This window comes from Variovorax sp. GW821-FHT09D07 (assembly GCF_059416345.1).
On sequence record NZ_JBWKOY010000012.1, the window covers coordinates 1 to 56,974 of the forward strand.

Below are 56,974 nucleotides of genomic sequence, written 5' to 3' on the forward strand. Positions count from 1 at the left end.
TCGCCTTTCTTTTGCCTACGTTTCTTTGGCGAAGCAAAGAAAAGTAGGTCGGCCGCCGGGCCGAGACCCGGCCCCGGAACACAGCCTAGCCCAGAGCGAGTCAATTCAACACCCACATCAAAGTAGCGAGTGGCGGCACGCTAATCACGATCGAATCGCTCTTCCCATGCCATCCCACCGGAGAACTCTCAACCACCCCATTCCCCACACCGCTCCCACCGTAAACCACCCCATCGGTATTGATGACCTCCCGGTAAGAACCAGCCACAGGCACCCCCAACCGATAGTCATCCCGAGGCACAGGCGTGAAGTTGCAAACCACCACAACCACCCCCCCATCCCGAGCCCGCCGAACAAACGCAAACACCGACTGCGCCACATCGTCATGCACCAGCCACTCGAACCCAGAACCCTCGTGGTCCAGCTCATGCAAAGCAGGAAAGTGCCGATACACGTTGTTCAGATCGCGCACCAACCGCCGCACCCCTTGATGCGCCGCATGCTCCAGCAGATGCCAGTCCAGCCCGCGATCCGCATTCCACTCCGCGTACTGCGCAAACTCCCCCCCCATGAACAGCAGCTTCTTCCCCGGATAAGCCCAGAGGTACCCATACAGATTGCGCAACCCCGCGAACTTCTGCCACTCGTCTCCAGGCATGCGCCCGATCATCGACCCCTTGCCGTGCACCACTTCGTCATGCGACAGCGGCAACACGAAGTTCTCGCTGTGCGCGTACATCAGCCCGAAGGTGATCTGCTGGTGGTGGTGCTTGCGATAGACCGGATCGGTCCCGGCATACGCCAGCGTGTCGTTCATCCACCCCATGTTCCACTTGTAGTGAAACCCCAGCCCGCCGTCTTCCGGCGGTCGCGTCACACCAGGAAAGCTCGTCGACTCTTCAGCGATGGTCACGGCCCCCGGACGCTCCACGCCCACCACGCGGTTCATGCGGCGAAGGAAATCGATGGCCTCCAGGTTCTCGCGCCCGCCCTGCGCATTCGGCACCCACTCGCCGGCCTTGCGGCTGTAGTCGCGGTACAGCATCGAGGCCACCGCATCCACGCGCAGGCCGTCCACGCCGTAGCGCTCCAGCCAGTACAGCGCATTGCCGACGAGGTAGTTGCGCACCTCCGTGCGGGCGTAGTTGAAGATCAGCGTCTGCCAGTCGTTGTGAAAGCCCTCGCGCGGGTCGGCGTACTCGTACAGCGCGGTGCCGTCGAAGTTGCCCAGGCCGTGCGCGTCGGTCGGGAAGTGCGCGGGCACCCAGTCGAGGATCACGCCCAGCCCCGCGGCATGCGCGGCTTCGACGAAATGGCGGAAGTCGCCGGGCGTGCCGAAGCGCGAGGTCGGCGCATACAGGCCGATGGGCTGGTAGCCCCACGAGCCGTCGAAGGGGTGCTCGGTGATGGGCAGCAACTCTATGTGCGTGAAGCCCATGTCGCGCACATAGGGCACGAGCGTGTCGGCCAGCTCGCGGTAGTCCAGCCATTCCTGGCCATGGTGCTTGCGGCGCCACGAGCCCAGGTGCACTTCGTAGATGCTGATCGGCGCCTGGTGCGCGTTGGCCTCGGCGCGCCCGGCGGGCATCGGTACCGGTGCGGGCAGCGGCGCCACGACGCAGGCGGTGCCGGGGCGCAGCTGCGACGAGAACGCGAAGGGGTCGGCCTTGCGCAGCACCTCGCCGCGCGACGACAGGATCTCGAACTCGTAGCTGTCGCCGGTCGCCACGTGCGGCGCGAAGATCTCCCACACGCCGCACTCGCGGCGCAGCCGCATCATGTGGCGCCGGCCGTCCCAGTTGTTGAAGTCGCCGACCACCGACACGCGCCGCGCATTCGGCGCCCAGACGGCAAAGGCCACGCCCTTCACGCCGTCGATCTCGCGCAGGTGCGCGCCCAGCCGCTCCCACGGCCGCAGGTGCGTGCCCTCGGCCAGCAGCCACACGTCGGTCTCGCCGAGCACGAACGGAAATCGGTAGGGGTCTTCGAGCCGCGAGGCGTGCCCGTTCTCCCAGTCGACCTGGAACGAGTAGCCCATGCGCGCCTCGGCCGCGGGCACGAGGCCGCTGAACAGGTCGGAGCCCTCGTGCCGCGCAAGGATCGACAGCGGCCAGCCGGTGCGCGAATGCACCACGGCCACCTGCCGCGCGCCGGGCATCAGCGCGCGAACCTCGAGGCCGTCGGCGGTCTCGTGGGGGCCGAGCACGGCGAACGGATCGCCGTGTTCGGCGCGCATCAGCGCGTGGATGTCGGCAGCTTGGAGGAAGGGAGAAGGGGGCATGGGGTTCAGCGTCCTCCTGCTTCGGCCGTCGTGCCGAAGCACACGCCATAAGGCGCCAACGTCAGCAGGGGCTTTGGATCGGCGGTGAGGTTCGCGGTCGGCGCGAGCGGGTGGCCGGCCAGCGGCACCAGCGGCTCGGGCAACGGAATCGACACCGGTTCGCTCCCCGTATTGAAGATCGCATGCAGCACCGCGTCCCCGTCGCTGCGCACGATGTGCAGCAGCGGCGCGGGCGCATCGACGAACGCCAGCGCGCCCGTGCGCAGCAGCGGCTGGGTGAGGCGCCAGTGCAGCAGCGCGCGGCTGAAGGCGAGCATCGAGCCGGGGTCGGCCTCCTGCTGGTCGACGGCCAGCGGCAGGTGCGCGCCGTCCACCGGCAGCCAGGGCGTGCCGGTGCTGAAGCCGGCGTTGGGCGCATCGGCGGTCCAGGGCATCGGCGTGCGGCAGCCGTCGCGGCCCTTGAACTCGGGCCAGAAGGCGCGGCCGTAAGGGTCTTGCAGCAGTTCGAAGGGCACGTCGGCCTCGGGCAGGCCCAGCTCTTCGCCCTGGTAGAGGCTGGCGCTGCCGCGCAGCGCCAGCAGCAGCGCGAGCCAGAGCCGGTCGCGGCGCGTGTCGGGCGCGGCGCCGTCGCTCCAGCGCGTGGCGACGCGCGGCACGTCGTGGTTCGACACCGCCCAGCAGCCCCAGCCGTTCGTCACGGCCAGTGCGGCGTCGAGCGACTCGACCTGGTGGCGCAGGTGCTTCGGGCTGTGGTCGGCCGTGAGCAGGCTGAAGCTGTAGGCCAGGTGCAGGCGCTTGCCGAGTTCGGTGTACTGCGCCATGACCGGCGGCGCGTTCTCGTCGCCGACCTCGCCCAGTGCGACCGCGCCGTAGCCGTCGAGCAGCTGGCGCAGGCGCTCGAGGAACACGAGGTTCTCGGGCTGGCTCTTGTCGTACAGGTGCTGCTGCATCGCGTAGGGGTTGTCGGCGCGCACGGTGCTGACCTCGTCGATCGACGCGGTCGTGGCCGGTGGGTTGTCGCGCAGCAGCGCGTCGTGGAACTGGTGGTTGCAGGCGTCGAAGCGGAAGCCGTCCACGCCGCGCTCGCACCAGAAGCGCACCTCGCCGAGCAGGGCGTCCTGCACGGCGGCGCAATGGAAGTTGAGATCGGGTTGCTCGGCCAGGAAGCTGTGCAGGTAGTACTGCCGCCGGCGCGAGTCCCACTGCCAGGCCGAGCCGCCGAAGACCGAGAGCCAGTTGGTGGGCGGCGTGCCGTCGGGCTGGGGGTCGGCCCAGACGTACCAGTCGGCCTTCGGGTTGTCGCGACTCGATCGGCTCTCCGCGAACCAGGCGTGCTGGTCGGAGGTGTGCGAGAGCACCTGGTCGATGATGAGCTTCAGGCCCAGCGCATGCATGCGTGCGCGCATGGCGTCGAAGTCGGCCAGCGTGCCGAACAGCGGATCGACCGCGCGGTAGTCGGCCACGTCGTAGCCGAAGTCTTTCATGGGGGAGCGGAAGAAGGGCGAGACCCAGACCGCGTCGACGCCCAGGCGGGCGACGTGGTCGAGCTTCGACGTGATGCCGGGCAGGTCGCCGACGCCGTCGCCGTTGCTGTCCATGAAGCTGCGCGGGTAGATCTGGTAGATCACCGCGCCCCGCCACCATTCGCCGTTGCTGCCGCTCATGCCTGCCCCTGTGGTCGAAATTCATTGTGGCATGCGAAATCCGGGCCAGCGGTACGCTGTGGCAGGCGGGCGCCGCGCGGAAGTGGGTAAATTCAGCAGGGCGGGGCGCTGCCGCCCCGACCTCTGACCGATGACCACCGACGACACCGCTTTCTCCCCTTCCGCCCCACCCATCGGCCTTGCCGCGCTCGAACGCCGGCTCGCCCAGGACCTCGACTACCTCGGCTGGCCCGCCCGCGCCTGGGTGCCGCCGCGCCAGATCGACGGCGAACCCGTGCTCGACGTGGCCATCATCGGCGGCGGCCAGGCCGGGCTGGCCGCGGCGGGCGCGCTGGCGCAACAAGGCATCCGCGCGGTGATCTTCGACCGCACGCCGGCCGGGCGCGAAGGCCCCTGGGCCACCACGGCGCGCATGGAAACCCTGCGCTCGCCCAAGGAGCTCACGGGCCCGGCGCTGGGGCTGCCCTCGCTGACCTTCCGCGCGTGGTTCGAGGCCCAGTTCGGCACCGAGGCCTGGGCCGCGATGGACAAGATCCCGCGCCTGCAGTGGATGGACTACCTGGTCTGGTACCGCCGCGTGATGGGCGTGGACGTGCGCAACGACACCGCTGTTACTGGCTTGCAACCGTTGCCCGACGCCAGCGCCGTGCGCCTGGACCTGCGCACGCCCGAGGGCGAGCGCCGCGTGCTGGCGCGCCGCGTCGTGCTGGCCACCGGCCGCGACGGCCTGGGCGGCCCGGCCGTGCCGGCGTTCGTGGACGGCCTGCCGCGCGCCAAGTGGGCGCATTCCTCCGACGAGATGGACTACGGCCGCCTGAAGGGCCTGCGCGTGGGCGTGGTCGGCGCGGGCTCCTCGGCCATGGACAGCGCCGCCACCGCGCTCGAGGCCGGCGCGCACAGCGTCGAGCTGCTGATCCGCCGGCCCGACCTGCCGCGCGTCAACAAGGGCAAGGGCGCCGGCGTGCCGGGGCTCACGCAGGGGCACTACGACCTGCCCGACGAACTGAAATGGCGCATCCGCCACTACATCAACGTGCTGAACGTGCCGCCGCCGCACGGCAGCACGCTGCGGGTGTCGCGGCACGCCAATGCCTTCTTCAACTTCGGCTGCCCCATCCTGGCCGTGGCGCCGCAGGGCGAGGTGCTGCGGGTGACCACGCCCAAGGGCGACTTCGAATTCGACTTCCTGATCGTGTCGACAGGTTTCCAGGTCGACTGGGCCGCTCGCCCCGAATTCGCAGGCATTGCCGCGCACATTCGTACCTGGAAAGACCGTTTCACGCCCGCGCCCGGCGACGAAGACCGCGAACTGGCCGATTCGCCCGACCTCGGGCCGGCCTTCGAATTCCAGGAAAACGCGCCCGGCGCCTGCCCGGGGCTGGATCGCATCCACTGCTTCTGCTACCCGGCGGCGCTGTCGCACGGCACGGTGTCGGGCGACATTCCGGCCATCAGCGACGGCGCGCGGCGCCTGGCGGCGGGGCTTGCCAGCCTGTTCTACCGGGAAGACGCGGCCCACCACTGGGCGAATCTGGAGGCCTACAGTGAGCCGGAACTGTTCGGCGACGAGTGGACGCCCGCCCCGCCGCCGCAGGAAAGGGCCTGATTCCGGCATGGAGCCCGGGGGACGATCACGCACGGCGCGATAATCCGCCTTCCCGGCCGCCGTCGAGCCGGGCCCTGCCGAGATGTCATGAACCCCAGCTACAAACCCAGCGACGTCGAGTCCGCTGCCCAGGCGCAATGGCGCGCCGCCGATGTCTACCGTGTCACCGAGGACGCGAGCCGCAAGAAGTACTACGCCTGCTCGATGCTGCCGTACCCGAGCGGCAAGCTGCACATGGGCCACGTGCGCAACTACACGATCAACGACATGCTCACGCGCTACCTGCGCATGAGCGGCTACAACGTGCTGATGCCCATGGGCTGGGACGCCTTCGGCCTGCCGGCCGAGAACGCGGCGCTGAAGAACGGCGTGCCGCCGGCCAAGTGGACCTACGAGAACATCGCCTACATGAAGGGCCAGCTCCAGGCCATGGGCCTGGCGATCGACTGGAGCCGCGAGATCGCCACCTGCGATCCGAGCTACTACAAGTGGAACCAGTGGCTGTTCCTGAAGATGCTCGAAAAGGGCATCGCCTACCGCAAGACCCAGGTCGTGAATTGGGACCCGGTCGACCAGACCGTGCTGGCCAACGAGCAGGTGATCGACGGCAAGGGCTGGCGCACCGGCGCCACCGTCGAGCGCCGCGAGATCCCCGGCTACTACCTGAAGATCAGCGACTACGCCGAAGAACTGCTCGAGCACACCCAGCACAAGCTGCCGGGCTGGCCCGAGCGCGTCAAGCTGATGCAGGAAAACTGGATCGGCAAGAGCGAAGGCCTGCGCTTCGCCTTCACGCATGACATCCGGGACGCGAGCGGCAAGCTGATCCAGGACGGTCGCATGTACGTGTTCACCACGCGTGCCGACACCATCATGGGCGTCACCTTCTGCGCCGTCGCGCCCGAGCACCCGCTCGCCGCGCACGCCGCCACGCTCGATCCCAGGGTCGCGGCCTTCATCGAGGAATGCAAGGGTGGCGGCACGACCGAGGCCGAGCTGGCCACGCAGGAGAAGAAGGGCGTGCCCACGGGCCTCACGGTCAAGCACCCGATCACCGAGGAGCAGGTGCCGGTCTGGGTGGGCAACTACGTGCTCATCGGCTACGGCGACGGCGCCGTGATGGGCGTGCCCGCACACGACGAGCGCGACTTCGCCTTCGCCAACAAGTACGGCATCGAGATCATCCAGGTCGTGCTGGTCGACGACGAGCCGCACTTCGACTATCACAAGTGGCAGGACTGGTACGGCGACAAGCAGCGCGGCGTGACCATCAACTCCGACAACTTCAGCGGCATGACCTACAAGGAGGCCGTGGCCGCCGTGGCGCATGCGCTGGGCCAGAAGGACCTGGGCGAACTGCAGACCACCTGGCGCCTGCGCGACTGGGGCGTGAGCCGCCAGCGCTACTGGGGCACGCCGATCCCGATCATCCATTGCGAAGAACACGGCGCGGTGCCGGTCCCCGAGAAGGACCTGCCCGTGGTGCTGCCGACCGACTGCGTGCCCGACGGCTCGGGCAACCCGCTGAACAAGCACGAAGGCTTCCACGCCGGCGTGGTGTGCCCGGTGTGCGGCAAGGCTGCGCGGCGCGAGACCGACACGATGGACACCTTCGTCGATTCGTCGTGGTACTTCATGCGCTACTGCGACCCGACCAACGACAAGGCCATGGTCGCCGAGGGCGCGGACTACTGGATGCCGATGGACCAGTACATCGGCGGCATCGAGCACGCGATCCTGCACTTGCTGTACGCGCGCTTCTGGACCAAGGTCATGCGCGACCTGGGCCTGGTGAAGGCCGACGAGCCCTTCGCCAAGCTGCTCACGCAGGGCATGGTGCTCAACCACATCTTCTACAAGCGCAACGAGAAGGGCGGCAAGGACTACTTCCCGCCGCTCGAAGTCACGGCGGTGCTCGACGCACAGGGCCGCATCACCGGCGGCACGCTGGCCGACGGCACCAAGGTCGAGTACGGCGGCGTGGGCAAGATGGGCAAGAGCGAACGCAACGGCGTCGACCCGCAGGACCTGATCGAGAAGTACGGCGCCGACACCGCGCGCCTGTACACCATGTTCACCGCGCCGCCCGAAGCCACGCTCGAGTGGAACGACGCGGCCGTCGAGGGCAGCTACCGCTTCCTGCGCCGCGTGTGGAACTACGGCGTGGCCCAGGCCGACGTGGCGCCCGTGGCGCTCGCCGGCCAGAGCTTCGGCAAGCCCGCCCAGGCCCTGCGCCGCGAGGTGCACACCGTGCTGCGCCAGATCGACTACGACTACCAGCGCATGCAATACAACACGGTGGTGTCGGGCGCGATGAAGCTGCTCAATGCGCTCGAAGGCTTCAAGCCCGACGGCAGCGCGGGCGACGCGGCCGCCGCGCGCGAGGGCTTCGGCATCCTGCTGCGCTGCCTGTACCCGGCCACGCCGCACATCGCGCACCAGCTGTGGCAGCAGCTCGGCTACGACAAGGCCTCGGGCGACCTGCTCGACGCCCCCTGGCCCGTGGTCGACGTGGCCGCGCTGGCGCAGGACGAGGTCGAGCTCATGCTGCAGGTCAACGGCAAGCTGCGCGGCAAGCTGCTGGTGCCCGCCGGTGCCTCGAAGGACGAGATCGAGCGGCTGGCGCTCGCCTGCGACGACTTCGTCAACTTCGCCGAAGGCGCGCCGGCCAAGCGCGTGATCGTGGTGCCCGGGCGCCTGGTCAACGTGGTCATCTGAACCCGACACTGCAGAACGACGGAAACGACAGACGCATGAACATTCGCAATGCCTCGCAGCCGCGCCGCGGCTTTCTCCTGGGCCTCGGCGTGGCAGGCGCTTCGCTGGCCCTGTCCGGCTGCGGCTTCGCGCTGCGCAAGGCGCCGAACTTCGCGTTCAAGACGCTGTCGCTCGAAGGCAATACGGCGCTCATCAACCAGCTGCGGCGCGAGCTGCGCGCGGCCGGCAACGTGACGCTGGTGCCCAAGGAAGAGGCCAGCACCGCCGACGCCGTGCTGGTCGTGCTGGGCGAAGACCGCGACCGTTTCGTGATCTCGACCAACTCCGCCGGCCTGCTGCGCGAATTGCAGCTGCGCCTGCGCGTGCGCTTCAGCCTGCGCACGCCGGGCGGCAAGGAATTGCTGCCCGCGTCCGAGGTCTCGCAGACACGCGACCTGAGCTTCAACGAAACCAACGCGCTGGCCAAGGAAGGCGAGGCCGACCTGCTGTTCCGCGACATGCAGGCCGACATCGCGCAGCAGCTGATGCGCCGGCTGGCGGCGGTGCAGTCCCTGTAAGCGTCGCTTCCGTTCTTTTTTCAATGCAACTTGCCAGTGCCCAGCTCGGCGCCCACCTGCAAAAGGGCCTGAAGCCGCTTTACACGATCCACGGCGACGAGCCGCTGCTCGCGCAGGAGGCGGCCGACGCCATCCGCGCCGCCGCGCGTGCGCAGGGCCACACCGAGCGCAGCTCGTACACCGTGGCCGGCGCGCACTTCGACTGGAGCGCGGTGCTGGCTGCGGGGGGCTCGCTCTCGCTGTTTGCCGACAAGCAGATCGTCGAGATCCGCATTCCTTCGGGCAAGCCCGGCAAGGACGGCAGCGTCGCGCTGCAGCAGCTGGCCGAGGGCGCGCCCGGCAACGACAGCACGCTCACGCTGGTGATGCTGCCGCGCCTGGACAAGGCCACGCGCACCGGCGCGTGGTTCTCGGCGCTGGAGAACAACGGCGTGAGCATCCAGGTCGACCCGATCGAGCGCGCCGCGCTGCCGCAATGGATCGCCCAGCGCCTGGGGCTGCAGAACCAGCGCGTGATGCCCGGCGATGAAGGCCAGCGCACGCTGCAGTTCTTTGCCGACCGTGTCGAAGGCAACCTGCTCGCCGCGCACCAGGAAATCCAGAAGCTCGCGCTGCTGCATCCGGCGGGCGAGCTGAGCTGGGAGCAGGTCGAGGGCGCCGTCAACAACGTGGCGCGCTACGACGTGTTCAAGCTCTCCGAGGCCGTGCTGGCCGGCAACCCGCAGCGCGTGGCGCGCATGCTCGACGGCCTGCAGGCCGAGGGCGAGGCCGAGGTGCTGGTGCACTACACGATCGCCGAGGACATCCGCGCCCTCAAGCGCGTGAAGGACGCCATGGCCGCCGGCCGCCCGCTGCCGATGGCGCTGCGCGAGAACCGCATCTGGGGCCCGCGCGAGCGCGCCTTCGAGCGCGTGCTGCCGCGCCTGGACGACCGCATGCTGACCCGGCTGCTGCGCGCGGCCCACCTGGTCGACGGCATCTGCAAGGGCCTGAAGCAGCCCGACTGGCCCGCCAGCGGCTGGCAGGCGCTGCAGCGGCTGGCGCTGATGCTGTGCCGCGCCTGCAGCACGGCCGCGGCGCCGCGTCGCGCCTGACGTCGATCGCCATCAAAAGGCCCGCGTCAGCCGGGCCGAAGGTCCGCGTGGGAAAATGCGCGCCATGAACGCGTTCAACGTCAGCGAGCACATGCAGACCCTCGGTCTGCAAGCCAAAGCCGCTGCATTCCTCATGGCCCGTGCGGATGCAGCTACCAAAAACAGAGCACTGAAAGCGCTGGCCCGGCGCCTGCGCGAAGCCGGCCCCGCGCTGGCCGTCGCCAATCAAAAGGACCTGGAGCGCGCCACGGCCGCCGGCCTGTCGGCCCCGATGGTCGACCGGCTCAAGCTCACGCCCAAGGTCCTGGAGACCGTGGCCGAGGGCTGCGAGCAACTGGCCGGCATGGCCGACGTGATCGGCGAGATCATCGGCATGAAGCAGCAGCCCAGCGGCATCCGCGTGGGTCAGATGCGCGTGCCGATCGGCGTCTTCGGCATGATCTACGAGAGCCGCCCCAACGTGACCATCGAGGCCGCGAGCCTGGCGATCAAGAGCGGCAACGCGGCCATCCTGCGCGGCGGCTCCGAGGCCATCGAGTCGAACAAGGCGCTGGCGCTCCTGGTGTCCGAGGCGCTGGCCGAAGCCGGCCTGCCGGTCGATGCGGTGCAGCTGGTGCAGACCACCGACCGCGAGGCCGTGGGCCAGCTGATCGCCATGCCCGAATTCGTCGACGTGATCATTCCGCGCGGCGGCAAGGGCCTGATCGAGCGCATCAGCCGCGACGCCAAGGTGCCCGTCATCAAGCACCTGGACGGCAACTGCCACGTCTACGTGGACGACACGGCCGAGTTCGACATGGCGCTGCGCATCGTCGACAACGCCAAGACCCAGAAGTACAGCCCCTGCAACGCCGCCGAAGGCCTGCTGGTGGCGGCCTCGGTGGCCGACCACTTCCTGCCCGAGATCGCCGCCATCTTCGCCGCCAAGGGCGTCGAGATGCGCTGCGACCCGGCCGCCGCCGCGATCCTGCGCGCCAGCGAGGCGCACCATCCGCAGGCCAAGGTGATCGATGCGGTCGAGTCCGACTGGTCCGAGGAGTACCTGGCCGCCGTCATCAGCATCAAGGTGGTGGCGGGGCTGGACGAGGCCATTGCGCACATCAACCGCTACTCGAGCCACCACACCGACGCCATCGTCACGCGCGACCACATCAACGCCCAGCGCTTCCTGCGCGAGGTCGATTCGGCCAGTGTGATGGTGAATGCGAGCACGCGCTTCGCGGACGGTTTCGAGTACGGGCTGGGCGCCGAAATCGGCATCAGCACCGACAAGTTCCACGCGCGCGGCCCGGTCGGCATCGAAGGCCTGACCTCGCTCAAGTACGTGGTGCTGGGGCAGGGCGAAGTCCGCGGTTAATCGGGGTCCGAAAGGCCGGGGCCATCGGGCCGGCGGCGCGGCGAGGCCCGTGCCGCGGTGTTCTTGCAACGTGTGTTGTGGATTGGGGTGCTTTGTTCTCTTTGGCTGCTTGTCATCGGGCGCGCCATCCCCAAATCCTACAATTCCACTCCACCTTTAAGCACAAAACCAACAAGGCCGCTGCATGGTTCCGCATCTCGTCACTGCCCTGACCGGCCCGATCAACGAACTGGAGCAGCGGGTGCTCGACTCGATGCCCGCCATCGAGCGCTGGTTCCGCCTCGAGTGGATGGAGCACACGCCGCCGTTCTACAGCGCCGTCGACATCCGCAACGCGGGCTTCAAGCTGGCTCCGGTCGACACCAACCTGTTCCCGGGCGGCTGGAACAACCTCACCAAGGAAATGCTGCCGCTGGCGGTGCAGGCCGCGCAGGCGGCCATCGAGAAGATCTGTCCGGAGGCGCGCAACCTGCTCGTCATTCCTGAAAACCACTCGAAAAACACATTTTATCTCGCCAACGTCGCGCAACTGGTGCGCATCTTCCACATGGCGGGCCTCAATGTGCGCATCGGCTCGATCGATCCGGCCATCAAGTCGCCCAAGAAGATCGAACTGCCCAATGGCGAGACCGTGACGCTCGAACCGGTGGTGCGTTCCAAGCGCCGCCTGGGCCTGAAGAACTTCGATCCCTGCACAATTTTGCTCAACAACGAGCTTTCTGCGGGAACGCCCGGCATCCTCGAAGACTTGCATGAGCAGTACCTGCTGCCGCCGCTGCACGCAGGCTGGTCGGTGCGCCGCAAGAGCAACCACCTGCACAGCTACGAAGAGCTGTGCAAGCGCTTCGGCAAGCTGCTGGGCATCGATCCCTGGCTGATCAACCCGATCTACGCGCGCGCCGAAGGCGTCGACGTGGCCGAGGGCCGCGGCATCGACGTGCTCACCAGCCATGTCGACGCGGTGCTCACCAAGGTGCGCCGCAAGTACAAGGAATACGGCATCAACGAGAAGCCCTTCGTGGTCGTCAAGGGCGGCCACAGCGGCAGCGGCAGCCCCGGCGTCGTGACCGTGCGCGATGCCAAGGAGGTCGAGGCGCTGATCGGCAAGTCGCGCACCGCCACTTCGTCGCCCGCCAAGACCAGCGCCGGGCGCGACCTGCGCGAGCCCACCGAGCTGATCGTGCAGGAAGGCGTGCTCACCAACGAGCGCGTGCACAACGGCGTGGCCGAGCCGGTGGTCTACATGATGGACCGCTACGTGGTGGGCGGCTTCTACCGCGTGCACGCAGAGCGCGCCGCCGACGAGAACCTCAAGCAGCCGGGCGCCAGCTACGTGCCGCTGGCCTTCTCGGAAAGTGCGCAGCTGCCGCAGCCGGGCGCCAAGCCCGGCGCCAGCGCCCCCAACCGTTTTTACATGTATGGCGTGGTGGGGCGCCTGGCCATGGTCGCGGCCAGTTACGAGATGGAAGCGACCGACCCGGACGCCGAAATCTACGAATGAGCGGCGGGGGCGGGTTGCGGCGTCGGCGGGCAACGGCAAAATAGCGGCCCCACAGCAACGGAACCAAAAGGGCGGAGGGATGCGCGGCACGGCCGCGGCACCCCGGCGTGACTGACGCGTCGATCATTGCGAGCCAACCTTTTCCCATCGACCCCCGTGTCAGCCCCCAAAAACATCTCTGCCGGCCTCATCGTCGGCGCCATCGGCGTCGTCTACGGCGACATCGGCACCAGCGTTCTCTATGCGGTCAAGGAAGTCTTCGGTCACGGCCATGTGCCGTTCACCGTGGAGAACGTCTACGGCATCCTGTCGATGTTCTTCTGGACCCTCACGGTCATCGTCTCCATCAAGTACGTCGTGCTCGTGCTGCGCGCCGACAACGAAGGCGAGGGCGGCCTGGTCGCGATGCTCGCACTGGCCTCCCAGGCCGTGGCCGACAAGCCCAGGCTGCGCCAGCTGCTCCTGATCGTCGGCATCTTCGGCACCTCGCTCTTCTATGGCGACGGCGTGATCACGCCGGCCATCTCGGTGCTCTCGGCGGTCGAGGGCCTGGAGGTGGTGTCGCCGCACTTCAAGCACTACGTGATCCCGATCACGCTGGTCGTGCTGTTCTGCCTGTTCGCGGTGCAAAAGCGCGGCACGGCGGGCATCGGCAAGTTCTTCGGCCCGGTCACGCTGGCGTGGTTCGCGGCCATCGCCGTGCTGGGCGTGTGGCAGATCGGGCACCACCCCGAGATCATCAAGGCGCTGAACCCCTGGTACGCGCTGAAATTCATCTGGGACAACCCGGGCACCAGCTTCATCCTGCTGGGCGCGATGGTGCTGTGCGTGACCGGCGCCGAGGCGCTGTACGCCGACCTGGGGCACTTCGGCAAGAAGCCGATCCGCATCGCGTGGTTCTCGGTCGTCATGCCGGCGCTCACGCTCAACTACCTGGGCCAGGGCGCGCTGCTCCTGGAGAACCCCGAGGCCGTGAAGAACCCGTTCTTCATGATGGCGCCTGAATGGGCGCTCATTCCGCTCGTGCTGCTGGCCACGCTCTCGACGGTGATCGCTTCGCAGGCGCTCATCACCGGCGCCTTCAGCGTCACGCGCCAGGTGATCCAGCTGGGCTACCTGCCGCGCCTGAACATCGAGCACACCAGCGTGCGCACGGCCGGCCAGATCTACATCCCGCTGGTCAACTGGGGCCTGTTCGTGGCCATCGTGATGGCGGTCGTGATGTTCCGCACCTCGAGCAGCCTGGCCGCGGCCTACGGCATCGCCGTGACCACCGACATGCTGATCACCACGATCCTGACCTTCTTCGTGATCCGCTACGCCTGGAAGCTGCCGCTGGCGCTGTGCATCGCCTCGACCGCGATCTTCTTCGTGGTCGACTTCCTGTTCTTCGCTTCGAACCTGCTCAAGCTGTTCGAAGGCGGCTGGTTCCCGCTCTTGATCGGCGGCGCCGTGTTCACGCTGATGGTCACCTGGAAGGAAGGCCGCCGCCTCATGGGCGAGGCGCAGCACGCCGACGCGATCGACCTGAAGTCGTTCCTGGGCTCGGTGTTCATGAGCCCGCCCGCGCGCGTGGACGGCACGGCCGTGTTCCTCACGGCCGAACCGGGCGTGGTGCCCAACGCGCTGCTGCACAACCTCAAGCACAACAAGGTGCTGCACGAGCAGAACATGTTCGTCACCGTGCGCAACCACGAGGTGCCCTGGATTCCGATGGACAAGCGCATCGAGATCGAGGCGCTGGGCAACCACTGCTGGCAGGTGATCGTGCACTACGGCTTCAAGAACGACATCGACTTGCCGCGCGCGCTCGACAACGCACGCATGCGCGGCTGCCAGCTCGAGCCGATGACGACCAGCTACTTCCTCTCGCGCGACGTCGTGATCCCCACGCTGGGCAGCGGCATGGCGCCCTGGCGCGAGAAGCTGTTCGCGCAGATGCACCACAACGCGAGCGGCGCGGCGGCCTTCCTGGGCCTGCCGAACAACGCCGTGGTCGAGCTCGGCTCCAAGATCGAGATTTAGGCTCGCCCCCAGGCTACGCGCACTTCGTGTCGCTTCGCCAACCCCCTACCGGGGGCAACACCTGCGGCCCGGCAAAGCCGGTTCCGCGGTGTTTCTGGCGAAGAGATGTCGCGGGCAGAATCGCGGCATGCGATTCTTCAAGGACCTGAGCCTTTCGGCCTTCACCGCGGGCTTTGTCGCCGTGCTCGTGGGTTTCACGAGTTCGGTGGCCATCGTGTTCCAGGCCGCCCAGGCCTTCGGCGCCACGCCCGAGATGGCGGCCTCGTGGATGTGGGCGCTGGGCATCGGCATGGGGCTGGCTTCGGCGCTGCCCTCGCTGTGGTGGCGCAAGCCCGTCATGATCGCCTGGAGCACGCCCGGCGCGGCCGTGCTGGCCGTGGCCGGTGCGGGCTATGGCATGGGCGAGGCGGTGGGCGCCTTCATCGTCTGCGCGGTGCTGATCGTGCTCGCGGGCGCCACCGGCTGGTTCGAGCGCGTGATGAACAAGATCCCGATGGCCATCGCCTCGGCACTGCTGGCCGGCGTGCTCGCGCGCTTCGGCATCTCGGCCTTCACGGCGGCGCAGACCGCGCTGCCGCTGGTGCTGCTGATGCTCGCCACCTACCTCGTGGGCAAGCGCCTGCTGCCGCGCTACGCGGTGCCGCTCACGCTGCTGGTGGCCATCGCCTTCACGGCCGCGCGCGGCGAGCTGGCGTGGTCGGCGGTGCACTTCTCGCTCACCTGGCCGGTGTTCACGGTGCCGGTGTTCACCTGGCAGGCCATCGTGAGCCTGGCGCTGCCGCTGTTCGTCGTGACCATGGCCTCGCAGAACCTGCCCGGCGTGGCGGCGATCCGCGCCAGCGGCTACAGCGACCTGCCGGTCAGCAAGCTGATCACCATCAGCGGCCTCGCGACGCTGGTGCTCGCGCCCTTCGGCGCCTTCGCGCTCAACCTGAGCGCCATCACGGCCGCCATGTGCATGGGCCGCGAGGCGCACGAAGACCCGGCGCGGCGCTACACGGCGGCCGTGAGCTGCGGCGCCATCTACGTGGTGATCGGCCTGTTCGGCGCGGCCGTCACGGGCCTGCTCACAGCCTTTCCGAAGGAGCTGGTCGCGGCCATCGCCGGGCTGGCGCTGCTGGGCACCATCGGCGGCGGGCTGGCGGCGGCGGTGCGCGACGAGGCGCACCGCGAGGCCGCGCTCATCACCTTCCTGGTCACGCTCTCGGGCGTGACGCTGGCCGGCATCGGCTCCGCCTTCTGGGGCGTGGTGGCCGGCGCGGTGGCGCTGGCGGTGCAGCAGGTCGGTCGTGCACGGGTGCAGCTGCCCATTGAAAAAGCCCCCGCCGGCAAGGACATCGCCGCTTCCGGCAACATGCCGCCAGAAACCCCCTCCACAGCCGCCGCTCCCGGCGCCGGAAAGAACGCCTGATGAAAAACATCCTCTTCGTCGCCGACCCGCTCGATCACTTCAAGATCTACAAGGACACGACCTTCTCGATGATGCGCGAGGCCCAGCGCCGCGGCCACCGCATCGCGGCCTGCCTGCCGCAGGACATCCAGTGGAAGTCCGGCGGGCGGGTCTCGGCGGTGGTGCAGCAGATCACGCTGACGGGTGACCCGAAGGACTGGTACCGCGTCGACATCCTCGAATCGAAGGCGCTGAAGGACTTCGACGCCGTGCTGATGCGCAAGGACCCGCCCTTCGACGCCGAGTACATCTATTCCACGCACCTGCTGCAGCAGGCCGAGCGCGAGGGCGCGAAGGTGGTCAACTCGCCGCGCGCGCTGCGTGACCATCCCGAGAAGCTCGCGATCATGGAGTTTCCGCAGTTCGTCACGCCCACGCTGGTCACGCGCAGCGCGCAGGCCGTGCGCGACTTCCATGCCGAGCACGGCGACATCATCCTCAAGCCGCTCGACGGCATGGGCGGCATGGGCATCTTCCGCGTGAAGCAGGACGCGCTGAACCTCGGCTCCATCGTCGAGACGCTCAACAAGGACGGCGCCGAAACCATCATGGTGCAGCGCTTCGTGCCCGAGGTGACGCAGGGCGACAAGCGCATCCTGATCATCGCGGGCGAACCGGCGCCCTTCGTGCTGGCGCGCATTCCGCAGGGCACCGAGGTGCGCGGCAACCTCGCGGCCGGCGGCAAGGGCGTGGCCCAGCCGCTCACGGCGCGCAACCGCGAGATCGCCGAAGCCATCGGCAAGGTGCTCGCGCCGCGCGGGCTGCTGCTGATCGGGCTCGACGTGATCGGCGACGCGGTCACCGAGATCAACGTGACCAGCCCGACCTGCTTTCAGGAGATCACCGAGCAGACCGGCTTCGATGTGCCGAAGATGTTCATCGATGCGCTCGAGGCGCACCTGGCCTCGGCCTGATCAGAAGTCGACCGACGCCGACAGCGTGAAGGTGCGCGGCGCGCCGAGCACCAGGTAGCCGTTGTTCGGGTAGCCGCCCACCGAGGCCCAGTAGTTGCGGTTGGTCAGGTTGTCGATGCGCGCGCGCAGCGTCACCAGCTTGCCGGCCACCTCGGTGAGGTAGCGCGCGCCGACATCGAAGCGCGTCCAGCCGGGCACGCGCAGCGTGTTGGCGGCGTCGGCGTAGCTCGGGCCCGTGGCCACCACGCGGCCGTCCAGCGACAGGCCGCGCACGCCCGGCACGTCCCATTCCACACCGAGGGTGCCCTGCGTCTTGGCGATGCCGATGACGCGGCGGCCGTCGGTCGTGGCGTCGCCCGTGGCGCGCTGCTTGGCATCCAGGAAGGTGATGCCGCCCATCAGGCGCACGCCCTTGGCCGCTTCGCCGAACGCGGTCAGCTCCAGGCCCTGGTGGCGGTCGCGGCCTTCGGCCACGTAGTAGCCGGCGCTGTTGACGAGGGCGCGCGGCTTGTCGGTGGTGAAGAAGGCCAGGCCGCCGCCGATGCGGCCGCCGTCGAACTTGATGCCGATCTCCTTCTGCTTGGACACATAGGGCGACAGCTGCGTGCCCGCGTTGCGCACGGCGCCACCGGTCGATACCGTGGGCGCGGTGTCGCCCTTGCTCAGGCCCTCGATGTAGTTCGCGTACAGCGACACCTGCGGCTGCAGCTTGAACACGAAGCCGGCCATCGGGCTGGTGCGGCTCTTCTCATAGGCGGTGGGCTTGCCGGTGTCGTAGGCGAAGTCGGTGCTTTCCAGCTTCTGGCGCCGCACGCCGAGCGTGAGCTGCGCGCGGTCGTCCAGGAAGGACAGCGTGTCGCCGATCGCCAGGCTGCTCAGGCGCGTCTGCGTCAGCAGCGCGGGGTTGTCCATGTCGTTGCCGCGGAACGCGCTCGCCGTGTAGGTCGGGATCGGGTAGCCGATGGGCGCGTACAGGTGGGTCTTCAGGGGGTTGAAGAAGTCCCACTTGTAGGCGTTCTTCTCCTTGAGCTGGTAGTACGAGTACGAGGCCACCACCGTGTGGTTCACCGGGCCGGTCGTGAACTTGCCGCGCACGCCGGCTTCGGCCGTGCGGGTGCTGTCCTGGCGCTGGTTCTCGAAGCGCGACATGTTGCCCATGCCGAGGTTGTTCGTGAGCGTGAGGCCGGCCAGCGCATTGCCTTCGTGGCTCTTGCGCGCGCCGCCGGCGATCCACGCCGTCACGTTGTCGGTGAGGTCGTACTCGCCGCGCAGCGAGCCGAAGGTGTCGCGCTCGTTGGAGTAGGTCCAGGGCTGCGCGTAGTTGAGCTGGTTGTCGGGTGCCGACGGCACGCGCGTCACGCCGGCGCCGAGCGTCACGTTCGGGCGCGTGCGCGTCAGGCGATGTTCCTGGTGGCCGATGTCGGCCGAGATGCGCGCGTTGCGGCTGCGCCAGTCGAAGCCGACCGAGGCCACGTCGAGCTTCACCTGCTCGGCGTTCACGCCGGTGCCGCCGTCGCGGTGGGCCGCGTTCAGGCGCACGCCCAGGCTCTGGTCGGGCCCGAAGCGGCGCGCGATGTCGGTCGACACATAGCTCTGCGAGCCGCTGGCCGTGCCCAGCGTGACCTGCGTGAGCGGGTCGTTCGGCGCGCGCTTGGGCAGCAGGTTGATGTTGCCGCCGATGCCGCCGCCCGTGGGCGTGGCGCCGTTCAGGAAGGCGCTCGCGCCGCGCAGCACCTCGACGCGCTCGAACAGCTCCGACGAGATGTACTGGCGCGGCAGCAGGCCGTACAGGCCGTTGTAGGCGATGTCGTCCGAATTCACCACGAAGCCGCGGATGAAGTACGACTCCTGGAAGTTGCCGAAGCCGCGCGCCACGCGCACCGAGGGGTCGTTCTGCAGCACGTCGGCCACGCTCTTGGCCTGCTGGTTCTGGATCAGCTCGTGCGTGTAGCTGGTGCTGGAGAAGGGCGAATCCATCATGTCCTGGTTGCCCAGGATGCCCACGCGCCCGCCGCGCGCCACCTGCCCGCCCGCGAAGGGCTTGGTCAGGCCTTCGGCCGAGGCGTCGGCGCTGGCTTCGACGGTGACGGTGCTCAGCGTGCCGCTGGCGGGGGCCGCCGGTTCAGCGGGCGGCGTCTGCGCCAGGGCCGTCAGGGCGTGAAGGGCCAGCAGCGAGGCGGCCACGGTCGGCCGGAGGAAGAAGCGAGGAGCGGGCATGAAAGATCGAACGAATGCAAATGAGAACAGTTATTGTTCATTGTTTGCACTCACTCATCGATACTTTCTTGCGCTGTTGCAAAAAAGTGTCAGCCAAAAGACTGAATGTCAGGCCTCAGCGTGGCATCCGTTGGCCATCCACGAACACATGCAACTCGCCCGAGGCGAAGGGCGTCCAGGTCTCGTTGGTGGTCAGCGGCGCCGTCACCACCACGGCCACGCGGTCGGTGGGCGTGGTGTGCTGGGCGAAGTCGATCTCCAGGTCTTCGTCCGACAGCTGCGCCGTCACGAAGGGGTGGCGGCGCTCCACGTACCAGAGGTTGGTGGAGGCATGCGCCCACAGCGCCTGCCCGTTGGACAGCATGAAGTTGAAGGTGCCGTGCGCCGCCAGCTGCGGCGCCAGTTCGCGCAGCGTGAGCGTGAGCTCCTCGACGCTGGGCACGCCCGCGTGCGACTTGGCCAGCTCCTGCATGATCCAGCAGAAGGCGTGCTCGCTGTCGGTGTTGCCCACCGGGTGGAAGTTGCCGTGCAGGCGCGGGCGGAAGTCCCTCAGGTCGCCGTTGTGGGCGAACACCCAGTAGCGGCCCCACAGCTCGCGCACGAAGGGGTGGCAGTTCTGCAGGTTGACCTCGCCCTGCGTCGCCTTGCGGATGTGCGCGATGACGTTGCGGCTTTGAATCGGGTAGCGCCGGATCAGCTCGGCCACCGGCGACTCGCAGGCCGGCTGGTGGTCGACGAAGTGGCGCAGCCCGCGGTCCTCGAAGAACGCGATGCCCCAGCCGTCGGCATGGTGGTCGGTGCGGCCACCGCGCTGCGCGAACCCCGTGAAGCTGAAGGTCACGTCGGTCGGCGTGTTGCAGTTCATCCCTAGCAATTGGCACATGGCTGTGATTAGACCGCGATTCAGGATTTGGAGGAGGGGGCGGGCAGCCGCAGCCACCCGAGCACGCGCTCGGTGCCCAGGTGCGTGCGCCCTTCAGCGAGTACCAGCGGCAGGCGTTCGCGCGAGGTGCCGAAGGGCCCGGGGTTCTGCTGCACGATCTCGACCGCGTCGGCGTCCACGCGCGACACGATCGCCACGTGGCCGTAGGGATTGAAGAGCCACGGCGCGAACACGACGATGTCGCCCACCGCCGGCGCACTCGCGCCGCCGTTGCGGTGTTGCACCAGGTTGCGCGCGGCGTTCAACGCGCCGTCCGCCACGGCCGCGTCGAAGAAGGCCTTGGCATGGCCGCGCGCCTCGGGCATGCGGTGCTGGTGCCGCTCGTAGTAGTAGCGCTTGACGAACTCCACGCACTGCCAGCGCAGGCCGATGTTGTAGCCGTCGGGCGCCACGCTGCGTCCGTCGACGTGGTTGATGGCGCCGTTGTAGTACACCGGCACGCCCTCGAACTGGTCGATCACTTCGCCGGGTGCGTGCGCCGGGTTGACGTTGAAGCGGCTCGCGGCCCACAGGCCGAGCAGGGCGACGAGGACGAGGGCAGAGAGAACGACGACGGTGCGGCGGGTGATGAAGCGGGGCATGGACGGTGAAGCAGGACGCGCGGCCACGGGCCGGCAGCGACGAGCTTAGTCCATGCGAACGTCTCAGAGCCCGTGCAACGCCGCCATCTCGCCAATCAATTCACGCTGGAACGCATCGAAGCGCGCCGACGGTTGCTGCAGCCCGAAGAAGTCGCTGAACGGGTCTTCCACCTCGGTGCGGTGGCCCGACAGTTCTTCCACCACCGCCAGTCCGCAGAAGGGCACGCAGGCTTCCGAGTAGCCGCCTTCGTGCACCACCACCACGCGCCCGTCGCAATGCTTCGCGGCCAGCGCGTTGACCTGCCGCATCATCTGGCGGAACGACTCGGGGTGCAGCTGCATGCGCGCCAGCGGGTCGACGCCGTTGGCGTCCAGCCCGCTCGCCACCACGATCAGCTCGGGGCGGTAACGGTCGATCACCGGCGTCACGATGCGCTCGAACGCGTGCATGTAGGCCGCGTGCCCGCCGCCGGGCTGCAGCGGGATGTTGACGTTGAAGCCCAGCCCCGCGCCCGTGCCCCGGTCTTCGGCGCCGCTGTAGCCGGGCGGGAAGCAGTTCTCCTGGTGCAGCGACAGCGTGAGCACGTCGGGGCGGTCGTAGAAGATTTCCTGCGTGCCGTTGCCGTGGTGCACGTCCCAGTCGATCACGGCCACGCGGCCCAGGCCGTGGCGCGCCTTCATGGTCTCGATGGCCACCGCGATGTTGTTGAACAGGCAAAAGCCCATGCTGTGCTCGCGCAGGCAGTGGTGGCCCGGCGGGCGCGTGAGCGCGAAGGCGTTGCGGTGGCGGCCCTGCAGCACGCTGTCCATCGCGGCAATGGCCAGGCCAGTCGAGAGCTTCGCGATCTCGTAGCTGCCCGGGCCGAAGGGCGCGACCTCGCCCAGGTCGCCGCCGCCGGCGTCGCTGGCGGCCTTGAACTTCTGCAGGTAGCTGGCGGGGTGCACGCGCTGCAGGTCTTCTTCGCTGGCCATCGGCGCGCTCAGCACGTCGAGCTGCGCGCTCAGGCCCGACACGTCCATCAGCGACTTGATGCGGCGCTTGGAATCGGGCGACTCGGCCATGCCGCTGCCGGCCATGGGCTGCACCCAGCCGCCCACCGGCAGGAACAGGGCATGCAGCCCGCCGGGCACGTGCCAGAAGGTGCGTTCGTCGTGAAAGAAGGCGGTGGTCTTCATGCGGTGCGTCCTTGTGTGGAGGGAGGAAGAGGTGCGGGCAGCGAGGCTTCGTCGCGCGGTGGTGGATGGCGCTGCACGCTCAGGCCGCGCCAGCCCCAGCGCTCGCGCGCCAGCCCCCACAGGCCGCGCGGTGCCAGCAGCATGACCGCAATGGCGATGCAGCCCATCGCGATCAGGTACCAGCCGCCCGACATCGCGAACCAGGTGTTGAACAGCTCGCGCAGCCCGAAGTAGATGACGGTGCCGATCAGCGGCCCTTCGATGGTGCCGATGCCGCCGATGATCACGATGAACATCGCCGTCACCACCCAGTTGATGTCGAAGGCCGAGTCGGGCGAGACGAACATCGTCCCCATGAAGTGCGCCCCGCCGGCCAGCCCGAAGCCCAGCCCCGACAGCACGAAGGCGATGAAGCGGTTGCGCCACACGTTCACGCCGATGCTGGTGGCGGCCAGTTCGTTGTCGCGCACCGCCATCAGCCCCAGGCCGAAGGGCGAGCGCATCAGCAGGTACACGCCGGCCACTGCTGCGAGGCCGATGGCGCCCGAGATCCAGAACGCGTTCTGCTGGAAGCTCTCGGCCTCCACCAGCCGCACCGCCTGCAGCGGCACGCCCGACTCGCCGCCGAACAGCGGGAACTTGGCGACCAAGAGCCGCACGATCTCGGCCAGCACCCACATGCCGATCGAGAAGTAGGCATCGCGCAGGCGGAACATCAGCGGCGCCACCACGGCGGCCAGCAGTGCGCCGCCCAGGCCCGCCACCGGCACCATCCAGTAGGGCGAGATGCCCAGCCGGTCGGAGGCCACGAACAGCAGGTAGGCGCCGATGCCGGCAAAGGCCTGGTGGCCCATCGACACCAGCCCGGTGTAGCCGGCCAGCAGGTTCCACATCTGGGCCATGGCCAGCGTGATCAGCACCTCGCTGAGCAGGCGCAGCAGGCCGCCGTCGGCCACGGTGGGCGCGAAGGCGATGGCGACGGCCGCGGCGGTGAAGCCGATCCAGGGGGCGAGGGACGAATGGCGCATCGAAGTCATCTCAGGTACGTGCGCCAGCGATGCCGTTGGGGCGCACCATCAGGACCGCGAAGAACAGCAGGTGGGCGTACAGCGCGCCCGCGTTGGAATCGAGCCGCTGGCCCACGAGCTGCGCCACGCCCAGCGCGATGCCGCCGACCAGCGCCCAGCGGAACGAGCCCAGGCCGCCGATGATCACGACCTCGAACGCGCCCAGCAGCCGCTCCACGCCCGAGAACGGCGTGAACGAGGTGCGCAGCGCCAGCAGCAGCCCCGCCACCGACGCGAAGGCCAGCGACAGCCCCATCACCACCGCATACACATGGCGCGGGCGCACGCCCATCGTGCGCACGATCTCGCGGTGGTCCGAGGTGGCGCGCACCACCAGCCCGAAGCGCGAGTGCTGCAGCAGCCACTGCAGCGCGCCGAAGGCCAGCACCGCGAGCACCAGCACCAGCACCGGGTACCAGCCGATGCGCAACCCGCCGATCTCGAAGCCCGCTGTGGCCAGCGCGCCGCCGTCGAGCGCGCGCGGGTCGGCGCCGAACAGCTCGACCATCAGGTTGCGCAGCACCACCGCGATGCCGAAGGTGACCAGCACCGGCGTGAGCGGATCGTCGGTGGCCACCGCGCGGTTCAGCAGCAGCCGCTGCAGCAGGTAGCCCATGCCGAAGGCCGCCAGCGCCACCGGCACGATGAAGAAGAGCGGCGACACGCCGGGAAACTGCGTGGCCAGGAAGACCGCGAAGTACGCCGCCAGCACCACGAACTCGCCGTGCGCGAGGTTGACCATGCGCATCACGCCGAAGACCAGCGCCAGCCCGAGGCCGAAGAGCGCATAGAGGCCGCCGAGCAGCACGCCGTTGATGAGGGTTTCGAGCCAGGCCATGGTGGGGAGGTGTTCAGTGTCCGAAGTAGGCGTTGGCGATCTGCGCGGCGCTGAAGTCCGTGGCGCGGCCGGCCAGCGTGACGCGGCCCTTGAGCAGGCAGTACACGCGCTGCGCGATGCGGCAGGCGCGCGTCACATCCTGCTCCACCACCAAGAGCGCCGTGCCCTGCGCGCGGATGTCGCCGAAGGCGCGGTAGATCTGCTCGATGACCACGGGCGCCAGGCCCAGCGAGATTTCGTCGCACAGCATCAGGCGCGGGTTGGCCATGAGCGCGCGGCCGATGCTCACCATCTGCTGCTGCCCGCCCGACAGCTGCGTGGCCGGCCGGTGGCGGAACTCCTGCAGGATGGGGAACAGCGCATATACGGTGGGCAGCGTCCAGTGGCCCGTGCGGCCGCACAGCGCGCCCATGCGCAGGTTTTCTTCGACGGTGAGCGAGGGGAACAGCATCCGCCCCTCGGGCACCAGCGCGATGCCGCGGCGCGCGATGCGCTCGGCCGGCTCGGCCTCGATGGCCTGGCCGTCGAAGCGGATGGCGCCGCGGCTGCGCGAGCCCAGCCCGGCAATGGCGCGGATCAGCGTCGACTTGCCCGCACCGTTGGCGCCGATGAGCGCGGTGGCTTCGCCCTCCGCCACGTCGAGCGAGAGGTCGAACAGCGCCTGCAGGTCGCCGTAGTGGCTGCACAGCTCGCGCACTTCAAGCAGCGGCATGGGTGCTCTCCTGCAAGGTGTCTTCGTCGCCCACGCCCATGTAGACCTCGCGCACCTCGCGGCTGGCCATGGCGGCGGCGGGTGTGTCTTCCAGCAGCTTGCGGCCGAAGTTCAGCACCATGATGCGGTCGGCCACGGCCATCAGCGCCTGCGCGATGTGCTCGATCCAGATCATCGCCACGTCCTGCTTCAGCTCGAGCACCAGCGCCACCAGCACCTGCACCTCGGCCTCGGTGAGGCCGCCGGCGATCTCGTCGAGCAGCAGCAGGTGCGGCCGCGCCGCCAGGCCCTTGGCCAGCTCCAGGCGCTTGCGGTCCAGCAGCGGCAGGCGGCCGGCCGGCACGTCGGCGCGGTCGGCCAGCCCGGTGCGTTCCAGCACGGCCCAGGCCTGGCGCGCGGCCTGCGCGCGCGGCAGCCGCGCGGCGAAGGTGGCGGCGGCCAGTGCGTTCTCGTAGGCGCTCAGGTGCGCGAAGGGCTGCGGGATCTGGAAGGCGCGCGCCACGCCCAGCCGCGCCCGCGCATCGGCGCGCAGCCCGACCAGCTCGCGGCCTTCGAGGCGGATGCTGCCGGCGTCGGGCACGGCCACGCCGGTGATCAGGTTGAACAGCGAGCTCTTGCCCGCGCCGTTCGGCCCGACCACGCCCAGGCACTCGCCGCGCGCGAGCGAGAGCGCCACCTGGTCGGCCACGACGATCTCGCCGTAGCGCTTGCACAGGCCGTCGATGACGAGGCAATCGCTCATGCAGCCTTGAGCTGCGACAGCAGCTTGAGCTCGTCTTCCACCGGAATCTGCTTGGCCGTGCTGTTGTGCGTGATGACCAGCTCGTACGGGAACTTGCTGCCCGCCTTGGTCTTGCGCCACTGGCCCGCCACCATCGGCGTGACGGCCACGCTCTTGATCGGGCTGCCCTTGAAGTCGATGCGCCCCACCACCGAATCGAGCTGCAGGTTGGCCAGCGCGTCGCGCACGGCCTTCTTGTCCTTCGGGTTGGTGGCGTTCTTCAGCGCGGCAATGCCGACCTCGAACAGCGCATGGCCGTAGCCGATGGGCTGCGTCCATTGCTTGCCCGTGGTGGCCTCCCAGTCGGCCGCCAGCGCCTTGGCGCTCTGGCCCGTCAGCGACGACTTGAACGGGAAGTTGGGCGTCCACCAGACCTCGGTCGACATGCCGTTGCCCGCCGCGCCCAGCGACTCCACCGCGCTCGGGAACAGGAACGACGCGGCCATCGTCACCACCTCGGGCCGGTAGCCCGCCTGCTGCGCCTGCTTCCAGAAGGTGGCGAAGTGGTTGGCATAGGCAAAGCCCGAGACGATGTTCGCGCGCGCCGCCTTGAAGCTCGACACCTGGTTGCTGAAGTCGTCGGTCGCGATCTTGAAGAAGCCGCCGTTGGTCTCCTTGTAGCCGCGCTGCTTCGCGCCGCCCGGGATGCCCGTGACCGGATCGGCGAAGGCGTGGCCCGGGCCGTTGTCGATGTACAGCGTGCCCAGCGTGCGCTCCACCTTCAGCGGCTCCCACATGCCGAAGAAGTTCTTCAGCACGTCGTCGGCGCCCCAGAAGAAATGGAACGAGAACGGAAAACCTTTTTGCGGCGTGGAGCCGCGCCCGAAGGTGATGGCCTGCCACGGGCCCATGGTCGACACCATCGACACGCCGTTGACGTCGCACAGCTGGCCGGCGGCCAGTGCGGCGTCGCTGTCCTGCACCAGCAGCAGGTCGACCTTCTCGCGCAGCAGCAGTTCGCTGGACATGGTGGCGCCGCGGTTGGCGTCGGACTGCGTGTCGCGCACCACGATCTCCACCTTGTAGGTCGTGCCGCCGATGGTCAGGCCGTCCTTCAGCGTGGCGCGCACGCGCTCCAGGCTCCACGGGTCGGCTTCGCCGAAGTTGGCGCGAACGCCCGACAGCGTGGTGAGGTAGCCGATCTTGATGGTCTTCGATTGCGCATGCGCCAGCGCAGGCACGCCGGCCAGCGCGGCCGCGCCGCCGCCGATGACGAGTTGGCGGCGTGTGAGGGCGCCGGAGGCTGCACGGAAAAGGTCGGAGGAGATGGCGGCGGGCGTGTCGGCGGACATGGAGGTTCTCCTTGGCGGATGAAGGATGGACAGGTCCGCATCCTCTCTCTGCGCGCCGCCGCGGCGTTATCGAAAACTGGCAAAACGCGGGCCGGTGCCCGCGGATGTCATTCGGGCCGCAGGTTCACCGACTTGGCGATGGCGCGGTAGCGCTCCATGTCGGCCTGGTAGCCGCGGCGCAGCTCGGCCAGTGTCTGTTCGGGCGCCACCTTGCTGCCGCCGAGTTCCAGCGCGCGGCGCAGCTCGGGCTTGAGCATCATCTGGTTGAAGGCCGTGTGCAGCCGCTGCTGCGCCTCCTCGGGCACGCGGTGCGACACCTGGATGCCCGCCCACAGGCTGTAGACGAAGTCGTCCAGGCCCTTGCTGTTGCGGATCAGCGGAATGGCCGTGAAGCGCTCGTGCGGCGCCGAGGCCGCGATGCCCAGCGCCTTGACCTTGCCGGCGTCCAGCAGGTCGGGCACGTTGCCGGCCAGCGGCGCGAACACCAGGTCGATCTGCCCGCCCAGCAGGTCGTTCACCAGCGGCGCGAAGCCCTTGTAGGGCACGTGCAGCATCTTGGTGCCCGTCTGCTGCATGAAGCGCTCGCCCAGCAGGTGGTACAGCGACCCGGGGCCGATGCTGCCGTAGCTCAGCTCCTTGGTGTCGGGGCGGCGCAAGAGCGCGATGAGTTCGTCGACGCTGCCCACGCCCAGGTCCTTGCGCGCCAGCAGCACCATCGAGGTGACGGCCATCACGCCGATGGGGCGGAAGTCTTCGGCCTTGTAGCGCGCGCTGCTGAGCGTGAGCGGCGTGAGCATCAGCTCCATCGGCGAACCCACGAGCAGCGCCGAGCCGTCGGCCGGTGCATTCGCCGCCTTCATCACGCCGAGCGAGCCGCTGGCGCCGGGCACGTTGTCGACGATGGCCGGCTGGCCCAGCAGTCGCGACAGCTCGGGCGCGGCCAGGCGCGCGTTGATGTCGGAGCCGCCGCCCGCGGGGTAGGGCACGATCAGATTCAGGGTTTTGCCGCCCAGGCCCTGGGCCAGAGCGGGCAGGGCGATGGGGGACAGGCCGGCGGCCAGGCCGGCAGCAATCAGCGAACGTCTGCGCATGGGTTCTCTCCTCGGGTTGTGTGAGATGTGTCGGAGTACGGGAAATAGGGGGGGCTTGTTGCTGCTACGGCTGCAGCAGCAGCGGCGACTGCACGTTCGCGAAGGGCACGGCCTGGTGCCAGCCGTGCGCCATGCGCAGCACGTCGAGGTCGGCGCCGGGGCGGCCGATGAGCTGCAGGCCCATCGGCAGGCCGCGCGTGCCTTCGGCCTGCGAGAAGCCGGCCGGGATCGCCATCGCGGGCAGGCCGGCGAGCGAGGGGCCGATGGTCACTTCCATCCAGCGGTGGTAGGTGTCCATGGCGCGGCCACCGACTTCGCGCGGCCAGTGCGTGTCGACCGGCAGCGGGAACACCTGCGCGGCCGGCAGCACCAGGAAGTCGAAGCGTTCGAAGAGCTGCCGCAGTGCGGCATGCCACTGCGTGCGCGTGACGGCCGCCTCGTGCAGCGCGGCAGCGCTCAGGCGCTCGCCCTGCTCGATCTCCCAGCAGGCCTCGGGCTTGAGCTGCGCGCGCGTGGCCGGATCGGCATGCAGCCCGCGCAGCGCGCCGGCCACGATGAAGCCGCGCAGGCGCAGCCAGGCGGTCCACAGGGCGTTGAAATCGAAGGCGGGCACGGCAGGCGTGACGCTGCAGCCCAGCGTGTCGAAATGCCGCAGCGCCGATTCGCACAGCGCCATCACGCCCGGGTCCATCGGCAGGTGGCCGCCGAGGTCGCCGAGCCACGCGATGCGCTGACCGCGCAGTTCCGCATCGAGCGGCTGCGCGAAGGCCTCGCCGTCACCGGCCAGGCTCAGTGGCGAGCGCGCGTCGTAGCCCGCCTGCACCGACAGCAGCCAGGCCACGTCCTCGGGCGTGCGGCCCATCGGTCCTTCGCAGCCCAGTTGCTGGAAGAACAGCTCCGGCCCCGGCCCGGTGGGCACGCGGCCCAGCGACGGGCGCAGGCCGTACACATGGTTCCAGGCCGCAGGGTTGCGCAGCGAACCCATCATGTCGCTGCCGTCGGCCACCGGCAGCATGTGCAGCGCGAGCGCCACCGCCGCGCCGCCGCTGCTGCCACCGGCTGCATGGTCGAGGTTCCATGCGTTGCGCGTGGTGCCGAACACCGTGTTGTAGGTGTGCGAGCCCAGGCCGAATTCGGGCGTGTTGCTGCGCCCCACGAACAGAGCACCGGCGCGGCGCAGCCGCTCGACCATGATCGCGTCGTGCGGCGTGACCTGCTTCGCGAACACCGGGCTGCCCATGGTGGTCGGCAGGCCGGCGGTGGCGACGAAATCCTTCGGCGCCATCGGGAAACCGTGCAGCCGGCCCACCGCGTCGCCGCGCGCGCGCTGTGCATCGCAGGCATCGGCCTGGCGCAGCATCTCCTCGGGCGCTTGCAGCGACACCAGCGCGTTGACCTGCGGGTTGAAGCGCTCGATGCGCGCGAGGCAGGTCTGCATCAGGTCGCGGCACGAGAGCTCGCGGCGTTGCAGGGCGGCGGCGAGCGAACGGGCACTCGGCAGAGTTGGCAGCGTGGCGGACATATGGCGGTCAACGATAGCGACCGCCTCCGCAAGCAGGTATCAAAAAACGGCAAAACTGGCGCCCCGAAAACCGAGGGATTCCCCTCGGCCCGTGCACCGGATCAGTGCCTCGTGAGCGCCGCGCCGCGCAGCGTCTGCGAGGGCAGTTCGCCGAACTGGCGCCGGTAGTCCGTCGCGAACTGGCTCAGGTGCCAGAAGCCCCAGTGCGCCGCGATGTCCTGCACCGAACGCGACTCGGGCCGCTTCAGTGCGCGGCGCACGCCGTTCAGGCGCAGCGCCCGCAGGTAGCGCGCGGGGCTCAGGCCCAGCGTTTCCTGGAAGCAGTAGTTCAGCTTGCGCTGGCTCGCGCCGATGCGGCTGCACACCTGCAGCATCGACAGCGGCTCGTCGGGCCGCGACATCATCAGCTCGCAGGCGCGGCGCACCACGCGGCGGTGCGCCTCGGTGGAGCGCAGCTCGCGCAGGTCGACGTCTTCGGGCAGCGCGTTGAGCCAGGCCAGCAGCACGTCGTCGCGCAGCTGCACCGTGGCGACGGGGTCGTCGAGCAGGCCGGGCATGGCGTCGAGCGCGCTGAAGGCGCCGCGCAAGGTGCCGCGCAGCGACTGCATGGTGGGGTCGTCGAAGTGCAGCACCACGCGCCGTTCGAGCCAGGCCGGCGGCGCGCGGTCGTTCAGGCGTTCGGTGAGCGACTGCAGCAGCGCGTTGTCGACCACGATGCCCGTCAGCTCGAAGCCCGGCGGACTGCACAGGTCGAGCTCGTCGCAGCGCCCGACCATCACCGATTCGGTGTCCAGCCGCTGGCCCGAGAAGCGCGCCTCGCCGTCCTGGCGGCAGGTGAGGGCGAAGCCGCAGCAGTCGGGGTTCATCTCGCCGTGCTGGCGCAGCGCGCGGTTGGTGGTCTCGCGCACCAGCCGCAGGCCGGGCAGTTGCACGTGGTCGAGAAAGCCGGCGAAGCTGCCGCCCGAGAGCATGTCGCACGCCAGGTGCCAGCCGTTCTGGCCGCTGGCGTAGGCGTCGATGTCGTGCGTGGACAGGGTCCAGCGCGTCGCGACGGTGGGGGCGGGGGCAGGAAGAACGGAGGCGGTCTGGCTGGTCATGGCGGTCCGGCGAAGCGGTGGCAGGGGTGCGAAGACCCGTGCCGGAAGCAATCTCCAGACCAGATTGTTTCGTTGACAACGATCTTAAAGTGACAGGGCAAACCCCTAAGCCACCCGATCGTGGCCTATTCGAGCTCGCCGCTGGGCTCGAAGCCGGTGGTGCTGTCGAACAGCTTCTGCACGATGGTCTGCAGCACCTGGCGCTCGTCCGCCGTGAGCTGTGAGAACAGGCGCTGCGCCGTGTCGTGCGCCAGCGGCACCATGTCGCGGTACAGCGCCAGGCCTTCTTCCTCGAGCGACACGATGACCTTGCGGCGGTCGTCGGCCGAGGGGTGCATGTTGGCCAGGCCCAGGTCCACCAGCCGGTGCTGCGCACGGCTCACGCGGGCCTTGTCCATGCTCGTCTTCTGTGCGATTTCGAGCGCCGACAGCGCACCGTACTTGCCCAGCACCACGACGATGCGCCACTCCGGAATCTGCAGCGAGAAGCGGCTGGCGATCGACTGGCCCACCGTCTGGCTCACGCGGTTGGCGACCACCGAGAGCTGGAAGGGCAGGAAGGTCTCGAGGTCGAAGGCCGGGGCGCTCGCGGCATTGCTGCGTGCCTTGGGCAGGGGCTTGGCGCTGGGCCGGGAAGGGGTGCGTGAACGGGGCACGGTGAGGTCGTGGCGTGGAGGCGTCGTGAAAGAAGATCGGCGCGGACAGTATAGGAAGGCCTTTGCACGCGACGCACGAGGCCGCGCGAGGTTTGCCAGTTTTCGATAACGCGGCAAGGGGCTCGCTCCCTATCGTGCAGGGCATGGACTACCCTGAACTCGCACTGCACATCGCCGGCCAATGGCGCACGCAGACCGCCGGCGGCCGCCGCGCGGTCGTCAATCCCGCCACCGAAGCCACCATCGCGCAGCTGCCGCTGGCCGGCCGCGACGAACTCGCCGAAGCAGCCGCGTCCGCGCGTCGCGGCTTCGTGCAGTGGCGCGGCAAGAGCGCGCTCGAACGCTGCAACATCCTGCGCACCGCCGCGCAGACCCTCCGCGAACAGGCCAAGACGATTGCGCACGTGCTCACGCTTGAGCAAGGCAAGCCGCTGACCGAGTCGCTGCGCGAGGTCACGCTGTCGGCGGACATCATCGACTTCCAGGCCGAGGAGGCCAAGCGCCTGTACGGGCGCCTCGTGCCGCCGCGCGTCGAGGGCATCCTCTCGCAGTCGGTGATGCGCCAGCCCGTGGGGCCGGTGGCGGCCTTCACGCCGTGGAACTTCCCGGCCAACCTGCCCGCGCGCAAGCTCGCGAGCGCACTGGCTGCGGGCTGCAGCGTGGTCATCAAGCCGGCGGAAGAAACGCCGGGCACCTGCATGCTGCTGGTGCGCGCCTTTCTCGACGCGGGCGTGCCGCCCGACGCACTGAACATGGTGTGCGGCGACCCGGCCGAGGTGTCGTCCTTCCTCATCGACCATCCGGCGATCGCCAAGGTGTCGTTCACCGGCTCGGTGGCCGTGGGCAAGCTGCTGGGCGAGCAGGCGGCGCGGCATGTGAAGCGCTTCACCGGCGAACTCGGCGGCCACGCACCGGTGATCGTCTGCGACGACGCCGACTTTCCGTTCGCGCTCAAGCAGTCGCTGGCCGCCAAGTTCCGCAACGCGGGCCAGGTGTGCGCGTCGCCGATCCGCTTCTATGTGCCGCGCGCACGCTTCGGCGAATGGAGCGAGGCCTTCGTGCAGGCCGCGCGCGCGCTGCGCCTGGGCGAGGGCACCGACCCCGCCACGCAGATGGGCCCGCTCGCACACGCGCGCCGCATCGAGGACATGCAGCGCTTCGTCGACGACGCCGTGGAACGCGGCGCGCAGCTGCTGTGCGGCGGCCACCGCGTGCAGCGCCCCGGCTTCTTCTTCGAGCCGACCGTGATCGCCAACGCACCCGCCGACAGCCGCGTGATGCGCCAGGAGCCCTTCGGCCCCATCGCCGTGCTGCAGCCGTACGACACGCTCGACGAAGCCATCGCGCAGGCCAACGCCTTGCCCTACGGCCTGGGCGCCTACGCCTTCACGCGCGACCTGCACACCGCGCACCGCCTGGGCGACGCGCTCGAGGCCGGCATGGTCGGCATCAACCACTTCGGCGTCTCGCAGCCCGAGATGCCCTTCGGCGGCTGGAAGGAAAGCGGCATCGGCCAGGAGATGGGCGCCGAAGGCCTGCTGCACTACACCGAGGTCAAGACCCTCACCGTCGGCGTGCCGTCCTGAGCACGCGCATCGAACACTTCCGGAGACCTGCATGACAACGAAAGAAGCCGCCGCCGTGGCGGCGCTCAAGCAAGACAACGCCCAGTACCTGTGGCACCCCATGGCGCATCCGCAGGCCATGCTCAAGACGAAGCCCGACATCATTGCGCGCGGCCAGGGCTGCTGGATCTGGGACGTGGACGGCCACAAGATGCTCGACGGCGTCGGCGGCCTGTGGGCCGCGAACCTGGGCCACAGCAACAAGCCCGTGCGCGACGCCATCGTCGCGCAGCTGGACGAGCTGCCCTTCTACAACGTGTTCCGCGGCACCACGCACCCGCGCGCCATCGAGCTGTCGGCGCGCCTGGTCAAGACCATGGAACCCGACGGCGTGGCCGCCGTGTTCTTCAGCAACGGCGGCTCCGACGCGGTCGAGGGCGCGCTCAAGCTTGCGCGCCAGTACTGGAAGCTCAAGGGCCAGGCCGACCGTTTCAAGTTCATCGCGCTGCGCCAGGGCTACCACGGCGTGCACTTCGGCGGCATGAGCGTGAACGGCAACCTGAACTTCCGCCGTGCCTACGAGCCGCTGCTGCCCGGGTGCTTTCACGTCGACACGCCGTGGCTGTACCGCAACCCCTACACGCAGGACCCGGAAGAGCTCGGCGAGATCTGCGCCACGCAGCTGGAGCGCGAGATCCAGTTCCAGGGCCCCGACACCGTGGCCGCCTTCATCGCCGAGCCGATCCAGGGCGCTGGCGGCGTGATCGTGCCGCCGCCCAACTACTGGCCGCGCGTGCGCGAGATCTGCGACAAGTACGGCGTGCTGCTCATCGCCGACGAGGTCGTCACCGGCTTCGGTCGCGGCGGCGCCATGTTCGGCACGCGGCTGTGGAACGTGAAGGCCGACCTGTGGTGCCTGGCCAAGGGCATCTCGTCGGGCTACGTGCCGCTGGGCGCCACCGCCATCGGCAACAAGGTGGCCGAGGTCTTCCTCAACGACCTCACGGGCCAGGCCGCGGTGGGCCACGGCTACACCTACAGCGCGCACCCGGTGGCCGCAGCCGCCGCACTCGCCACGCTGGACCAGATCGAGGCGCTCGATGTGCCCGGCAACGCAGCGCGCGTGGGCGCGCATTTCCAGGCGCGCGTGCGGCCCTTCGTCGACAAGTTCAGCTTCGTCGGCGACGTGCGCGGCATGGGCCTCATGTTGGGCATCGAGATGGTGGCCGACAAGACCACGCGCACCACGCTGCCGCGCGGCAACCCGATCGCCGCGAAGGTGGCGCAGGCGGCCTACCAGCGCGGGCTGATGGTGCGCATCTCGGGGCCGAACCTCATCCTCTCGCCGCCGCTGGTCATCACGCGCGAGGAGGTGGACTTCATGGTCGATGCGCTCGAAGGCGCATTTTCCGACGTACAGGCCGACGTGGAAGCGACGCTGTGAGTGCATCGCCCACGATCCTGCTGATCGGCACCGCCGACACCAAGAGCGCCGAGCTGCTGTTCATGCGCGAGTGCATCGAGGCCGGCGGCGGCCGCGTCGTCGTGATGGACGTGGGCGTGCTCGACGGCGCGCCCTTCACGCCGGACATTCCCAACACCGAGGTGGCCGCCGCTGCCGGCAAGACCGTCGCCGAGGTGGCGCAAAGCGGCGACGAGAACAGCGCCATGACATTGATGGCACGCGGCGCCGCGAAGCTCGCCGCGCGCTGGCAGGCCGAGGGCCGCATCGACGGCCTGCTCGCGCTGGGCGGCACCATGGGCACCGACCTCGCGCTCGACGTGGCGCAGGCGCTGCCGCTGGGCGTGCCGAAGGTGCTGGTGTCGACCATCGCCTACTCGCACCTGCTGCCGCCCGAGCGCATTCCGCCCGACCTCATCATGGTGCTGTGGGCCGGCGGGCTCTACGGCCTCAACAGCCTGTGCCGCTCGGCCCTGAGCCAGGCCGCGGGCGCGGTGCTCGGCGCCTGCCGCCAGGCCTGCGTGCCGGCCTTCGAGAAGCCGCTGGTGGGCATGACCTCGCTGGGCTCCAGCGCGCTCACGTACATGAAGACGCTCAAGCCCGCGCTCGAGGCGCGCGGCTACGAGGTCGCCGTGTTCCACACCACCGGCATGGGCGGTCGTGCCTTCGAGGCGCTGGCCGCCGAAGGCCGCTTCTGCGCGGTGATGGACTTCAGCCTGCAGGAGCTGGCCAACCAGCTCGGCGGCTCGTGCGTGACGGCCGGGCCTGATCGCCTGCTCGGCGCCGGCCGCGCGGGCACGCCGCAGATCGTCGCGCCCGGCGCCATCGACATGCTCGACTATCCGGCCTGGCAGGCCACGCCCGAAGGCCTGGAAGGGCGGCCCACGCACATCCACAACCGGCTGTTGGCCTCGGCGCTCAGCGCGCCCGCGTTCCGCCGTGGCGTGGCCGCCGAGATCGCACGCCGCCTCGCGCGCGCCGAGGGCGCCACCTGCCTGCTGATGCCGCTGCAAGGCATCGAAGGCTGGGACCGGCCCGGCGAGCCGCTGCACGACCCCGAAGGCCTCGCGGCCTTCACCGAGGCACTGCGCGGCAGCGTCGACCCGGCGCGGCTCGTCGAGCTCGACGCACACATCAACGACAACGCCTTCTGCGACGCCGCACTGCGCGTGTTCGACGCCTGGGTGGCCGACGGCACCGTGCCCGCAGGGAGCCGCGCATGAGCCCCGCCGCGCAAGCCCTCGTGCTCGACTTCGGCGGCGTCATCAGCCGCACGCTCTTCGAGACCCACGCCCTCACCGAAGAGGCGCTGTCGCTGCCGCGCGGCACGCTCACCTGGCGCGGTCCCTTCGACCTCGCGAGCGATCCGCTGTGGCGCGACATGCAGGCCGACAAGCTCTCGGAGCGCGACTACTGGATGGCGCGCACCCGCGAAGTGGGCGCGCTGGTCGGCGAACGCTGGGACCGCATGGAGACCTTCGTGCAGCGCGCGCGTGGCGCCGACCCCGAGGCCGCGATCCGCCCCGAGGCCCTCGCGGCCATCGAGGCGGCGCGGCGTGCCGGCTGCCGGCTCGCGATTTTGTCGAACGAGCTCGACCTGTTCTACGGCGCGGGCTTTCGCCAGCGCCTGCCTTTCATGAGCGCCTTCGACGTGGTGGTCGATGCCACGCACACCGGCATCCTCAAGCCCGATGCGCGCGCCTACCAGCAGTGCCTGGACCAGCTCGGCCTGCCCGCCGACGCCTGCGTGTTCGTCGACGACCAGCTGCGCAACATCGCCGGCGCGCAACGCGTGGGCCTGCGCACCGTGCACTTCGACGTGATGCACCCAGGCGCGAGCTATGCGCAGGCGCTCTCGATGCTGGGCGTTTCTGCTTCTTCTTTTCTTTGACTGAATTCCCGATGACCCCGACCTTCGAACCCACCGTGCCGCGCGAGCGCGTGCAGGCCCTGATGCAGGCCGAACAGGCGCGCTACGCGCGCACCCACGCGCGCAGCGGCGAACGCTTTGCGCAGGGCCAGCAGGCCTGGCTCTATGGCGCGCCCTCGCACTGGATGCGCCGCTGGATCGGCGGCTGGCCGCTGTACGTGCAGGACGCGCAGCTGCCCTACGGCGCGCGCTTTGTCGACGTGGACGGCAACGGCTACGCCGACTTCTGCCTGGGCGACACCGGCGGCATGTGCGGCCACGGCCACCCGGCGGTGGTCGAGGCGCTGACGCGGCAGGCGCGCGTGGGCAGCTCGCTGATGCTGCCCACCGACGATGCGGCCTGGGTCGGCGAAGAGCTGTCGCGCCGCTTCGGCCTGCCGTACTGGAACCTCACGACCTCGGCCTCGGACGCCAACCGCGCCTGCATCCGCCTGGCGCGCATGGTCACGGGCCGCCCGCGCGTGCTGGTGTTCTCGGGCTGCTACCACGGCTCGGTGGAAGAGGCGCATGTGGAGCTGCGCGACGGCGCCGTCGCGATGCGCAACGACATCCACCCCAACGGCTTTCCGCACGACCAGCTCTCGGCCGTGGTCGAGTTCAACGACGTGCCCGCGCTGGAGCGCGCGCTGCGCGCCGGCGACGTGGCCTGCGTGCTGGCCGAGCCGGCCATGACCAACTACGGAATGATCGCGCCCGCGCCCGGCTTTCACGACGCGCTGCGCCGCCTCACGCGCGAGACCGGCACGCTGCTGGTCATCGACGAGACGCACACCATCTCGAGTGGCCCCGGCGGCTACACGCGCCAGCACGGGCTCGACCCCGACATGTTCGTGATCGGCAAAGCGATTGCCGGCGGCATTCCCGCCGCCGCCTTCGGGCTGAGCGCCGAGACCGCCGAGCGCGTCTGGCAGGTGCTGCCCAAACTGCATCCGACCAAGCGCCAGTCGGCGCACGCCGGCTTCGGCGGCACGCTGGCGGGCAACGCGCTCACCGTGGCCGTGATGCGCGCGGTGCTCTCGCAGGTGCTCACGCCCGAGGCCTTCGATCGCATGCTGGTGCTGGCGCAGCGCCTGGCCGAAGGCGTCAACGCCAGCATCGCCGCGGCGGGATTGCCGTGGCACGCGACGCAGGTCGGCGCGCGCGTGGAGACGCTCTTTTGCGCCGACGCGCCGCGCAACGCGAGCGATGTGCGCCGCACGCGCGACGGCGAGCTCGAGGCGCTGCTGCACCTGTACATGATGAACCGCGGCGTGCTCATCACGCCTTTCCACAACATGATGCTGTGCTGCCCCGGCACCACCGAGCGCGAGGTGGAAGAGCACAACGCGGCCTTCGCCGAGTTCGTGCGGGAGTGCAAGGGATGAGCACGCCCGATCTCTTCGGCCTGCAGGGCAAGGTGGCGCTGGTGACCGGCGGCGGGCGCGGCATCGGCGCGGCCATCGCGCAGGTGTTTGCCGACGCCGGGGCCTCGGTGCTCATCGCGAACCGCACCGGCAGTGCGGGCGAGGCCGTGGCGGCCGAGCTGCGTGCGCGCGGCTTCGCGGCGCAGGCGATGGCCTGCGACATCGGCCGGCGCGACGAAGCCGAGCGTGCGGTGGCCGAGGCGGTGCGCGTGTTCGGCGCCCTCGACATCGTGGTCCACAACGCGGCCGTGAACCCGTGGGCCGCCATCGACGCGATGACCGACGAGCAGCTCGAGCACACGCTGGCCGTCAACCTCAAGGCCTGCTTCTGGTTCACGCAGGCCGCTGTGCCGCACCTGCGTGCGCGCGGCGGCGGGCGGCTGCTCGTCACCTCGTCGGTGACCGGGCCGCGCGTGGCCATGCCGGGCAGCGCGCACTACGCGGCCAGCAAGGCCGGCGTGAACGGCTTCATCCGCACCGCGGCGCTGGAGTACGCGCGCGAGGGCATCACCGTGAACGGCGTGGAGCCGGGCTACATCGCCAAGCAGGGCGGCTCGCTGCTGTCCGACCCGGCGAAGGCCGCGCGCATCGCGCGCCACATCCCGGCCGGCGAACTGGGCCGGCCCGAAGACATCGCCTACGCGATGCGCTTCCTGGCGAGCCCGGCGGCGCGCTACATCACGGGGCAGACGATCGTGGTCGATGGCGGCTCGACCTTGCCCGAGAGTCCGTTCTTCGCGGAGGCATCGGAATGACCGCGCGCCTGCACGGCAAGGCCTGCCTCGTGATCGGCGCTGCGACCGGCATCGGCGCCGCCGTGGCCGCACGCTTCGCGGCCGAGGGCGCGCGCGTCGCGGTGGCCGGCTGGCCGCGTCCGCGGCCGGTGGGCGAGGGCCCGGCCTTCGATTGCGACGTGACCGACGACGCGGCCGTGCGCGCCACCGTCGCCGCGGTGCAGGCCGCGTTCGGGCGCATCGACGTGCTGGTGAACTGCGCCGGCATCGTCCGCAACGACGACGCGGCCGACATCGACGACGGCGACTGGCAGCGGCTGCACGAGGTCAACCTCGGCGGCACCATGCGCTGCCAGCGCGCCGTGCTGCCCGGCATGGTGGCGCAGGGCGGCGGCGCCATCGTCAACATCGCCTCGGTCGCTGCCTTCAACGCCGGCGCCGGCATGGCCAGCTATGCGTCCAGCAAGGCCGGCGTGGTCGCGCTCACGCGCTCGGCCGCGCAGGCCTACGGCCCGAAGGGCGTGCGCGTGAACGCGCTGTGCCCCGGCTGGGTCGACACGCCGATGAGCCGCCAGGAGATGCGCGACCTGGCCGCCGAACGCGGCATCGACGAAGACGCCGCGCGCGCGCAGACGGTGGCGCGCATCGCGCTGGGCCGCATGGCGACGCCCGAGGAAATGGCCGCCGTCTGCCTCTTCCTCGCGAGCGACGAGGCCTCGTTCGTGACCGGCGCGGCGCTGGTGGCCGATGGCGGGGCGCGGGTGCCTGCGGCCGCACGCGCGGTGTAGGAGACGCGTCGCCCGCCCGGGCGTATGCTTGCGCGCCGCGGAGGGTTTTCAAAGATGCTTCCCATCGTCGTTGCGCTCATGGCGACCGTCATCCTGCTGGTCTGGATGGGGTTCTTCATGATGGGCTCGCTGCCCTTGCTCGTGCTCTCGCACGACACGCCGCTGGATTCGCGCTTCATCCGTGGCCTGTTCAACGTCTATTACGTGGCCGTGGTGCTCACTGCGAGCGCGGCGGCGCTCAGCTATGCGTGGTGCGGCAAGCCCTTCTTCGCGGTCGGCATGGCCTTCATCGCCGGCTTGGCCTTCGCGTTGCGCCGCTGGCTCATCATTCCGCGCATGGACCTGCTGCGCCACACGATCCCGGCCACGGACACGTCGATCGTGCAGTTCCGCAAGCTCCACATCGCGGGCATGGTGCTCAACGTGATGCAACTGGGCACGGTGGCCTGGGCGCTCACGCAGCTGGGGTTGTGAGCGACACCGGCCTCTCTGTCTCTAGCGCAGGAACCGCCCTTCCTTCGTCACCCGCACCATCTCGATGAAGCGCGAGCCCGTGTTGCTCGCACCGGTGAAGTCGATCTCCATGTTGCCGATGCGCAGCTTCATCGCCTTCAGCGTGGCGTGCAGCTTCGCGCGCGTGAGGTCGCGGCCGGTGCGGCGCAGGGCCTCGATCATCACGAGCGCGTTCACATAGCCCTCGTAGCTGAGGTAGCCGATGTCGACCTTGGCGCGCTCGGCCAGCTGACGGAACTCGCGCGCGGTGGCGTCGACCTCGCTCCAGGGGTAGGGCACGATCTGCGAGATGGCCAGGCCGCTGGTCTTGTCGCCGACGAGCTTGGCCGTGACGTCGCCCGGCACGATCGACATGCCGTAGAACATCTGGCGACCGCCCGCGGTCCAGGCGCTCTTCATGACCTCGCCGCCGATGCCGCCGCCCAGGTACATGAGCACGGCCTGCGCCTGGCTGTCGGCCAGCGCCTTGCCCGCGGCCTCGTTGGTCGTGCCGTCGCCTTTGACGGGCACCGCCGCCACGGGTTTGAGCTTGAGCGTGTCGAGCGCCGACTCGACCAGCCGCGCCACTTCGGCGCCGCCGGGGTTGTCCAGGTAAGCCACGGCGATGCGCGAGACGCCGATGGTGCTCAGGTGCTGCACCAGCGCCTGCGCCTCGCGCGCGAAGGTGGCGCGCACGAAGTAGCCTGCGCCCGCGACCTTCTCGCGCGCCGAGTCCGACACCGCATAACCGCCCACCATCGGCGCGCCGCTCTGCCCCAGCACCTTGGCCGCGGCGGCCGTGGTGCCCGAGCCCACGCAGCCGAAGAAGGCGAAGGCGCGGTGTTCGGCGAGCAGCTTCTCGTAGTTGGCGACGGCCTTCTCGGGCTTGAGCTCGTCGTCGAGCGAGACCAGCTTGAGCTTGCGGCCCGCGAGCCCGCCCTGCGCATTGACCGCGTCGAAGGCCAGCCCGGCGCCGGCCATCACGACCTTGATCGGCACGCCCAGCGGCCCGCTCAGGATGCCGGTGTGGCCCAGGACGATCTCGCCGTCGCTGACGCCGTTCTCGGCGGCCAGGGCGGTGGAAGGCAAGGAAAGGAGGGGGCCGAGTCCGGCCGTCGCCGCGGCCGAGGCGGCGAGAAAACGTCTGCGATGCATGGAACCGATTCCGCTTTTAGATACAACTAATAACAATTGAAAGCGAAAGCGAGTCCCCGCGCCGCCGGGGTTTACCCCCTGTGTTGCGCCGTGTCCTCGCCGGGTGGCTCGCGCAACTGCCAGGCCGCGCAGACGGCCAGCGCGCACAGGCCGGCCAGCATCAGGAACACCTCGTCGAAGGCGGCCAGCCGCGCCGGCGTGCTCACCGGGTTGGCGAGCGAGTCGCCGTGCGCCGCCAGGCGCCATTCGAGAATGATGGCGCACAGGCTCACGCCCACGGCGCCGCCGAGCATGCGCACGAAGCTGATCGCGCTCGCGCCCTGCGGGATGAGCGGCTTGGCCAGCGGGCGCATCGACCCGAGGTTGAGCGAGGGCAGGATGAAGCCCAGCCCGATGCGCCCGACGATCGCGAACACCACCAGCAGCCACAGCGGGCTGTCCAGCCGCAGCACGGCCATGAGCGCGAACGACACCGCCAGCAGCGCCAGGCCGATGCTCACCAGGAGCCAGGTCGGCTGCTTGTCGGCCAGCCGGCCTACGCCCGCGATGGTGAAGGCCAGCACGATGCCGGCCGGCAGCAGGGTGGTGCCCACGTGCGAGGCCGACAGGTGCAGCCCCACCTGCATGTACACGGGCAGCAGGTAGGTCGAGCCGAACAGCGCGGTGCCGTAGATGAAGGCGACCAGGCTGCCCATGGCGAACTGGCGGTAGCGAAAGAGCGCGAGGTTCATGAGCGGCGCGCCGCCCGAGGCCATGAGCCGGCGCTGCCACCAGACGAAGGCGGCGAAGGCCACGAGCGCGCCGGCCAGCAGCAGCGCGGCCTGCAGCGGCGAATCGCCGCGCAGCTCGACCAGCCCGTTCAGCAGGCACAGCGTGCCCACGGTGCCCAGCGCCAGCCCGCGCGCATCGAGCCCGCTGCCGCGCGTCGCGGCCACGCCGCCGGGCGCGGTCTTGGGCACGAACTTGTAGGCCAGCCAGATCGAGGCCAGGCAGAAGGGCACCACCATGAAGAAGATCGAGCGCCAGCCGAACAGGTCGACCAGCACGCCGCCGATGCTCGGCCCGATGGCCGGCGCCAGCACCACGCCCATGCCGAAGATGCCGCTGGCGCGGCCCTGCTCGTGCGGCTCGAAGGCGCGCAGGATGATGATGGCCGGAATGGGCTGCACCACGCCCGCTGCCAGCCCCTCGGCCACGCGCGCCAGCAGCACCAGCGGGTAGTGGTTGGCCAGCCCGCCGACGATGCCGCCGGCCAGCAGCAGGAGCATGGTGCCCACGTAGGTGCGGCGGTAGCCGTAGCGCGACAGCAGCCAGGGCGTGGTGAGCATCGACACCGTCATGGCCACCATGAAGCCCGAGCTGACCCACTGCGCGCGCTCCTGGCCCAGCGCGAAGTGGTGGCTCATGTCGGGGATCGCCACGTTGACGATGGTCGAGGACATGATGGACGCCATCGTCCCCACCATGACCGACAGCAGCAGGTACCAGCGGTAGCGCTCGCCGTAGCGGGCGCGCAGGGCGCCCATGGAGGGCGGCGTGTCGGGTGTTGGGGGGGAGGTCATGGGGCGGCGCAGGGACGGTCGCGGGTCCGTCGTCCTACAAGCATATCGGTGTTTGCGGCGTCGACCGCGCGCGGGCCGGTCGCACAATGCGGCGGCTGTCCCCTGTGCGTCAAGTCGTCATCAAAAGAACAAACAAGCCATGAACCCGTCGATCCAAGAACCCGTCAATGAACCGGCCGACCCCGCCGCTCCCACGCTCGCGGCCGAACTCGCCGCCCCCACCGTCAGCCGCGCCTACCGCTGCCAGTGCGGGCGCCCCGTGTTCCTGCGCAACAGCGAGTGCCTGGCCTGCCACACGCCGCTGGGCTACGTGATCGACCGGCTCGGCGTGGTGCCGCTGGCGCCGGCCGAAGGCGAGGGCGCGCTGCCCGACACCTTCACCGTCTTCGGCGATCCGCACGGCGCCACCTACCGCCGCTGCGCCAACCTCATGACGCCGGCCGCCTGCAACTGGATGGTGGCGCAGCCGCGCGAGGGCGAGACGATTCCCGCCGACACGCAGGGCCTGGCGCCCGGCTACTGCCTGGCCTGCAGCGTCACGCGCACCATCCCCGACCTGTCGGTGGAAGCCAACGGCGAGCTCTGGCGCAAGCTCGAGATGCCCAAGCGCCGCCTGATCTCGCAGCTGCTCGCGCTCGGCCTGCCGGTGGTGAGCCGCCATGCCGACCCGGTGCACGGGCTGGCCTTCGATTTCCTCAGCAACATGCCGGGCGCCCCGCACGTGATGACGGGCCACGAGCACGGCCTGATCACGCTCAACGCCGAGGAGGCCGAAGACGCCGTGCGCGAGCGCATCCGCGCCGAGATGCACGAGCCCTACCGCACGCTGCTGGGGCACTTCCGCCACGAGATCGGCCACTACTACTGGGACCTGCTGGTGCTGCCCACGCGCTGGATCGACGACTTCCGCGTGCTCTTCGGCGACGAGCGCGCCGACTACGGCGCCGCGCTGCAGCAGCACTACGAACAAGGCCCGCCGCCCGACTGGGCGCAGCGCTTCGTCAGCAGCTACGCGAGCATGCACCCGTGGGAAGACTGGGCCGAGACCTGGGCCCACTACCTGCACATGGCGGACACGGCCGACACGGCGATGAGCTTCGGCATCGACGCGAGCAACGTGGAGCTGCAGAACGATTTGTTCACCGCCGCCGACCTGTGGCAGCCCGAGCATCCCGACGCCGCAAAATTCCTCGACTTCATCAACGGCTGGGTGCTGCTGACCAGCATGCTCAACGAACTGTCGCGCAGCATGGGTCAGCCCGACTACTACCCCTTCGTGCTGCCGCGCGCGGCGGTGGGCAAGCTGCAGTTCATCCACGGCGTGGTCACCGCGCAGCGCAGCGGCACGGCGCCGACGATGGTGACGGCGGGGGATGTGGCGGAAGCCGCGACGGAGGCTGCCGAGCCTGCACAGGGGCAGACCCAATCGCAGTCGCAGGGCGACGTCGCTCAGTCCTGAGGCGGCGGCTTTCCTGCGGCGCAGCGCGCGCAGATGCAGGCCTGGCCGCGCAGCGCGGGCGGCAGCGTATCGAGCGGCGCCAGCGAAAAATCGGCGGCCATGCACCAGCAGGGCGGCTGCGCCTGCCCGGTCTCGCGCTCGACCTCCATCGCGCAGCGGTTCGCTTCGCCGCACAGCGGACAGTGCGCGGTGTCGATGACCACCGTCATGCGAGCGCGAAGGCCGGCAGCTTCTTCGACACCGCCACGTTGCGCAGCGTCGCGTACACCGGCAGGCCGTCGCGGTAGGCGGGGTAGTCCTCGCCCGCGATCAGCGGCAGCAGGTAGCGGCGGCACTTCTCGGTGATGCCGTAGCCGTCGTCCGAAATGAAATCGCGCGGCATCGGCTTCTCGACATTGGCCACCGCCTCGAGCGGCGCTGCACCCAGCGTGTACGCATAGGGCACGTCGCTCGTGCGTTCGATGGTCGGCATCACCGCGTTGCGGCCTTCGAGCGCGAGCTCGACCGCGCGCTGGCCCAGTTCGTAGGCCTGCTTCACGTCGGTGGCCGAGGCGATGTGGCGCGCCGCGCGCTGCAGGTAGTCGGCGACTGCCCAGTGGAACTTGTGGCCCAGTGCCTCCTTCACCATCTGCGCCACCACCGGCGCCGCGCCGCCCAGCTGCGCATGGCCGAAGGCATCGCGCGCGCCCTGTTCGGCCAGGAAGGTGCCGTCGGGATGGTGGCAGCCTTCGGACACCACCACCGAGCAGTAGCCGTGCTGCTGCACCAGCGCATCGACGCGCGCCAGGAAGCGGGCCGCGTCGAACTCGATCTCGGGGAACAGCACCACTACGGGAATGCCATGGTCGGCCACCAGCCCGCCGGCCGCGGCGATCCAGCCGGCGTGGCGGCCCATCACCTCGAGCACGAACACCTTGGTGGAGGTGGCGGCCATCGAGCGCACATCGAACGAGGCCTCGAGCGTGGACACCGCCACGTACTTCGCCACCGAGCCGAAGCCCGGGCAGCAGTCGGTCAGCGGCAGGTCGTTGTCGATGGTCTTGGGCACGTGGATGGCCTGCAGCGGGTAGCCCATCGACTGCGACAGCTGGCTCACCTTGAAGCAGGTGTCGGCCGAGTCGCCGCCGCCGTTGTAGAAGAAGTAGCCGATGTCGTGCGCCTTGAACACCTCGATCAGGCGCTCGTACTCGCGGCGGTTCTTCTCGAGCGACTTGAGCTTGTAGCGGCACGAGCCGAAGGCGCCCGAGGGCGTGGTGCGCAGCGCCGCGATCGCCTCGGCCGGCTCGGCGCTGGTGTCGATCAGGTCCTCGGTGAGCGCGCCGAGGATGCCGTTGCGTCCGGCATAGAGTGTGCCGATGCGGTCCGGGTGCTGGCGCGCCGTCTCGATCACGCCGCAGGCCGAGGCGTTGATGACCGAGGTGACGCCGCCCGACTGGGCGTAGAAGGCGTTGAGGATGGGCATGCGCGGCATTCTCCCGCAGCCCTTTCCATGGCGCCAGTGGTGCCAAATGAGGCGCTGGGTCAGCGCCCGCCGAGGCCCATCGCGCGCGTGATCACCTCTTTCATGATCTCGTTGGTGCCGCCGTAGATGCGCTGCACGCGCGCGTCGGCGTACGCGCGGGTGATCGGGTACTCCCACATGAAGCCGTAGCCGCCGTGCAGCTGCACGCACTCGTCCATCACCTTGCACTGCAGGTCGCTGGTCCAGTACTTGGCCATGCTCGCGGTGGCGGTGTCGAGCTTCTCGGCCATGAGCAGTTCGATGCACTTGTCGACGAACACCTGCGCCACCTGCACCTCGGTCTGCAGCTCGGCCAGCGTGTAGCGCGTGTTCTGGTAGTTGCCCACGGGCTGGCCGAACACCTTGCGCTCCTTCACGTAGGCCACGGTGTGGTCGATGGCGGCCTGCGACGCGGCCACCGCGCTGATCGCGATCTGCAGCCGCTCCCAGGGCAGCTGCTCCATCAGGCAGACGAAGCCGCGGTTGACCTCGCCCAGCAGCGCCTCGGCGGGCAGGCGCACGTCGTTGAAGAACAGCTCCGACGTGTCCTGCGCCTTCAGGCCCAGCTTCTTCAGGCGTTTGCCCTTCTCGAAGCCCGGCATGCCGCGCTCGACGAGGAACAGGCTCGTGCCCTTCGCGCCCGCGGCCGGGTCGGTCTTGGCGACCACGATCACCAGGTCGGCGTGCCAGCCGTTGGTGATGAAGGTCTTGCTGCCGTTGAGCAGGTAGCTGCCGTCGGCCTGGCGGATGGCGCTGGTCTTCACGGCCTGCAGGTCGCTGCCCGCGCCGGGCTCGCTCATGGCGATGGCGCCGACCATCTCGCCGCTGGCGAGCTTGGGCAGGTAGTGCTGCTTCTGTGCCTCTGTGCCGTAGCGCAGGATGTACGGCGCCACGATCTCGTTGTGCAGGCCGAAGCCGATGCCCGTGAAGCCGCGCGCCCACAGCTCCTCGAACTGGATCACCGAATAGAGCAGGTCGGCGCCCGCACCGCCGTAGGTGTCGGGCAGCGCCATGCACAGGAAGCCGTTCTCGCCGGCCTTGGACCAGACGGCGCGGTCGACGTAGCCCTGCTCTTCCCAGTCGTCGTGGAAGGGCGCGATCTCCTTGTCCATGAAGCGGCGGAAGCTGTCGCGGAAGGCCTCGTGGTCGGCGGTGAAGAGGGTGCGTTCGATGGTCATGGGGACGTCAGCGGGTTTCGAAAACTGGGGGGCGCTTTTGCAGGAAGGCGCTCACGCCTTCACGGAAGCTGGGGCGGTCGATGAGCGCGCGCTGGCGCTCGCTCTCGTAGTGCAACTGTTCCTTCAGCGTGTGGTGCTCCGAGGCCTCGAAGGCCTCGCGGGCTTCGAGCACCGCATGCGCCGGCAGGCGCGCCAGGCGCTGCGCGATGGCGCGGGCTTCGTCCATCAGTTGCTCGTCGTCGGCGCAGGCCCAGATCAGGCCCCACTGCACGGCGCGCCCGGCGCTCAGGCGCTCGTCGAGCAGCGCCATGCCCATCGCGCGCGCACGGCCGGCGCGGCGCGGGATGGCCCAGGTGCAACCGAGGTCCGGCACGATGCCGAGCTTGGGCAGGAAGGGCAGGTAGAAGTAGGCGCTGCGCGCGGCGATGGTCACGTCGGCCGCGAGCGCCAGGCCCACGCCCGCACCGGCCGCCGGGCCATTGACTGCTGCCACCACCGGCACCGGCAGCGTGCGCAGCGTCTCGATGAGCGGGTTGCTGAGCTTCTGCATCCACTCGGCGGTCTGGTCGCCGAGCGTCTGGCCGGGTTCGCCGGGCGGCGCCATCGCGCTCAGGTCGGCGCCCACGCAGAAGGCCTTGCCGGCGCCCGTGAGGATCACGGCGCGCACCGTGCGGTCGTCGCGGATGCGCTCGAGCGCGTCGCGCAGTTCGACCTGCAGGTCTTTCGCGATCGGGTTCAGCTTGTGCGGCAGGTTCAGCGTGAGCGTGGCGATGCCGTCGGCCTGCTCGCCCAGGATGCAGGGTTGGGGTGTGGGTTGCGGCGCGGTCATGCGAGCGCTGCGCCGGAAGTGGTGGTCATGGGCGTGTCCCTTTCAAGGCCAAGAAGGAAAACGGACGCCCAAAGCAAAAAGCCGCCTGTCGTCACGGCGGCGCGCGGTGCTGCTCCCTGCGGGGGCGGTCCATGGCATCGAGGTTCGATGCCACGGCGCCCGCGGTCAAGCCGGGGACAACCCGTGCAGCGCCAGTCGCCAAGGCGACCGCACGCGAGCCTGTGCGCGCGAGGCCGGGTTCGGCAGCGCGGCGGGTTGCGCGTCCGACACCGAGATGCACGACGACTCCAGCGCCGACACCAGCACGCGCCGGTGCTCGGTGCTTTCGAAGCGCTCGCCCGGCCCGAGCACGATGTCGCGCGGGTCGCGGTCGAGCGTGATCCACACCGCGCCGCTGCGGCATTCGATGCCCACGCCCGCGCCGTCGGGCACGGCGAAGACGGCGCGGCTGGGCAGGCTCACGTGGAAGCGCGAGCTCGACGAGGAGAAAAAGGTGGAAGGGGACCGGTCGGTGGTGCTCATGGGAACCTCCATTGCATTCGTGATACGAATGAATATAGTGAGCCGAACCCTCTCTTACACGCGGTCATTCGGAACTCGTTGCATGCCTCCAGAGAATGCGAAAACCCCTGCCGGCGAGCTCCCGCCGCTCGAGCTGCTGCGCAGCTTCGAGGCCGCCGCGCGCCGGCTCAGCTTCACGCTGGCGGCGGGCGAGCTGCACCTCACGCAGTCGGCCGTGAGCCGGCAGATCCAGCAGCTCGAAGCCAGCCTGGGCGTGCTGCTGTTCGAGCGCCGCCACCGTGCGCTCGCGCTCACCGAGGCCGGCGGCGTGCTGCAGCGCGCCGTCACCGACAGCCTGGAGCGCCTGCGCGACGCCACCGCGCGCGTGCGCGCCAGCGCCGCACCGCGGCAGGTGTCGATCACCACCACGCCGGGCTTCGCGTCGCTGTGGCTCATTCCGAAACTGGCGCGCTTCACCAGCACGCATCCGCAGGTCGACGTGCGCGTGTCGGCCACGCTCGACGTGCTCGACCTGGACGTGAGCCGGCTCGACCTTGCGGTGCGCTTCGTGCCCATCGGGCGCGGCGTGGGTCCGGCGCTGTTCGAGGAGTCGGTGATCCCGCTGTGCGCGCCGCAGGTGGCCGCGTCGCTGCGCGAGCTGTCCGATTTTTCCAAGCTCACTCTGCTGACCATCGAGTACCCGGACCACAGCGAAGCCCCGACCGCCGACTGGGAGCCGTGGCTCAAGGTGATGGTGCTGGAAGACCTGCGCATGAAGAGCACGCTGCGCTTCTCGCAGTACGCCGATGCGGTGGCCGCCGCGGTGGCGGGGCAGGGCGTGGTCATCGGGCGCCTGCCGCTGCTGCGCGAACTGGTGCGCGACGGCCGGCTCGTGGCGCCACTCGGCCAGGGCGTGGCATCGCACCGCGGCTACTTCATCGAGATGTCGCGGCGCGCCGCGGGCAACCGCGACGCGCAGGACTTCGCGCAATGGCTGCGCGACGAGGCGGAGGCCGCGCAGCGGAGCTGACTCAACCTGGCAGCAGCACCTTGTTGACGACGTGGATCACGCCGTTCGACTGGTAGACATTGGCGATCGTCACCGCCGCCGTGCCGCCCTTGGCGTCGGTCACCCACACCGTGCCGCCGCTCATCGTCGCCGTGAGCGTGCCGCCGCTGGCGGTCTTGAGCATCGCCTTGCCGCCGCCCGCGTTGATCGCGCTCGTCAGCGCCGCGCTGTCCATGCGCCCGGGCACCACGTGGTAGGTCAGCACCTTGGTGAGCGTGGCCTTGTTCTCGGGCTTGAGCAGCGTGTCGACCGTGCCGGCCGGCAGCGCCGCGAACGAGGCGTTGGTGGGCGCGAACACCGTGAACGGGCCCGGGCTCTTGAGCGTGGCCACGAGGTCGGCCGCCTTCACCGCGGCGACCAGCGTCGTGTGGTCCTTCGAATTCACCGCGTTGTCGACGATGTCCTTCGTCGGGTACATCGGCGCGCCGCCGACCATGGGGGTGGCGGCACTGCTGCTGGCGTTGCTCATGCCACTGCCGGCGCACGCGCCGAGCAGGACCGACACGCCGAGGGCGATCACGAGTTTTTTCATGGATGTCTCCTGGAAGGAAAGGCTCTGTGGAAACCGCCAACAGCTCGGAGGCGCGATGCGCTTGAGATGCCATACGGCGCGATGCGCGAAGCGGATTCAACGCGCGCGTTCGTGTCAGCTTTGCGCCACAGCGCTGCGTGCCCCGCTTGCGCGCGGCGCGAGCCCTCGCCAGAATCCGCCCTTCCTTTTTCAGCGACAGTTTTTTCCGACACCACGCCCGGCGACGATCAACCTCCCGGGCGAGAACACCATTCAATGAACCGTTCACTGAACACCTGACGCACACCGACCGCCCCGGCCGGATGTGCACCTTCGCATCCGCCGCGGCCGAATCGACAAGGGCCCCGCGCGCAACTGCATTCGCCGGGGCCTTTTTGTTTTTTCGGAGTGTGTGCACATGAGTGCTCAACGAAAGGCCCGCGACGACGACAAGCGTCTGGGCCGGTTCTACTTTGCGGTGCCCGCGTCGGCACCGCGCAATCCCGTGGTGGCCGCGATGGCGCGCCGCGAATCCAGCCAGGGCGCAGGCCGCCACCTGCGCACCCACCGCGCCGAGCGGCGCGCGCAGAAGGTGGCGCTGCAGAAAGCCGCGCGCGACTTCGGGCGGAGGGCCGACGATGCGTGACGACATGGACAAGGTGATCGTCGAGCGTCCGCGCGGCGGCTGGCGCGTGCAGGGCGATGGCCGCCTATGGCGCAACAGCACCGAGCGCGGCTCGCATGTGGGCATGAAGCGCGGGCTGCAGCATCCGAAGTGGCTGAGCGAAAACCTCCAGCCGCTCAAGCGCTGGCTGCACAAGCAGGTGCACCGGCCGTGGGACAAGGTGTACGCCGAACTGTGCAGCGGCATCGATCGCCGCAGCACGGTGCAGGCGCACATCTTTTTGCACGTCGACGACTTCGTGGCGCGCGACGCGGTGCTGTGCGATGGCGAGGTGCGGGTGCGACCGTACCGCTGGGGAGACCGGCCCGGCGTGCCGCTGCACGAAGCGCCGGGTGTCGAGCTGTTCGTGCATCCGGTCACCGGCATCCTGTTGCCGAACCGGCGCCTGCGCGAGGCGCGTGCGGCGCGCCGTGCGGACCGGGCCGCGCGGCGCGGCGACACGCCGTACGCGGTCTACCACGTGATCGACGAGACCACGCAGTGGCACTGCGTCGACGGCTGCTGGTTCGAGGTCGTGCTCGCGAAGTTTCCCGAGCGTGCAGGCACGGCGCAGGCGGAGCCCAAGTGCTACGACGTGCTGCGCCGTTGCGTGGTCACCCGCGGCGGTGCGGCATCGGGCCTGCTCACGCACCTCGGCATGTACGGGCGCCACGACGTCTATGCGGTGGCCAAGCGGCAGCTGAGCCGGCGCGAGGTGAGGGCGCGGCTGGGCGATGCGGCCTGAGCGTCGCCCCGGAAGTTCGCACCGTTGATTTCCGAGACGACGTCTCGGAAGTCAGTGCCTGAACCGGCCCGAGCGCTCGCGCCCCGTCAAAGATCGGCCGACGTCGGACGCGCACGTTCACGCGCCCGTGGCAGCAGCAGAAACGCCAGCGTCCCCGCCGCCAGCATCCCGCTCACCGTGAGGAACACCGCGCGGAACGGCTCGCTGCCCTGGGCCACGGCCCAGGAGGCGGCCACGCCGGTGGTCCATTGCATCAGCGAGACGCCGAGGAACATCGCCATGTTGAGCAGCGCCATCGCGCGACCGGTCACGGCCGCCGGGTAGGCGTTCTTGGTGTACGCGTACAGCAGCACGCTGTAGCCCGAGAGCATGCCGTAGACGATCGGCAGGCCGATGTCGACGGCGCGCGATTGCGTGAGGGCCATGGCGGCGAACATCGCCGCGCCGGCGAAGGCGCAGCGCATCATCCAGCGCGTGCGGCGCGCGCCGCCGGGGTCGAGGCGGCCGAACAGCATGGGGCTGGCCATGCCGGCGACGGTCATCACCAGCGCCACGTTGCCGCTGGCCACGAGCGAGAGGCCGTGGCGGTCGTGCAGCACGGGGCCGAGCCACAGGCCGCGCAGCGTGATGAAGGCGGCATACGACACGCAGGCGAAGCACAGCAGGCCGAGCGTGTGCGGCATGGCGAACAGTGGCAGCAGGTCGCGCACGGCCTGGCGCAGCGACTGGCGCTCGGGCGCGGGCTCGTCCGATGCGATCGTTGTTGTCGTCGTGCGCGCGGGCTCGTGCACGCGCCAGAAGATGACGATCCACGAGAGCACGGCGAAGGCGGTCAGCGCGGCATAGCCGGCGCGCCACGAGGCGGCTTCGATCAGCAGCGCCAGCGGCGTGCCGGTGAACAGGATGCCCATGCCCGCGAGGCTCATCACCAGCCCCGACATGGCGGTGAAGCGCGCGGCGTCGAAGTGCCGCGCGATGAACACGGTGCAGGCCAGGAAGGCCGGCGCGCAGCCCACGCCGATCAGCGCCTGCCCCAGCAGCAGCGCGCCGAAGCCCGGCGCCACGGTGCACAGCGCGGCGCCTGCGATGGCCAGCGGAAAGGCGGTGAGCACGGTGCGGCGCACGCCGAAGTGGTCGATCGACACGCCCATCGCGAGCTGCATGATGCCGAAGGTGAAATGGAAGGTGCCGGCCCACGTGCCCAACGCCTGCGGCGTGAGGCCGAAGTGCTGCGTGAGCGGCGTGGCCATCATGGCGCCGACGGTGCGAAAGGCCTGGCTCAGCGCGAAGGCGGTGGCCAGTGCGACCAGCATGGCCGCGGCCGAGGTCGACCCGCGGGTCGGAGGCGGCGAAGCCGCGTGCTTGTTCATCGAAAGAGACGGAGGCCGGAGAGAGAAGAGGGCGGCGTCGATGCTACCGGCATGTCGCGCCCCATGCAGAACGGCGCCCGAGGGCGCCGTTCGTTGCGTGTCTCCGAGGCGTCAGCGCCGGCGGTGGCCGGCACTGCGCAGGGCGCGCGTCAGGCCGCGGCCTTGACCTTCAGGCGCCAGGCGTGCAGCAGCGGCTCGGTGTAGCCGCTGGGCTGCTCGATGCCCTTGAACACCAGGTCTTGCGCGGCCTTGTAGGCGGGGGAGGTGTCGAAGTGGCCGGCCATCGGCTGGTACAGCGCGTCGCCGGCGTTCTGCTCGTCGACCACCTTGGCCATGCGCTGGAAGGCCTCGTCGACCTGCGCCTTCGTGACCACGCCGTGCAGCAGCCAGTTGGCGATGTGCTGGCTCGAGATGCGCAGCGTGGCGCGGTCTTCCATGAGGCCGACGTTGTGGATGTCGGGCACCTTCGAGCAGCCCACGCCCTGGTCGACCCAGCGCACCACGTAGCCCAGGATGCCCTGCACGTTGTTGTCGATTTCCTGCTGCTTCTCGGCGTCGGTCCACTTCGCTTCGGCGGCGATCGGCACCTGCAGCAGCGCGTTCAGGATGTTCTCGCGCTCGCCGTCGGCGTCGATCTTTTCCAGTTCCTGCTGCACGGCGGTCACGCTGACCTGGTGGTAGTGCAGCGCGTGCAGCGTGGCGGCGGTGGGCGAGGGCACCCAGGCGGTGTTGGCGCCGGCCTTGGGGTGGGCGATCTTCTGCTCGAGCATGGCGGCCATCAGGTCGGGCATGGCCCACATGCCCTTGCCGATCTGCGCCTTGCCGCGCAGGCCGCAGTTCAGGCCGACGAGCACGTTGTTCTTTTCGTAGGCGCCGATCCAGGCGCTGGACTTCATGTCGCCCTTGCGGATCATCGGGCCGCCCTGCATGGCGGTGTGCATCTCGTCGCCGGTGCGGTCCAGGAAGCCGGTGTTGATGAAGGCCACGCGCGCGGCGGCTTCGGCGATGCAGGCCTGCAGGTTCACGCTGGTGCGGCGCTCCTCGTCCATGATGCCGAGCTTGACGGTGTTGGCGGGCAGGCCGAGCAGCTGCTCGACGCGGCCGAACAGCTCGCTGGCAAAGGCGACTTCGGCCGGGCCGTGCATCTTGGGCTTGACGATGTAGATGCTGCCGGTGCGCGAGTTGCCCTTGCGCTTGACGTCGATCATGGCGATGGTGGTGGTGACCACGGCGTCCAGGATGCCTTCGGGGATTTCCTTGCCGCCTTCGTACAGGATGGCCGGGTTGGTCATCAGGTGGCCCACGTTGCGCAGGAACATGAGCGAGCGACCGTGCAGCTTCAGCGGTTGGCCGTTGGCGCCGGTGTACTCACGGTCGGCATTCAGGCCGCGCGTGAAGGTCTTGCCGCCCTTGGCGACTTCTTCGGTCAGCGTGCCCTGCACGATGCCCAGCCAGTTCGCGTACGCGACGACCTTGTCGGCCGCGTCGACCACGGCCACCGAGTCTTCCAGGTCGAGGATGGTGGAGAGCGCGGCTTCGAGCACGAGGTCGCTCACGCCGGCCGCATCGCTCTTGCCGATGGCGGTGCTGCGGTCGATGCGGATGTCCAGGTGGATGCCGTTGTGCTTGAGCAGCACCGACGACGGCGCGGCGGCGTCGCCCTGGTAGCCGACGAACTGCGACGCATCGGCCAGGCCGGTGCTGCTGCCTTGCAGCGCAACGACCAGCTGGCCGTCCTTCACGCTGTAGCCGGTGGCGTTCTTGTGCGAACCGTTGGCCAGCGGTGCGGCCTGGTCGAGCACGTTGCGCGCGAACTCGATGACCTTGGCGCCGCGCACGGGGTTGTAGCCCTTGCCCTTTTCGGCGCCGCCGGTTTCGGGAATGGCGTCGGTGCCGTACAGCGCGTCGTACAGCGAACCCCAGCGCGCGTTGGCGGCGTTCAGGGCGTAGCGCGCGTTCAGGATCGGCACCACCAGCTGCGGGCCGGCCTGCAGCGCGAGTTCGGAGTCGACGTTGGCCGTGGTGGCCTTCACGCCCTTGGGCTGCGGCAGCAGATAGCCGATCTTTTCGAGGAAGGCGCGGTAGGCCGGCATGTCGGCGATCGGGCCAGGGTTCTTCTTGTGCCAGGCGTCGAGTTCGCTTTGCAGGCGGTCACGCTCGGCGAGCAGGGCGACGTTCTTGGGCGCCAGGTCATGGACGATGGCATCGAAGCCCTTCCAGAACACGTCGCTGGCCACGCCGCTGGCGGGCAGGACCTTTTCTTCGACGAAGCGGTGCAGTTCGGTCGCGACCTGGAGTCGGTGGGCGGTGGTGCGGTCGGTCATGTGTTTCTCCTTGGGGAACGCAATGCAAAAAACAGGAAATCGGGGGGCGGCGCAGCAGTGGGGCGCACTTGCCCCAGGTGAAGCCATGGGAGAACTGTATTCGATACTTTGCGGGCCAGTAAGAGCCGAAAGTGAGATTTATCTGTGACAAAAATGAAGGTAATCGACCAGGACCTAAGCCCAGCTTCAAAGGGTAGGCCCTGAGGCCGGGCCGGTGGCAGCTGTATATATTTAACTTCTTAAATAATCAGCTCCCGCCGCAATGATCCTCCTGGCTTCCAACGAAAACCCGCTCGGCATGCCCGAGTCGGCCCGCCGCGCCGCCGCCGCCGCCCTCGAAGGTGCGGGCAACTACCCCGACAGCAACGGCACCGCGCTCAAGCAGGCGCTGGCCGCGCGGCTCGACGTGCCGCCCGAATGGCTCACGCTGGGCAGCGGGTCGAGCGAGATCCTCGAGCTCGCGGCGCAGGTCAGCCTGAAGCCGGGCGAGAACGTCGTCTATTCGCAGTACGGCTTCATCGTCTATGCGGCGGCCACGGCGCACGCCCACGCGCGCGCCACCGTCGTGCCTTCGCGCGACTTCGGCCACGACCTGGACGCGATGCGCGCCGCCATCGGCGACGACACCAAGCTGGTCTTCGTGGCCAACCCGAACAACCCGACCGGCACCTTCATCGATGCTGCGCCGCTGCGCGAGTTTCTGCAATCGGTGCCCGCGCACGTGACGGTGCTGCTCGACGAGGCCTACACCGAGTACCTGTCGCCCGCGCAGCGCTACGACAGCATCGAATGGGTGCGCCGCCTGCCCAACCTGATCGTGGCGCGCACTTTTTCCAAGGCCTTCGGCCTGGCGGGGCTGCGCATCGGCTACGGCGTGTCGCAGCCGGCGCTCACGGCGCGCATGAACGCGCACCGCCCGCGCTTCAACGTCACGACGCCGGCCCAGGCCGCGGCCGTGGCGGCGCTGGGCGACGCCGACTTCCTGGCGCGCACCTACGAACTCAACACCGCCGGGCGCGACCAGCTCGCCGCGGGCTTCACTGCGCTGGGCCTGCCGCATGTGCCGTCGTCGGGCAACTTCGTGATGGTGCAGGTCGGCGATGCGTCCGCCGTGCACGCGCGCCTGCTGGCCGCCGGCATCGAGGTCTCGCTGCTCGGCCCCTACGGCCTGCCGCAATGGCTGCGCGTGAGCGTCGGCCTGCCGGCGCAGAACGAGGCGCTGCTGGCCGCGCTGCGCTGACGACCCCACGCACACCGAAGAACAACCACCCCGAGGAGACCGCCCCATGCAACGCCGCCAGTTCGCAGCGCAGGCCGCTGCCGTCATCACCGCCACGGCCCTCGCGCCGATGGCGTTCGCGCAGGAGCGCACGGTGCGCATCCTGATCGGCTTTCCGCCGGGCGGGTCGGCCGACGTGGTCGCGCGAATCCTGGCCGACAAGATGCGCGTGTCGCTCGGACAGAACGTCATCGTCGACAACAAGCCTGGCGCGGCCGGCCGGCTGGCGCTGGCCGAGCTCAAGCGCTCGCCGCCGGACGGCAGCGTGCTCATCTTCTCCCCCAGCGGCGCGATGGTGATCCACCCGTGGCTGTATTCGAACCTCGGCTACGACACGGTGAAGGACTTCACGCCGATCTCGCTCGGCAGCACCTTCGACTTCGCCGTGACGGCCGGGCCGGGCGCGCCGGCGGGCGACCTGAAGGCGGTGCTGGCCTGGATGAAGGCCAACCCGGGCAAGGCCAACTACGCGACCTCGGGCGCCGGCACGGTACCGCACTTCGCGGGCCAGCTGCTGGCGCAGGCCTCGGGCGTGCCGATGACGCACGTCGCCTACCGCGGCGGCGCGCCGGCCGCGCAGGACCTCATCGGCGGACAGGTGCCGCTGATGGTGGACACCGCCTCGGAAACCATCGAGCACCACCGCGCGGGCAAGGTCCGCATCCTCGCGGTGACGGGCGAAAAGCGCAGCCGCGCGCTGCCCGACGTGCCGACGTTGAAGGAGGCCGGCATCAACGTGACGGCCGATGCCTTCTTCGGCTTGTATGGCCCGCCGGGCATGTCGCCCGAGCTGGTCGCGCGCATCGACAAGGCCGTGGCCGACGCGCTGCGCCTGCCCGATGTGCAGGAAAAGATCTACGCGCTGGGCCTCGTGCCGGCGCATGCGGGGCCAGCGGAGCTGGCGACGATCCAGGCGACGCATCTGAAGCGGTGGGAACTGCCGATCAAGAATTCCGGCTTCAAAGCGGAGTCCTGATGTTCAGACCTGCCCGCTGAGCGCCTTCGCCGCCGCGCGCACGGGCTCGATATAGCCCTCGTCATAGCGGTGCGTCGGCATCGTCAGCGTGACCGCCGCAGCCAGGCCGCCATCCGCATGGAACACCGGCGCCGAGATGCCCGCCAGCTCGGCCGTGCGGTCGCCCACCAGCGCGCAATAGCCCTGCGCGCGGATCGCGTCGTACAGCTTGCGCTCCTTCGCGCCACGCGGCCGTTCGGCCTCGGGCCCGAAAGCGATCAGCACGCGCGCGCCCGCGCCCCGGTCGTTGGGCAGCAGGTCGCCCGCGCGCACGTGGTCGCGCACGACGTGCGACGAA

At 69.5% G+C, this 56,974-nt stretch carries 48 protein-coding genes and 1 pseudogene (1 of these 49 cut by a window edge); 23 read left to right on the forward strand and 26 right to left on the reverse strand.

The annotated features are described in order from the left end of the window. Positions 1-100: 100 nt before the first annotated feature. Positions 101-2,281 carry a 1,4-alpha-glucan branching protein GlgB gene (glgB, locus tag AC07OX_RS28625; RefSeq protein ID WP_495262685.1) on the reverse strand — a complete coding sequence of 727 codons (2,181 nt, stop codon included), beginning with the start codon at positions 2,279-2,281 and terminating at the stop codon, positions 101-103. Between the two features lie 5 nt (positions 2,282-2,286). Beyond that, entirely contained in the window at positions 2,287-3,945 is a 1,659-nt protein-coding gene (locus AC07OX_RS28630; protein WP_495262686.1) for an alpha-amylase family glycosyl hydrolase, read from the reverse strand. A gap of 130 nt (positions 3,946-4,075) precedes the next feature. Between AC07OX_RS28630 and AC07OX_RS28635 the strand changes: the two genes are divergently transcribed. The 9 genes from AC07OX_RS28635 (at position 4,076) to gshB (ending at position 17,167) form a co-directional block, all read left to right on the forward strand. Next, on the forward strand, positions 4,076-5,551 hold the full coding sequence (locus tag AC07OX_RS28635) for an FAD-dependent oxidoreductase (RefSeq protein WP_495262687.1): 1,476 nt from the start codon (positions 4,076-4,078) through the stop codon (positions 5,549-5,551). 87 nt (positions 5,552-5,638) lie between these two features. Beyond that, positions 5,639-8,269 carry a leucine--tRNA ligase gene (gene leuS / locus AC07OX_RS28640; RefSeq protein ID WP_495262688.1) on the forward strand — a complete coding sequence of 877 codons (2,631 nt, stop codon included), beginning with the start codon at positions 5,639-5,641 and terminating at the stop codon, positions 8,267-8,269. 35 nt (positions 8,270-8,304) lie between these two features. After that, positions 8,305-8,826 carry an LPS-assembly lipoprotein LptE gene (locus AC07OX_RS28645; protein WP_062477729.1) on the forward strand — a complete coding sequence of 174 codons (522 nt, stop codon included), beginning with the start codon at positions 8,305-8,307 and terminating at the stop codon, positions 8,824-8,826. Between the two features lie 23 nt (positions 8,827-8,849). Next, positions 8,850-9,920 (forward strand): DNA polymerase III subunit delta, encoded by a 1,071-nt coding sequence (holA, locus tag AC07OX_RS28650; protein ID WP_062477727.1) that lies wholly within the window; start codon positions 8,850-8,852, stop codon positions 9,918-9,920. 64 nt (positions 9,921-9,984) lie between these two features. Next, complete coding sequence (locus AC07OX_RS28655) at positions 9,985-11,277, forward strand: glutamate-5-semialdehyde dehydrogenase (RefSeq protein WP_369644975.1); 1,293 nt, start codon at positions 9,985-9,987, stop codon at positions 11,275-11,277. A 184-nt stretch (positions 11,278-11,461) separates the two neighbouring features. After that, positions 11,462-12,778: a glutamate--cysteine ligase gene (gene gshA / locus AC07OX_RS28660; protein WP_062477724.1), complete on the forward strand. Its 1,317-nt coding sequence runs from the start codon at positions 11,462-11,464 to the stop codon at positions 12,776-12,778. Positions 12,779-12,934: 156 nt separating this feature from the next. Next, a complete protein-coding gene (locus AC07OX_RS28665) occupies positions 12,935-14,803 on the forward strand; it encodes a potassium transporter Kup (protein WP_495262689.1) in 1,869 nt (622 codons plus the stop codon). 127 nt (positions 14,804-14,930) lie between these two features. After that, positions 14,931-16,214 carry a benzoate/H(+) symporter BenE family transporter gene (locus AC07OX_RS28670; RefSeq protein WP_495262690.1) on the forward strand — a complete coding sequence of 428 codons (1,284 nt, stop codon included), beginning with the start codon at positions 14,931-14,933 and terminating at the stop codon, positions 16,212-16,214. Then, positions 16,214-17,167 (forward strand): glutathione synthase, encoded by a 954-nt coding sequence (gshB, locus tag AC07OX_RS28675; protein WP_495262691.1) that lies wholly within the window; start codon positions 16,214-16,216, stop codon positions 17,165-17,167. Before AC07OX_RS28670 ends, gshB begins: the two co-directional genes overlap by 1 nt. Here gshB and AC07OX_RS28680 read toward each other — a convergent pair whose 3' ends face one another. From AC07OX_RS28680 to AC07OX_RS28740, 13 genes are all read right to left on the reverse strand, one after another. After that, entirely contained in the window at positions 17,168-19,384 is a 2,217-nt protein-coding gene (locus AC07OX_RS28680) for a TonB-dependent receptor (RefSeq protein ID WP_495262692.1), read from the reverse strand. 115 nt (positions 19,385-19,499) lie between these two features. Further along, positions 19,500-20,267, reverse strand: coding sequence for a class II glutamine amidotransferase (locus tag AC07OX_RS28685; RefSeq protein WP_070063693.1), 768 nt, complete (start codon positions 20,265-20,267; stop codon positions 19,500-19,502). Positions 20,268-20,287: 20 nt separating this feature from the next. Then, positions 20,288-20,908, reverse strand: a complete 621-nt coding sequence (locus AC07OX_RS28690; RefSeq protein ID WP_495262693.1) for a CHAP domain-containing protein — start codon at positions 20,906-20,908, stop codon at positions 20,288-20,290. Positions 20,909-20,971: 63 nt separating this feature from the next. Continuing rightward, positions 20,972-22,084, reverse strand: a complete 1,113-nt coding sequence (locus tag AC07OX_RS28695) for a class II histone deacetylase (protein WP_390347099.1) — start codon at positions 22,082-22,084, stop codon at positions 20,972-20,974. After that, positions 22,081-23,112 carry a branched-chain amino acid ABC transporter permease gene (locus tag AC07OX_RS28700; RefSeq protein WP_495262694.1) on the reverse strand — a complete coding sequence of 344 codons (1,032 nt, stop codon included), beginning with the start codon at positions 23,110-23,112 and terminating at the stop codon, positions 22,081-22,083. Before AC07OX_RS28700 ends, AC07OX_RS28695 begins: the two co-directional genes overlap by 4 nt. A 10-nt stretch (positions 23,113-23,122) precedes the next feature. After that, a complete protein-coding gene (locus tag AC07OX_RS28705; RefSeq protein WP_495262695.1) occupies positions 23,123-23,989 on the reverse strand; it encodes a branched-chain amino acid ABC transporter permease in 867 nt (288 codons plus the stop codon). Positions 23,990-24,002: 13 nt separating this feature from the next. Then, a complete protein-coding gene (locus AC07OX_RS28710; protein ID WP_495262696.1) occupies positions 24,003-24,701 on the reverse strand; it encodes an ABC transporter ATP-binding protein in 699 nt (232 codons plus the stop codon). After that, positions 24,688-25,443 (reverse strand): ABC transporter ATP-binding protein, encoded by a 756-nt coding sequence (locus AC07OX_RS28715; protein WP_062477694.1) that lies wholly within the window; start codon positions 25,441-25,443, stop codon positions 24,688-24,690. The genes AC07OX_RS28710 and AC07OX_RS28715 overlap by 14 nt, the downstream gene beginning before the upstream one ends. Next, a complete protein-coding gene (locus tag AC07OX_RS28720) occupies positions 25,440-26,774 on the reverse strand; it encodes an ABC transporter substrate-binding protein (protein WP_495262697.1) in 1,335 nt (444 codons plus the stop codon). Before AC07OX_RS28720 ends, AC07OX_RS28715 begins: the two co-directional genes overlap by 4 nt. A gap of 107 nt (positions 26,775-26,881) precedes the next feature. Then, entirely contained in the window at positions 26,882-27,865 is a 984-nt protein-coding gene (locus AC07OX_RS28725) for a Bug family tripartite tricarboxylate transporter substrate binding protein (protein WP_307697063.1), read from the reverse strand. 64 nt (positions 27,866-27,929) lie between these two features. Further along, a complete protein-coding gene (locus AC07OX_RS28730; protein WP_495262698.1) occupies positions 27,930-29,387 on the reverse strand; it encodes an amidase in 1,458 nt (485 codons plus the stop codon). 101 nt (positions 29,388-29,488) lie between these two features. Continuing rightward, a complete protein-coding gene (locus AC07OX_RS28735) occupies positions 29,489-30,484 on the reverse strand; it encodes a helix-turn-helix domain-containing protein (RefSeq protein WP_159273608.1) in 996 nt (331 codons plus the stop codon). Between the two features lie 125 nt (positions 30,485-30,609). After that, positions 30,610-31,140: a MarR family winged helix-turn-helix transcriptional regulator gene (locus tag AC07OX_RS28740; protein WP_159278771.1), complete on the reverse strand. Its 531-nt coding sequence runs from the start codon at positions 31,138-31,140 to the stop codon at positions 30,610-30,612. Positions 31,141-31,283: 143 nt separating this feature from the next. Between AC07OX_RS28740 and AC07OX_RS28745 the strand changes: the two genes are divergently transcribed. The 8 genes from AC07OX_RS28745 to AC07OX_RS28780 are packed head-to-tail and all read left to right on the forward strand — an operon-like array spanning position 31,284 to position 39,496. After that, positions 31,284-32,726, forward strand: coding sequence for an NAD-dependent succinate-semialdehyde dehydrogenase (locus tag AC07OX_RS28745; protein WP_495262699.1), 1,443 nt, complete (start codon positions 31,284-31,286; stop codon positions 32,724-32,726). 31 nt (positions 32,727-32,757) lie between these two features. Next, on the forward strand, positions 32,758-34,149 hold the full coding sequence (locus AC07OX_RS28750) for an aminotransferase class III-fold pyridoxal phosphate-dependent enzyme (RefSeq protein ID WP_495262700.1): 1,392 nt from the start codon (positions 32,758-32,760) through the stop codon (positions 34,147-34,149). Next, positions 34,146-35,390, forward strand: a complete 1,245-nt coding sequence (locus AC07OX_RS28755; RefSeq protein ID WP_495262701.1) for a Tm-1-like ATP-binding domain-containing protein — start codon at positions 34,146-34,148, stop codon at positions 35,388-35,390. Before AC07OX_RS28750 ends, AC07OX_RS28755 begins: the two co-directional genes overlap by 4 nt. Then, positions 35,387-36,058, forward strand: a complete 672-nt coding sequence (locus AC07OX_RS28760; RefSeq protein WP_495262702.1) for an HAD-IA family hydrolase — start codon at positions 35,387-35,389, stop codon at positions 36,056-36,058. Before AC07OX_RS28755 ends, AC07OX_RS28760 begins: the two co-directional genes overlap by 4 nt. Before the next feature lie 11 nt (positions 36,059-36,069). Beyond that, positions 36,070-37,461, forward strand: a complete 1,392-nt coding sequence (locus AC07OX_RS28765; RefSeq protein ID WP_495262703.1) for a transaminase — start codon at positions 36,070-36,072, stop codon at positions 37,459-37,461. Next, on the forward strand, positions 37,458-38,255 hold the full coding sequence (locus tag AC07OX_RS28770) for an SDR family oxidoreductase (protein ID WP_495262704.1): 798 nt from the start codon (positions 37,458-37,460) through the stop codon (positions 38,253-38,255). The genes AC07OX_RS28765 and AC07OX_RS28770 overlap by 4 nt, the downstream gene beginning before the upstream one ends. Next, on the forward strand, positions 38,252-39,022 hold the full coding sequence (locus tag AC07OX_RS28775) for an SDR family NAD(P)-dependent oxidoreductase (RefSeq protein WP_495262705.1): 771 nt from the start codon (positions 38,252-38,254) through the stop codon (positions 39,020-39,022). Before AC07OX_RS28770 ends, AC07OX_RS28775 begins: the two co-directional genes overlap by 4 nt. 54 nt (positions 39,023-39,076) lie before the next feature. Continuing rightward, the gene (locus AC07OX_RS28780) at positions 39,077-39,496 is read left to right on the forward strand and encodes a hypothetical protein (RefSeq protein WP_062479768.1); all 420 of its coding nucleotides are present in this window, start codon (positions 39,077-39,079) and stop codon (positions 39,494-39,496) included. 21 nt (positions 39,497-39,517) lie between these two features. Here the strand turns inward: AC07OX_RS28780 and AC07OX_RS28785 are convergent, their stop codons facing one another. Together AC07OX_RS28785 and AC07OX_RS28790 are read right to left on the reverse strand one after the other, a co-directional pair. Continuing rightward, positions 39,518-40,603: an ABC transporter substrate-binding protein gene (locus tag AC07OX_RS28785; RefSeq protein WP_495262706.1), complete on the reverse strand. Its 1,086-nt coding sequence runs from the start codon at positions 40,601-40,603 to the stop codon at positions 39,518-39,520. Positions 40,604-40,740: 137 nt separating this feature from the next. Continuing rightward, on the reverse strand, positions 40,741-42,231 hold the full coding sequence (locus AC07OX_RS28790; protein WP_495262707.1) for a DHA2 family efflux MFS transporter permease subunit: 1,491 nt from the start codon (positions 42,229-42,231) through the stop codon (positions 40,741-40,743). Between the two features lie 139 nt (positions 42,232-42,370). On the opposite strand from AC07OX_RS28790, the gene AC07OX_RS28795 reads away from it, so the two are divergent. Next, positions 42,371-43,690, forward strand: coding sequence for a zinc-binding metallopeptidase family protein (locus AC07OX_RS28795; protein ID WP_495262708.1), 1,320 nt, complete (start codon positions 42,371-42,373; stop codon positions 43,688-43,690). Here the strand turns inward: AC07OX_RS28795 and AC07OX_RS28800 are convergent. From AC07OX_RS28800 to AC07OX_RS28820, 5 genes are all read right to left on the reverse strand, one after another. Further along, positions 43,681-43,899 carry a cysteine-rich CWC family protein gene (locus AC07OX_RS28800; protein WP_495262709.1) on the reverse strand — a complete coding sequence of 73 codons (219 nt, stop codon included), beginning with the start codon at positions 43,897-43,899 and terminating at the stop codon, positions 43,681-43,683. The two genes, AC07OX_RS28795 and AC07OX_RS28800, sit on opposite strands and share 10 nt — an antisense overlap. After that, complete coding sequence (locus AC07OX_RS28805) at positions 43,896-45,152, reverse strand: 6-phosphofructokinase (RefSeq protein ID WP_495262710.1); 1,257 nt, start codon at positions 45,150-45,152, stop codon at positions 43,896-43,898. Before AC07OX_RS28805 ends, AC07OX_RS28800 begins: the two co-directional genes overlap by 4 nt. 59 nt (positions 45,153-45,211) lie before the next feature. Beyond that, positions 45,212-46,369 carry an acyl-CoA dehydrogenase family protein gene (locus AC07OX_RS28810; protein WP_307636079.1) on the reverse strand — a complete coding sequence of 386 codons (1,158 nt, stop codon included), beginning with the start codon at positions 46,367-46,369 and terminating at the stop codon, positions 45,212-45,214. A 7-nt stretch (positions 46,370-46,376) separates the two neighbouring features. Beyond that, positions 46,377-47,198, reverse strand: coding sequence for an enoyl-CoA hydratase-related protein (locus tag AC07OX_RS28815; protein WP_495262711.1), 822 nt, complete (start codon positions 47,196-47,198; stop codon positions 46,377-46,379). Positions 47,199-47,363: 165 nt separating this feature from the next. Beyond that, positions 47,364-47,720: a DUF2917 domain-containing protein gene (locus AC07OX_RS28820; RefSeq protein WP_062479754.1), complete on the reverse strand. Its 357-nt coding sequence runs from the start codon at positions 47,718-47,720 to the stop codon at positions 47,364-47,366. 82 nt (positions 47,721-47,802) lie between these two features. Between AC07OX_RS28820 and AC07OX_RS28825 the strand changes: the two genes are divergently transcribed. Further along, positions 47,803-48,729: a LysR substrate-binding domain-containing protein gene (locus AC07OX_RS28825; RefSeq protein ID WP_062479753.1), complete on the forward strand. Its 927-nt coding sequence runs from the start codon at positions 47,803-47,805 to the stop codon at positions 48,727-48,729. A 1-nt stretch (position 48,730) separates the two neighbouring features. Here AC07OX_RS28825 and AC07OX_RS28830 read toward each other — a convergent pair whose 3' ends face one another. After that, positions 48,731-49,300, reverse strand: a complete 570-nt coding sequence (locus AC07OX_RS28830; RefSeq protein ID WP_139702187.1) for a fasciclin domain-containing protein — start codon at positions 49,298-49,300, stop codon at positions 48,731-48,733. Positions 49,301-49,697: 397 nt separating this feature from the next. On the opposite strand from AC07OX_RS28830, the gene AC07OX_RS28835 reads away from it, so the two are divergent. Further along, a complete protein-coding gene (locus AC07OX_RS28835; RefSeq protein ID WP_062479749.1) occupies positions 49,698-49,925 on the forward strand; it encodes a hypothetical protein in 228 nt (75 codons plus the stop codon). Continuing rightward, positions 49,918-50,688, forward strand: a complete 771-nt coding sequence (locus AC07OX_RS28840; RefSeq protein WP_495262712.1) for a hypothetical protein — start codon at positions 49,918-49,920, stop codon at positions 50,686-50,688. Before AC07OX_RS28835 ends, AC07OX_RS28840 begins: the two co-directional genes overlap by 8 nt. 86 nt (positions 50,689-50,774) lie before the next feature. Here the strand turns inward: AC07OX_RS28840 and AC07OX_RS28845 are convergent, their stop codons facing one another. Both AC07OX_RS28845 and AC07OX_RS28850 read right to left on the reverse strand, forming a co-directional pair. Beyond that, on the reverse strand, positions 50,775-52,058 hold the full coding sequence (locus AC07OX_RS28845) for an MFS transporter (protein ID WP_495262713.1): 1,284 nt from the start codon (positions 52,056-52,058) through the stop codon (positions 50,775-50,777). A 149-nt stretch (positions 52,059-52,207) separates the two neighbouring features. Further along, a complete protein-coding gene (locus tag AC07OX_RS28850) occupies positions 52,208-54,382 on the reverse strand; it encodes a malate synthase G (protein ID WP_495262714.1) in 2,175 nt (724 codons plus the stop codon). A 256-nt stretch (positions 54,383-54,638) separates the two neighbouring features. On the opposite strand from AC07OX_RS28850, the pseudogene hisC reads away from it, so the two are divergent. Together hisC and AC07OX_RS28860 are read left to right on the forward strand one after the other, a co-directional pair. Beyond that, positions 54,639-55,622 (forward strand): annotated as a pseudogene (hisC, locus tag AC07OX_RS28855) (histidinol-phosphate transaminase); the annotation flags it as partial. A 46-nt stretch (positions 55,623-55,668) separates the two neighbouring features. After that, complete coding sequence (locus AC07OX_RS28860) at positions 55,669-56,637, forward strand: Bug family tripartite tricarboxylate transporter substrate binding protein (RefSeq protein WP_495262715.1); 969 nt, start codon at positions 55,669-55,671, stop codon at positions 56,635-56,637. 3 nt (positions 56,638-56,640) lie between these two features. Here AC07OX_RS28860 and AC07OX_RS28865 read toward each other — a convergent pair whose 3' ends face one another. Then, on the reverse strand, positions 56,641-56,974 hold the final stretch of the coding sequence (locus tag AC07OX_RS28865; RefSeq protein ID WP_489059975.1) for an IclR family transcriptional regulator. 407 nt of this gene lie beyond the right edge of the window; the window shows 334 of its 741 coding nt (coding positions 408-741); its start codon lies off the right edge, out of view; its stop codon occupies positions 56,641-56,643.

Excerpts from the sequence above, each read along its gene's own strand:
- AC07OX_RS28685 (WP_070063693.1), bottom strand. The coding sequence starts at position 20,267 with ATGTGCCAATTGCTAGGGATGAACTGCAACACGCCGACCGACGTGACC.
- leuS (WP_495262688.1), top strand. The coding sequence starts at position 5,639 with ATGAACCCCAGCTACAAACCCAGCGACGTCGAGTCCGCTGCCCAGGCG.
- AC07OX_RS28720 (WP_495262697.1), bottom strand. The coding sequence starts at position 26,774 with ATGTCCGCCGACACGCCCGCCGCCATCTCCTCCGACCTTTTCCGTGCA.
- AC07OX_RS28810 (WP_307636079.1), bottom strand. The coding sequence starts at position 46,369 with ATGACCATCGAACGCACCCTCTTCACCGCCGACCACGAGGCCTTCCGC.
- AC07OX_RS28715 (WP_062477694.1), bottom strand. The coding sequence starts at position 25,443 with ATGAGCGATTGCCTCGTCATCGACGGCCTGTGCAAGCGCTACGGCGAG.
- gshB (WP_495262691.1), top strand. The coding sequence starts at position 16,214 with ATGAAAAACATCCTCTTCGTCGCCGACCCGCTCGATCACTTCAAGATC.
- AC07OX_RS28800 (WP_495262709.1), bottom strand. The coding sequence starts at position 43,899 with ATGACGGTGGTCATCGACACCGCGCACTGTCCGCTGTGCGGCGAAGCG.
- AC07OX_RS28780 (WP_062479768.1), top strand. The coding sequence starts at position 39,077 with ATGCTTCCCATCGTCGTTGCGCTCATGGCGACCGTCATCCTGCTGGTC.
- AC07OX_RS28850 (WP_495262714.1), bottom strand. The coding sequence starts at position 54,382 with ATGACCGACCGCACCACCGCCCACCGACTCCAGGTCGCGACCGAACTG.
- AC07OX_RS28670 (WP_495262690.1), top strand. The coding sequence starts at position 14,931 with ATGCGATTCTTCAAGGACCTGAGCCTTTCGGCCTTCACCGCGGGCTTT.
- AC07OX_RS28770 (WP_495262704.1), top strand. The coding sequence starts at position 37,458 with ATGAGCACGCCCGATCTCTTCGGCCTGCAGGGCAAGGTGGCGCTGGTG.
- AC07OX_RS28840 (WP_495262712.1), top strand. The coding sequence starts at position 49,918 with ATGCGTGACGACATGGACAAGGTGATCGTCGAGCGTCCGCGCGGCGGC.
- AC07OX_RS28820 (WP_062479754.1), bottom strand. The coding sequence starts at position 47,720 with ATGAGCACCACCGACCGGTCCCCTTCCACCTTTTTCTCCTCGTCGAGC.
- AC07OX_RS28830 (WP_139702187.1), bottom strand. The coding sequence starts at position 49,300 with ATGAAAAAACTCGTGATCGCCCTCGGCGTGTCGGTCCTGCTCGGCGCG.
- AC07OX_RS28805 (WP_495262710.1), bottom strand. The coding sequence starts at position 45,152 with ATGCCCATCCTCAACGCCTTCTACGCCCAGTCGGGCGGCGTCACCTCG.
- AC07OX_RS28645 (WP_062477729.1), top strand. The coding sequence starts at position 8,305 with ATGAACATTCGCAATGCCTCGCAGCCGCGCCGCGGCTTTCTCCTGGGC.
- AC07OX_RS28795 (WP_495262708.1), top strand. The coding sequence starts at position 42,371 with ATGAACCCGTCGATCCAAGAACCCGTCAATGAACCGGCCGACCCCGCC.
- AC07OX_RS28765 (WP_495262703.1), top strand. The coding sequence starts at position 36,070 with ATGACCCCGACCTTCGAACCCACCGTGCCGCGCGAGCGCGTGCAGGCC.
- AC07OX_RS28860 (WP_495262715.1), top strand. The coding sequence starts at position 55,669 with ATGCAACGCCGCCAGTTCGCAGCGCAGGCCGCTGCCGTCATCACCGCC.
- AC07OX_RS28750 (WP_495262700.1), top strand. The coding sequence starts at position 32,758 with ATGACAACGAAAGAAGCCGCCGCCGTGGCGGCGCTCAAGCAAGACAAC.
- AC07OX_RS28700 (WP_495262694.1), bottom strand. The coding sequence starts at position 23,112 with ATGCGCCATTCGTCCCTCGCCCCCTGGATCGGCTTCACCGCCGCGGCC.
- AC07OX_RS28845 (WP_495262713.1), bottom strand. The coding sequence starts at position 52,058 with ATGAACAAGCACGCGGCTTCGCCGCCTCCGACCCGCGGGTCGACCTCG.
- gshA (WP_062477724.1), top strand. The coding sequence starts at position 11,462 with ATGGTTCCGCATCTCGTCACTGCCCTGACCGGCCCGATCAACGAACTG.
- AC07OX_RS28635 (WP_495262687.1), top strand. The coding sequence starts at position 4,076 with ATGACCACCGACGACACCGCTTTCTCCCCTTCCGCCCCACCCATCGGC.
- AC07OX_RS28680 (WP_495262692.1), bottom strand. The coding sequence starts at position 19,384 with ATGCCCGCTCCTCGCTTCTTCCTCCGGCCGACCGTGGCCGCCTCGCTG.
- holA (WP_062477727.1), top strand. The coding sequence starts at position 8,850 with ATGCAACTTGCCAGTGCCCAGCTCGGCGCCCACCTGCAAAAGGGCCTG.
- AC07OX_RS28760 (WP_495262702.1), top strand. The coding sequence starts at position 35,387 with ATGAGCCCCGCCGCGCAAGCCCTCGTGCTCGACTTCGGCGGCGTCATC.
- AC07OX_RS28735 (WP_159273608.1), bottom strand. The coding sequence starts at position 30,484 with ATGACCAGCCAGACCGCCTCCGTTCTTCCTGCCCCCGCCCCCACCGTC.
- AC07OX_RS28775 (WP_495262705.1), top strand. The coding sequence starts at position 38,252 with ATGACCGCGCGCCTGCACGGCAAGGCCTGCCTCGTGATCGGCGCTGCG.
- AC07OX_RS28655 (WP_369644975.1), top strand. The coding sequence starts at position 9,985 with ATGAACGCGTTCAACGTCAGCGAGCACATGCAGACCCTCGGTCTGCAA.
- AC07OX_RS28730 (WP_495262698.1), bottom strand. The coding sequence starts at position 29,387 with ATGTCCGCCACGCTGCCAACTCTGCCGAGTGCCCGTTCGCTCGCCGCC.
- AC07OX_RS28790 (WP_495262707.1), bottom strand. The coding sequence starts at position 42,231 with ATGACCTCCCCCCCAACACCCGACACGCCGCCCTCCATGGGCGCCCTG.
- AC07OX_RS28630 (WP_495262686.1), bottom strand. The coding sequence starts at position 3,945 with ATGAGCGGCAGCAACGGCGAATGGTGGCGGGGCGCGGTGATCTACCAG.
- AC07OX_RS28825 (WP_062479753.1), top strand. The coding sequence starts at position 47,803 with ATGCCTCCAGAGAATGCGAAAACCCCTGCCGGCGAGCTCCCGCCGCTC.
- AC07OX_RS28690 (WP_495262693.1), bottom strand. The coding sequence starts at position 20,908 with ATGCCCCGCTTCATCACCCGCCGCACCGTCGTCGTTCTCTCTGCCCTC.
- AC07OX_RS28835 (WP_062479749.1), top strand. The coding sequence starts at position 49,698 with ATGAGTGCTCAACGAAAGGCCCGCGACGACGACAAGCGTCTGGGCCGG.
- AC07OX_RS28705 (WP_495262695.1), bottom strand. The coding sequence starts at position 23,989 with ATGGCCTGGCTCGAAACCCTCATCAACGGCGTGCTGCTCGGCGGCCTC.
- AC07OX_RS28725 (WP_307697063.1), bottom strand. The coding sequence starts at position 27,865 with ATGCGCAGACGTTCGCTGATTGCTGCCGGCCTGGCCGCCGGCCTGTCC.
- AC07OX_RS28695 (WP_390347099.1), bottom strand. The coding sequence starts at position 22,084 with ATGAAGACCACCGCCTTCTTTCACGACGAACGCACCTTCTGGCACGTG.
- AC07OX_RS28815 (WP_495262711.1), bottom strand. The coding sequence starts at position 47,198 with ATGACCGCGCCGCAACCCACACCCCAACCCTGCATCCTGGGCGAGCAG.
- AC07OX_RS28745 (WP_495262699.1), top strand. The coding sequence starts at position 31,284 with ATGGACTACCCTGAACTCGCACTGCACATCGCCGGCCAATGGCGCACG.
- glgB (WP_495262685.1), bottom strand. The coding sequence starts at position 2,281 with ATGCCCCCTTCTCCCTTCCTCCAAGCTGCCGACATCCACGCGCTGATG.
- AC07OX_RS28710 (WP_495262696.1), bottom strand. The coding sequence starts at position 24,701 with ATGCCGCTGCTTGAAGTGCGCGAGCTGTGCAGCCACTACGGCGACCTG.